Genomic DNA, 57,482 nt, shown 5'->3' with positions numbered 1-57,482 from the left:
GGAGACGGTCGGTCAGTGCCCCAGGTGTCGATAATCTCTGGGCCATCGCGAACTGGTTCAGCACGCGGGCCGATTCGCGACGGGTACGCGTGAATATAGACCGGAATCGCATCCGACTCGACGGTGGCGCTGTCGGTTCGGTTCGACCTGACGAGTGTATCCCAGTTGGTGTTCCGAGCGGTGTAGAACCGCCAGACGCCACGCACTCGTGCGCTTCCATTCTCCGTCAGCGTGTACCCCTGCCACGGTCTGGACTGGAAAATGGCCACACCGGCGTCACCATTGGGATACTCGGCGTAGTAGGGGTACGCCGAGAGGTCGTAGATCTCGACGGCGATCGAATCCGAGACGTTGAGCGATTCGGTTCGGTACGTGACCTCGACATCAGTCTCGTCGCCTCGGTCGATTCGCGTGGTCTTCTTCAACCGGACGCTGATCTCGGCTTCAAGCGTGAGGTTTGCACTCCAGTCATCCTCGATCTGGTAGTCGAGGGCCGGCGTGTGCGAGCCGTCGCGCTCGACGATGGTTTCGCCGTCCTTCTGCAATCGAACCTCCTCAACCTCGTTGCTCGCGAGCGACCACTCGATCGTCGTGTTCCCCGAAGAGCTCCCGTTCGGGACGCGAACGCGATAGTCGACGAACCCCCGCATCGTGCCGTTCGGCGCGATATAGAGCGGCGTGTCACCCGACTCCAAGTGACCTCGCGTCGACGGCTGCACTGCGAACACCGTGGCGTGGGCGTCCTCGATGAACACCCCGTCTTCGAGCGACGCGTGGCGCGGATGCACAGACGTATCCGACCCACCGGGTTCGAGATCAGCGAAATCGTTTCGCGTCCACGTTGCAGCTGTCGCCGGCGGGCGCGTGAACGTGATGTCCGTCCCGTTTGCGAGTTGGTGCATCGCGGTCCGGCTCTCGCCGTAGCGCTGCTGGTACTCTTCCTGGGTGATGTAGTTGTCCGCGTCGCGAGACCACAGCGTCGCTGATTCATTCTCAGTGAGCCCATTTCCCTCCGTGCCTGGCCGTGGCGGGCTTGCAGTGACGAGACCTGTGACTAAACTCGTCACGAACAGGGCGGCCATTAGCACGGAGAGCTCTCGTTGTGTCATGGGGGCTCGCGACGGGGGTGGTAGTCGCCTACCAGGGGGCGAGGTCGACGCACTGCGCCAACGGGAGGTTCATCATCGACCCAGCGACGGTGTAGAGTGGCCCGAGGGCGACGAGGACGACCGCGGACTTCATCGCGGAGCGCTTGTGGCGCTTGAGGCCCTTCTTCTGGTCGGGCGTGATCGTGAACATCTCGATGAGGGAGTCGGCCTGCCACACGACTGCGAGGCCGACAATGCCCAGCGCCGTGGTAAGCTGGAAGAAACCCTCGATCATGCTGGGAAGGTTGTCCGCACTACAGACGGCATTCGTCTGGGCGGCGGCGGGTTCCACAGCGAACAGGCTCAGGGCGACGACGATGAACACAGCTTGCCTGGGAAGCCTACTTGCCGCCGTGGACTGGCTGTCGGCGCGATTCGAAGCCGTCTCGGAGGGCGTATTGTCCTGTGACATAGCGGGTTACTCCTCTGCGTCGTCGACGAGTGCTTTCAGATCAGCGTAGCGGTTGGTCTCGTCGACGATATCGTCTTTCGTGTAGCCCTGTTCGCGGGCCCGTTCGAAGAGATCTCGAAGCTCGTCAGGGTCGACGTCGCGAAGCTCCATCTCATCTCGGAGGGCGCGGCGGTAGAGGGCGGACCCGTTGATATGGCTGTTCCACGTCAGGTACAGATCATCGATGTCTTCGATGGTGACTGCCCGTGTGATCATATGTGCGGGGTGGGTATGCACCGGTTGAACCCCGGTCCATGGTGGTGCGATAGCTAGAAGATCGGTATATGCTTTCTGGCCACCAACTGGCGCAAAAATCTAAAGTAAATTATAACCTGAGAGTTCGTTCACCTTGTGAGAGTGTCGTTAACCAACAATAGAGGGATTATACCGGCTGTTGGTTAAGGTTGATGAGTCTTGGTATACTTGTTTGATAACTATTTGACCTAACTGACTTTTTTTAGTATACCGACCCCGCCCCAGTTTTCGGGACCGTCAGAATCGTGGAATTCAGTCGTCGAATACTTGTCTTTTAGCTCATTCCACAGCGTGCCGACGCCACACCGCTCATGATCTCCTCGAATATCATGAAACGCGATAAGGCCGCCAGATGGGACCATATCCGAATACAGCTCAAAGTCCCGCTTCACACCAGTATATGAGTGGTCCCCGTCGATGAAAAGAAAGTCAATCGTTGGATTAAGATCAGAGGGCTCTGTAGTTTCGCTAGACGCAACAGCGACGACTGCGTTATCTCGGTAGAAAGCGAAGAGACAGAGTGTTGTGACTTCGGAATTCCGTCTCTTCACGCGTGTTACGGTGGCGAAGGCTAAATCAGTTGTCGCTAATCCGGACGAACCCGCCGACCCCGAAGGGGGAGGCGGGTTCGCCGAATGGGCGATGCTCACCGTGCACGCACTCCGCATCGAACTGGGCAAATCCTACCGTGTCGCAGTCGATTTGCTCTCGGAAATGCCCGGCGTCCTTGATGAGATCGGCCTCACCAGACTTCCGCACTACACCGTGCTCCGCACGTGGTTTGAACGGATTCCCACTGCGACGTGGCGTGCGTTTCTCGGCGCATCAGCCGAGAAACGCACCGGCCACGCCGCCATCGATTCGACTGGCTTCGACCGTGACCAGCCCAGCCGCCATTACGCCAACCGCACGAACTACCGCGTTCGAGCGCTGAAAGTCACTGCCCTCGTGGATGTCGAAACGCTGTACATCACCGACATCCACTCCACAACGAGCAAGAAACACGACGCGAAGATCGGTCCGCAGGTCGCCCGGCGCAACGCCGGCGACCTGCGGAGCCTCGCTGCTGATCGCGGCTACGACGCGAAAGCCTTCCGCGACGAACTCCGTGAAAACGGCATCAGACCGCTGATCAAGCACAGGATTATGAACTCACTCGATCACGCCCATAACGCCCGTATGGACGGTGATCGGTACCATCAGCGCTCTATGTCAGAAACCGTCTTCTCGTCGATCAAGCGCACGCTCGGCGCTGCCGTGCGTGCGCGAAGTTGGTGGCTCGAGTTCCGCGAAATGCTGCTGAAAGCCACCGTCTATAACCTTCGCCGGAGCGTCCGATATCCGTGAAATCGACCCCAGTGTACCGAAACTACAGAGCCGATCAGAGATAATCTGCTTACGCATCTCCACTGATTGTGACTCGCCAGTGTATGTGTGAATCTCACGGTCTATATCCTCAACGAAAGATGATGTGTAGAAATCCGGGTCACGGCCCCAGAAGTCGATATCAAGCGCAATTATGCGTTCGACGCCATCAATATATCGACACCATGGGTAAAGCGTACCACCATTCGCAGTGCCAATCTCCAAAATCGTTCTCGGCTGATGCTCGTCTACTGCCTGAATAAGTTGACGATGCTCAACAGGGTTTTGGAGCGGTTTGAGAGTCCGGTAAAGGCCATATCCAGAGTATTGGTTAAGTGTGGAGAGAACACTGTCTAATTCTCTCCGGTTTTCAGCGGTTCTCAGTTTTGCTAGTTCCTGCTCAGAATAATGCCGTGATATCTTATCGACTGGTGGAAAGCCAGCAATTGCTTGGCGAATCTTCTGCTGTGTTTTAGTCCTTCCTCTTGTTAATAGACCCCTCAGCCCCTGGTACTTGTACGTCTTAATGGCTTTTTTAATCATATCACAACGCTTCGCTTGAGGGGGTTTTACAGCTTTCCAAATATGCTTTCAAACAAAGCCAAAGATCTGATCTCGGTGAGCGCCGAATCATTAGTAATAAAGCCACAGTCAATCACCGGTTTGTTTATCCATCGGTACTGAGTGCAAACCAATAATGCAGACTAACGTACTCACTGAGATGAACTGGAGTCTAAGCTGATGAGTGGGATCGCCGTATTACTGCCTGTAGCTGCCACAAGCGATACTTCTGACTTGCGTCGTGCACATAAAAGCATCATCGAACAAACGGCATCGCCATCAGAGATCGTCCTTGTGACGAACCAATCGCTCACGGAAGATGTTGAGACGGCTATTGAGGACTTAGTCAATACCCATTCAGTTAGTCGCCACGAACACGTTCCTGACGCCTCAGGGTTGGGAGGTGTACTTCAAGCTGGACTGAAGAGGTGTTCAGAGCCGTTTGTCGCACGAATGGATGCAGACGACATTGCTGAACCTGAACGATTCGCCGATCAGCAAACTGTCCTCACAGACACCAAAGCAGACGTCGTTGGGTCACACCTCGCGGAATTTCATGATGATCCTGAACATCCGGAACGAATCCGCGAAGTACCAATAACACACGACGAGATTGCAGAGTGGATGTCATGGCGCTGTCCATTAAACCATCCAACCACGATGTTTGACCGCGAAGCTGTTCTCAGCGCAGGTGGATATCGTGACTACCCAATGATGGAAGACTGGGACCTATGGGCACGGTGTCTTTCCGCTGGACTTCGGTTCCGGAATCTCGATAAAACTCTTGTTCGGGCACAGGTTGATGACCTCGTTGACCGGCGAGGTGGTCTAGACTACGCACAGGCAGAGTTCCGGATGGCACAGGAACTTCGAGAACTCGGTATTTCATCTCGACGTGACACTATACAGCACCTCTGTCTTCGGATCCCGCCACGTCTACTACCACCACGAATCCGCGAAGGAATTTATCAAATATTCGCCCGGTGATGTACGATATTATTTATAACCGAGTGCAGATAGCCGTTCATCAATTGATCTACTGCTAGTCTGTTCTGTTATGGACGGCTCGTACGTATGCTCATCTTTTGCGGTTGTCTCGACCCAAGGAACGTTCTTGACTGCTGGATGTGGGAACCCAATTGGATGATCATAGATGCCCCACTCACCAACTGCATTCCCGTGATCAGCTGTTATGGCTAGTTTGTCCGCTCTGATATTCTCTCGGAGGATTGAGACATCTTCAAGGACATAGCGGAGGTTATCCTTGTACGCCTGCCAGACGGCCTCATAGGTAAGTTCTCCACGGCGAAGGGCATCCCAGGCAGTTCGGGCTTCAGCTATTCCATTGTTATCTCGTCCAAAGGGATCAGGATTAAATGAAGGTAGAGATTCGTTCTCGCCAATAAACGGATGATGTGGTTGCATATAATGGACTATCATACGCTCCGGTGAATCCGAACGCATCACCTCAATTGCTTTGTCTGTTACCGGTCTAGCAGGAATTGTATTCAACTCGTCATCCCATCCATATCTCCACACTTCTTCCAAACAGGAGAACATCTCATCGTCGCAGACATCCCTACTAAATAGGTTTGAAGTTACATAAGCCGTCGAAGCCAACTCTTGGCTCGGAGCATTAGAGAAGGTGTTCTCCATCCATTCAAGAGACATACTTCCAGTGGATGTGATTTCGTTTATATCACTGAGAAACTCGTACTCGCTCTTGATTTCATGCATAAGATCAACTCGACATCCATCAAGAATAACTAGGACATCCCAGTCACGGTCGAAAATGTTAGTTTCATCAATTGGAAGTAACTTACCAAGTCGCCATGAGGCAGAGTATAGTTCATATCCGCCCTCGAATAGGAGCTCTTGAATCTCTCCCCGTTTTACTCTGTTGAGATTTCTAGTAAATAGTTCTGTTAATCCCATCGGTATCTGTACGTAGCGAAGATACTGCGTGTTATACAAATCGGTTTCGGGAAGACATTTTGGGAGAGTGTCTCTACATAACATACTCAAAGGCTGTATGGAGAAACAATTTCTCCTCCGGTTCTGATATCAGAACCGTGAGCAGCAGACCAATATAGATTACCAGTAGCACAGCACCTAAAAATATAGCAGGTCCAGTAGTCGTGATAACAGTATTCTGAAAAACAACAAAGACTGAAAATAGAGCGCTAATAATCACAATAATTCGGATAGTGTGGGCATTTATCGGCGATATTCCTGTACTACGATACAATTGCCAAGAGTACAAGACGTTCATCAAAGCGTACGAACCCGCCGTAGCAATAGCTGCACCAACGAACGAGTACCGAGGTATAAATAGCACGTTCAAAATCACATTACAGATACCCACAAGAATGTTAATTCGCATAATCGTTCTAGTCTTCCCAATGGACGTCAGCGTCGCCCCGTTGAGGCCGGCGATGGCGTGAGTGAAAAATCCAAGCGATAGGATTGATAACGCAGCTGCTCCCTCCGTGTATTCGGCGCCAAAAGTGAGGCCAATAACCTGAGCGGGGTAGAATAAAAATACAAAAAGGACCGGGGCAGAGAGAGCCATAACCCACTTATTAGTCAGCTCATATACCCGACGAATATCTTCGTCTCTCCCCTCTGCGTGGAGTTCGGATATCTGGGGCATTGAGATGAATCGAAATGAGACGAGGAACACAGTAATCCCGACAGTGAGCGGAAAAACGACGTTGTAGATGCCTACCGCGCCCGTACTCGAGAAGTATCCTAATAGGAGAGTATCTATGTTCGATAGAATAGCGGTGATCGTCACCGTGATCATCAGTGGCGCCGAAAACGAGACCAGGTCTCGACGTCTTGGTGTGTACTTGTCCATCGATGGTATCGATACCCGAGTGAAGATGTAGTACGTCCCAGCGATAGCAACCCCTAGGTACGATAAAAAATAGGCACTAGCAAATGCCTGTATTCCGAGTCCGAAGAAAACGGCGACCGCAATTAGACTGAATCTGATCCCTGGGAGACCAATATTCTCCAGTACCACTTTTGGCACCGAACGCTGCTGGCCTTGGATAACCGCGATCGAGAGCCGGAACAGGACAACCAGGGGAATTATAGCCGCAAAGATCCAAATAAGTTGTCTCGCCTGCGGATTGTCGAACAGTACTGTAGCAAGGGGCCTTGATAAAAAGATAATAACTGCTGTACTGAGCACGGATATCGGAAGCGCAACTTCAAGCGCTGACCTGACGATGCTACCACGGTCAATATCGGAGTCAAATCGGGGTATGTACCGGCCAACGCCACTATTAAGTCCAATAAGGGAGAGCGTTGCCATCAACGTCATAATCGTGATCCCCAGCGAAACCTCACCATAGTCCACCCTACCCAGATATCTTGCAATCAGTAGTTTCGCGCCAAACGAGATCAGCATCTCGAAGCTGATGCCGACAAACACGATGCCACTGCCCCGGAGAACGGTATCGAGCGGCGATAAATCTTCCTCGCTCATTAATGCTAATACTGATAGCTCAAATCAAACTCAAGCGTATCCCAAGTCTTCTAGCTGCTGACGAACGTCGTCAGGAATTGCATCGTCCTGAGACTCGACATTTCGCACCGTGAGGTCGTTGACAAGACGCTGAATACGCTCTTCCGGCTCATCGATCCCCTCACCAATTACATCAGCTTTGTCCACTGTCTGGTAGGCGTAGGAACCGTCAGGGGTGGCGATCCCATACAGTTCTTCATCATACTTCTCCAAAATGTCATCTGAAGTATCGCTTTCTCGAAGACGGTCTTCGCTCCAAGGAGTGAGCCCAGTGTACTGAGTGAGAATGTCCCGTTCCGAATTTGTGTCGAAGAGATTTTGTCCCTGAGTGGCCTGATTATTGTCAATCCCAGCCAATCTTAGAACAGTTGTATGAATATCAACTAGACTCACGACATCGTCGCGCTTCCCTTTCAGTCCCTCACCAGACACAACTAATGGGACGTGCGTAAGTTCTGGATAAATACCGTGCTCGTGATTCCAAGCATCATGTTCCCCGAGTAATTCTCCATGGTCGGCGACCGTAATAACGTAATCGAACATCGCAGAGAGCTGTTCAAAAAGGTCTCGGTACTGATCGGAGAGGTAACGAGCGCAGCACTCGTATGCGGTAACGATCCGTTCCGGATTCGTTTTGGTTTGGTTTGGCTCGTCCTCGAAGACAAGGTCGCCGATAGAGTGCGTCAAATTCGGTGTTTCAACGGACATGTACTCATCGGGTGCCCAGTACGGCTCATGTGCCTCCATGAGATTCAAAAACAGAAACGAGGGGTCATCGAAGGTTTGGCGCGTGAGCCAGTTCTGTACCTCTTCGGATCCTCCTGGATTCGTGTATGTGTTGTCGCTCAAGACTTGCTGAAGTCCCGATCGGAACGACATTACTGTGTTACAATCCCCGAAGATGCACTTCAGTACTCCGTGTGCGTACATCGAAAGGCCAGAGTGTGAAGACTCGTCGACGAACGACTTCCAATCAATGATTCGATCCGAGTTCAGATGCATGAGGTCAAGCGGCGACTCGAATGTATCAAATCCGCGGTCGAATCCAAAATGTCCCGAAAGATTTGGGTTTGCGCTAAATCCCCGAGTAGTGTACTCGTGGTCAGCTAGCGTCTCGGCGAGCGCAGGTTCAGGACAATCGAAGTACAAGTGTTTCGAGTGAACGCCCACTTCCAGTGGATACTGACCGGTGAAAATCGACGCGTGTGCCGGTATTGTCCACTGGGATGTCGAGTATGCATTCTCAAAACGTATTCCAGGCAACCAATCAAAGAATTTATCAAAGTAGTCTTTCCGAAGGGTATCGAGAACCACAAGAGCAATACTCGGCGGTTGTTCACTATCCATTAAGCTTGGATTGCCTGGTTTGCCGTATAAAGCTCTCGGAAAATTATGACCCCAAATATAACCCATTCCAATCAGACAAGTGTTGCGGTCGTCCATCCAGACTTAATGATGAAAGGAGGCAGCGAATCCGTCTGTATGCACATTCTAGAAGCACTTCAAGATCAGTATGATGTAACGCTAATTACGATATCATCACCTGATTTTGATGATCTCAATAATTTTTACGGAACTAACGTCCAAGATGTTGAGATTGACCTATACGACGATTTACCACTATCTATCTTTCGGAGTATATCATCTGTTTCCAGTACAATCGAGCTGTCGGCACTCCGCAATACCTGTTTCTACCGTTATGTAAGAGATATCCAACAGTCATACGATCTCATGGTTTCGACGAGCGGCGAGATTAGCTTGGGGTCCCGGGCCATCCAGTACATCCATTTCCCGAGAAGGGGGCTGATCGCTACGGATGGTCGGGATGCGATCCCTGGGTATCGTGGAAGTGACTCTTCGATGTATCGTCCATACGACGCTGTATGTCGACTTCTCGCTGGGTACTCCCCTCAACGTATCAGCGAAGACCGACTGCTCGTCAACTCACAGTGGACAGCTGACATCGTCGAACGTATCTACGATACTTCTCCGGATATAGTGTACCCTCCAATTAATGATCAGGATTTTACTGATACCGAATGGGAGCAACGAGAAGAAGGGTTCGTTACGATTGGGCGTATTTGCCCAGGGAAACAAGTTTCGAGGACAATCGAAATAGTCGACGAACTTCACGAATGGAACGACGATGTGCACCTCCACCTGATTGGCCCTGTTAGAAACACATCTTACGCTGACGACATCAAGCGGAAGGTTCAATCACGCGAATATATCTATATTGAAGGGGAGTGTAGCAGGGAAGAACTGGTCGATGCAATCCAGCAACATAAGTACGGCATTCACGGGAAGGAGTTCGAACACTTCGGGATGGTCGTCGCGGAGATGGTGGCTGGTGGTGTAATTCCGTTTGTTCCTAACAGTGGGGGGCAGATAGACATCGTGAAGAATGATGAGCGAGTGCTCTATCGTGAAGTTAGCAGTGCCGTCGAAAAAATAAAGACTGTGATGGAAAGTCCCGATGAGCAGGACTCGATCAGACAGCTCCTGCGCGAAAGCTCCACTAGGTATACTAGAGAGCGATTCCAGCAACAAATACGGTCACTCGTCACTGAGGAACTCTCTCAAACCGAATAAACCGAGGACGTTTAATGGACTCGCCTCGTCTTACTCCGAATGTATTTCTTCGAGAATCTCTTCGTAGTTCCGTTTGAACTCTTGACGCTGACTTGTCTCCGCAAACCGTGACCCAATGTCGCGGAACTGCTCTGAGAGAGTTCGACGCCGCGATACAGATGTCCTAAAGTACTTACTGATGGTTTGACCGACAGTCGATGGATTCGGTGCCATGATGAGCGACGGATCTACTTTCTGTACCTCCGAGAGTGTACCAGTCTTATTAGTGACCGCTGTTGGAAGGCCCGTGGCCATAGCTTCCAATGTACTAACCGGAAATGTGTCTATCCGCGATGGCTGGACGTAGAGCGCACAGCGACGAAAAACGTCCGTGAGGTTTTCGACGTAGCCGTGTACCTCGATTCCGTCTTTATTTCCATACGCTTCTGGATGGCCAGCACCGACAATATGGAGCGTCGCATCAGAGACGTCATCAAGGACCCGTCCCCATGCTGCCACAAGGATATCAGTCCCCTTGTAGTGATGCGCCTGAGACACTGTCACCGCCTCGTTAACGGAGAGGTCAGGGTCCGTTTCGATCAATTGATCGTAGAGACCGGCATCGATATACGGGTGAACAATTCTGGTCGGTGTCTCTGCACCGACCATCCTGTGTGTGATTTCGGCCGCCAGGTCGGAGACCGCAATCACGCCGTCAACGCAACGTGCTAACACCGATCGAATCACTTCCGGAAACACATTTACAACCGCCGACTTAGTGGCCGAATTAACGTCCATATCGCTCTCAGCATTAAGGAGGTGGATACCGTGCCCGCCTGCGAGAAAGAGTAACGTGGTTCCGTTGGATAGTTTGTTTGCAATCCCGGCTTCAAGCGCCCCAGTTCCTTCCGTGATAAGTACGTCATATTGTGGATAGAGAAATTTCGATCTATTCAGGGCTACACGGAATACAGCGCTTGGAGTAAGTTGTGGGACGCCGATTATGTCCGCATCGACCGACTCAGCAAATCCTCTATGGACGGGATGAGGCTCTTCACCACTGTACAGCATAGCGACATCGGTCATCGGTTGTGTTTTGGATAGTATCTACTTAGAAACGTCGGTAACTGATGTAGTCCACCAGATTTCCCGTTGCGTCACTGCATCCTATATCGAAAATCTAATTCAGTATGTAGACAGACGAGTACTGTGGCTACCGACAATCTAGAATTTAACGCTCGAACCAAGAATGGCCCTATATCTGATGGTTTATAATTAACACCAGAGGTTGATGATATCATATGGATCACAATTATGGGTTACCTCTTCTGGAAGTACAGCACTACATTCAAAATCAAGAAATGCCCGTAAGTCGAGTACATCTTTAAAAGTGAAGTCATATATGGCAATATAATGTCAGGGTGGAGACCTCAGAGCGTAATAGTTGCGATAGTCATTGGTATTCAGATTTTCAATCCATATAGCATTATCGGGCCAATTTCTATTGCTGATTTCGCACTTGCTGTCGGAATCGGTCTTATCGTGCTGTATCAACTAGTATATGCGGATGCGTGGTTTGCGGCTGGGACGCGCCCCTTACTAATTTTGTTATTACTGTTCATGGGGTGGACGGTCGTTATCGCGGGGGGCTGGCACGTCCCGCAATTCCTCGCGTTTACGTCGCTAATCATTTTCATCTCACTTTCTGTTCGCTCCATTGTGGATATAGAGTATGTTCTGTGGGGTTTATTCACAGGGGGGACTGTGGTGGCCGCCATGACACTGTATGCGATCTTCGTGGACCCTAGCTTCGGAGGACGTGTCTTCTCAGTAGTTGGACGAGGTCCGTTGCCACCGCTACCACGTACACTTGGTTTACCTTTGGTCTCACCAGGAGTTCTCAGTACATACTTTCTGGCCCCATTGCCTTTTGTAATTCTTAAGTGGCGCCGGACACACCAAAATTGGCTCCTTCTACCAATCTTGACCGTACTCGCAGCTACGGTATTCATTCAGTCGCGCGCGACGTGGGTCGCACTAATAGTCGCACTCAGTGTCCTGGCTGCTGGCGTGTTTGGGCGTCGTATCTGGGATATTGGGTGGAAAAATGCCGGGGCGTCGATACTCGTTCTTGTGTTGAATACTGGTCTGGTTGTGTTTGCATCGTACGCTCTTATCCAGATCAATTCGCGAAGTGCAATTTCCCGCTTGCGACAATTCTCCCGAGCAAGCAACCTTATCATCGAGAATCCAATTACAGGGATTGCTCCACCTGTTACACAGTATTTTTCCGAGTTTATCCCCCACAATATCATCCTATTACTTGGGGTTATCGGCGGTGTGCCAGCGATGTTCTGGTTTTACGCTGTTCTTGGAGTCACAGTGCTGGGACTGTGGCGGGGCTGGCATGACACTGCGCGATCCCGGCAGCTGAGTCTGGCAATAGCCGCCGGATTAGCGGCATCTCTCGTTAATCTAAGCTTTACGCCAGGACTTACTCGCGCGTTCTGGATACTGATTGCTTCAGGGGTAATACTCAATACAGGATCAATGGATACGATATATACGATGTCATGGATCCAAGCGGCAGTAGAGAATTCTCGCGTCGCTTCAACCCTACAACACTGGTCCAACGGCAGTATCATTATCGGGACTCTTACTTATAATGCAATGCCGTATAGAGACAAGATAGTAACTGCGTGGAAACGGTCGACTACGCGACACTCGCTCGAGAAGATTCGTGCTGCTACTATGCATTCGACAGCTGTGCAACTTCTCTTTGGTTGAGCTATATAATGAACATATATATACCGTCATTAAGGTTTTTCCGGTGGTTTATTACTCAGGTTCTATAATACACCGATAAGAATGGTATCTATCACCGACGTTATTCATGATGTCTCTGATAAAGGACTCATCCATATTTCCCGAAAGATACCCGGATACTGTTATCGACGATTTTTCCGCCCAATATTCCCTCGCGGGGAACCGTCCATATATAACGAGGTACTAGTTGGGAGATATCGCCCAAAAATAGATGATTATGTTCTTTTTAATACAATTTCGCATAAGCCAGAGTATAAATCAACCAATATCAAGGGCCTCCAAGAATCTGTTTTTGTCGGTGACTCAGTCGGAATTATAGGCGGAGGATTTGGTGTGACAGCCGTTATCGCTGCTCGATTATCAGATAGTGAATCTGTCCATGTATATGAAGCAAGTGGGGAAAGAGTTGAGATTATCGAAGAAACCCGGTCTCTGAATGACGTAGACTTTACGATCCATCATTCTGCTATTGGTGATATTAAAGAAGCGCCAGGAAATAGAGGTGATTACAATACTATTTCACCATCCTCGCTTCCATATTTTGATGTGATTGAGATGGATGTGGAAGGTGCAGAAACTAAAATAATTAACCAATTAGAGCTATTACCAGAAACAATCATCGTTGAGACGCATGGATTTCTTGGGTCCCCCAGTTTTGAAACAATAGATGTGTTGAGAAATAAAGGATACGATATTGTATGGAAGCGTCCAGTCATGTCCGGAATAGAATATGCAGAAAAAAATGACGCATATGTCATCAAAGCCAGACTAAATTGATGCCAATAGGTTTGGCATTGATAACTTGACTAAGACACTGATTCACCCAAACGACAGTCTTTTCCTCAGAAGACCAGCTCGATCAAGTATGAAAATAACCTGTAACACCCTACGGATGAGTAGAACGCTTCCGAAGAGGTAATCAGCAATAAAGGGGAACCTAGAGACAATAGATGGCAGATATCGCAGTATTCCACCCTGATATCACGCGTGGGCGCGGGGGTATAACAGTCACGCTCCACGTACTCAATGCACTCATTAACGATCACGAAATCACATTATACACTGGGAGTACTCCTGAGTTTGAGTCACTTAATCAGCAGAACGGTGTTACAGTTGATGAAGGCGATCTAACGGTCACATCCGTATCATCACTACCTGTTTCGGTAATTGAAACTATCATAGATCTATCTAATGAGTGGGGCCAGACAGATCTGCATCTGGACGCACTCAAATCCGCGTTCGTGCAACGGCAAGTGCGCTCATCGGAGCTAAATCACGATCTCGTAGTGAGTACGGCAAACGAGTTTTTCGTCGACGGGCCATCGTTGCAGTATATCCACTTTCCGTCCTACTCAGGGAGCGCCGACTCAACGTACGAAACGTGGGCCCCGTCGGTTCCCTACCGGCTCTACCGGACGGTCTGCAGAGCCGTCGCCGGTGCTGGAGATTTCGATTCCTCGACAACCCTAGTCACGAACTCCCACTGGACACGGGAAATTATCCAGCACACCTACGATCACCCAGTAGAGGTTGTTTATCCTCCGGTGAACGTCGAAGACTTTGATCCGACCGTAGACAACCGAGAACCGGGCTTCGTTACCGTGGGTGCAGTTCACGAGTCTAAGCGCCAGCTGGAAATGATCAAAATCATAGACGGATTGCGGACCCGCGGAATAAAGACGCATCTCCACATTATTGGTGGAGTCGGCAGTCAGTCATACTACGAACGGGTCCTTAAGAAGGCAGCGGCCCGCGAGTACGTGTGTCTTGAAGGGTACGTTGATCGCCAGAACCTCGTAGACCTCATTGAACAGCACCGGTACGGGTTACATGGGCGGAAGAACGAACACTTCGGAATTGCAGTTGCAGAAATGGTCGCAGGGGGTGTTATTCCATTTGTTCCGAATGGGGGAGGACAAACTGAGATCATAAACGAAGAACCAAAATTAAAATATGACAGCATTGATGATGCTATTCAGAAGATTTCGACCGTAATGGAAAATAAGAGATTGCAGCAAGAGCTCAAAACAGATCTTGAGTCTACAGTTTCAGACTACTCGACTGACGAGTTCGAGAAAACGATAAGGAGACTAACCACACAATTATTAACACAATATTAAATATATTTTAATATATTTTAATATATTATATTTATGTAGTGTCATTATATTAATAGTGGCCACGATGGCCCGTCTCCCCTTGATTACCGGATTTCACATACTGGACCTAGTACTTCCCGACTCATCGCGATGGATCGGGGGATTTCGTGCCACGTTTTCGGGATATTGGCTCTCTACAAACGAATAACGGTCGAATTAGGTACCATCTGAGAGATCGGGGAGAACGTCCTATGCGTTGATCCCTAGCTGGCTGGGCAGGACAGTTCGAGTGGGCAACAGCCGCCGATATCTCGCTTAGACTGCGAGTCCTGCGGCTTGCCGCAGGCGAGCACAAGGGTTGATAACGATCAGCCGACCTCTCGCAGTGACTGGCCGACCGCCCGGACGAACGTCCTGGCGGTCACGACTGGTGGCGATCTGATCTCACGGTCCATGCCGACTTTCACGAGAAAGTCGGTGAGTCGCCAGAGGTTGTACAGTAACGCGGCGAACGTGAAGTTGAACAATCGGACGCGGTAATCCTTCGACGAGGTCTTGGGGAGGTACGCTTTCACCGACTTGTACTGGTTTTCGATGTCCCAGCGGCGGCTGTAGCTGTTGGTAACGTGAGCGATCTCGTCGGGAGCGACGTGATCGCGGTTGGTGACGAACACAGCGTAGTTCCCGTCAGCGTCCTCATTGGTCGCTGGAACGTACAGATACGCGGCGGTGTGATCGACATCGCCGTCGATCCCGACGGGGATGTCGTTGTTGACAGCGGCGTCAACGCCGTCTTTGCTCTTGATTTTCTTGATTGCCCGGTAATCTGGCTCGTACTTCGGCACCGGCATCGTATACAGCAAGTCGCGACCGTCAATCTCAGCACGAACTTCCTTCGCGTAGAAGCCGCGATCCAGCAGCACTTCGTCGAGATCGACGTACTGCTGGGCTCTCGAAAGCAGACGCCCAACGACGTCTGCTTTCGAGTCAGCTGGTGCATCGGCTGGCTCCCACTCTGAGTGCTCTTTGACTGGTTCGATACCCAGAATGATCGGGACAGCGTTCCCGACGATCGTGATCGTCGCGAACGTGTAGCCGTGTTTCAGTTCGCCGTCGTCCACGTAGCCGCTCACCATCGGCGGATACGCCGACTTCGAGATCTCTTCGTCCTTGTCGATCCACGGCCAGACGTGGTAGGGAACGCGCGTGAAATCGACGGCCGCCACGACGTGGCGGTCGTCGAATGGATCTTCATACCGGATCGTCTGGAGGATGTTCTCGGTTGCGGTATCGAACGCGTTCATGAGGTGCTCGCGGAATACCTCGGTGAACGCCACGATATCCTCGATCTGTTGCTCTTGGAGTGAGACAGGTACTTCCTGATCAGCCGGCATTGCGAACTGCTTGATCACTCGTAGGAACGTCGAGTCGTCACAGATGTCGTTCTCGTCGAGAAACCAGCCGGCTTCTCCCTCCGAATGCGCACTTCCCTGCGTGAGGCACGCCGAGGAGAACAGATCGAGGATCTGTTCGTCCTCGTAGACCGTGTTCTCAGCTCTGTGAGAGTCGAACTCGCCGAAGGCGTGCCGCCTGGCGAGTTCGACGACCTTGCTCCCGTGCTTTCGGACGTGCTCGCGTGTTACCGTCGGTTCGTCTCCGTCTTCGTCGATGTCATCTTCGTCCGGGATGATCGGAACGCGTGCTTCCATGATGACGCCGTGGTCAACGGCTTCCTGCGCGATACCCGTGGCTGCAGCGGTGAGCGTCAATTCGGTCTGTTCGCTGAACTGGTCCCACGCGTACGAGATGGTCTGTTGGGACGGTGCCGTCTCCAAGCCCAGTTCTTTTAGGAGTGCTGTCCGTTCCTCCAAGCGATCTGCGACCTCGCTTTGGGCGAGGTCGTAGATCGTCTGATAGAGGTAGACACGCGCCATCGGCTCAGTACCGTTGGCGACTTTCGCCTGTTGGCGGGCGTCGGTCAGACCGTTTGTAGGGATTACGACGCTGCCGAGAACCCGCCAGAGGTGATCAGCAGTCTCAGAGACCGCTCCGGCATGCTCGACGATCGCCCCCGCCAGCGCGGGGGCGTCGTCATCCACCGTCGGGGTGGTTTCTCTATCCATTGCAGTCCGGGAATCGTGGCTGCGAGAGCTATCAGTGTGTCACATTAGTCACGACAACGACTGATTCTACCTACTCAATAAGTCGGTTACTGCGCCGCACCAGTGCATCAAATCCGCTCAATGTATCACGGAGCTAGTGGTTTGTAGCTATCGAGATCCCGAAAACGTGGCCGCCGGCGCTAACAGATTTTATATATCGACATGGAGTTTACTTTGTGACTCGGTATTTCGACATCTTTGGTCGGTGTTCTCACAGACTGTGACGGTCAGTGAGTCCCCAAAACCTATAATGTAGTTGTGAGAAACGCGCTACTGCCCGAACATGCCGGACTTAGAATCGGAAACCCACTCATCGAGGCCGCTACGCCGCTTCCGAGCGGTTCGAATACTGGAAACGGTGGGGTGTCCCCCGTGAGTGACGCGACAACGCCGGTGACACACGCCGACTGGGAGGACGTCGACGACATCTCCTGGACGCTGCTCGACCGCGAGGAACTCGTCGACGCGTACTGGGCGGTCGTCGCCCCCGCGATGGAAGCCGACGGTCTCGATCCCGACCAGGAGAAGCCGACGCACAGCTGGCTCCGCGACCACGACTTCCGCCCGCTTCTCTACGCGTTGCGGGAGTACCACGATATGACGTTCGGGGAGTTCTGGTCGACTGACCTCGGGCTCGAATCCACGGAGACGAGCTATGACTGGGCGACCGACCACGAACGGACTATCGAGGCGCTCGAATCGTTCCTCACCTCCCGTCGAGAGCGAAAGGGCCTCGCGGACTCGTCGATCGATACGCTCCGCTACCGATTGAACCGCTACGTCGCCGCCTACTGCGACGAGAACGACACATACGATCTCGTGACGCCCGTCGCTCGCGATGGCGACGTCCCGGCCTACAAAGCGGTCGATGCGTGCTGGGCAGCGTTCGACCGCTTGCACGAGGATCTCAATGGCGGGCAAACCAAACGCCGGATTCATCTCGCCGTCTCAAACTGGTACGCCCATCTGGTCCGGCGCAAATGGGCCGCCGTCAACCCGGCTGACGGCCTCGACGAGGAATTCGACTGGTCGAACGACACCGATGACGATGCCGACACACCGTGTCTCGCCACCGAGCACGTCCGCGCGCTTTACCAGGCGGCCGACGGACCAGAAGACCGCCTCCTGGTCCTCGCACTGTGCGCGTGGGGGCTTCGCCCGAACGAGGTCGCCCGCCTCCACACACGCCAGTTCGTCCTCGACGTCGCCGCCGACGAAGTCCCGTATATCTCCTTCGAGGAGCGAAAGAACGGTCCCGGACAGGTGTCGCTGCTGTACGGTCGGGATGTCCTCGAGGATCGGCTTGCAGCATTCGCCGATCACGACGATTGGGACGGCTACCTGTTTCCGTCACCCCACACCTCGGGCGATTCCATCTCCCGGTGGACGGTCTGGAACCGGTTTACACAGCTCGCTGACCGGGCGGGCCTTCCCGACGAGATCGACGGGGTGACACCGGCGCCGAAGATGGGGCGGCGGTACTGGTACGACGCGTATTCTGCGTCGCTCGACGTCGTCCTCGGAAGCCTCGATGAGATCGCGGCCGAACAGGGCAGCGCGAGCGCCGACGTCGTCCTGCAGAACTACCTCTCGGATACACGCGCCCGGACGCTCCGCCGGGAGTATATGCGCGAGCAGCTGGCTGCTGCCTTCGAACCAAGCAAAGAGTGATACTTGGACACCTCCGACTTCGGTCACAACCCAAGCGTTATTACTCAATACACGAATCATGTATTGTATGTCGAAAGCGACGGGGGACCCCGAACGCGCCATTAATGGCCTCATGTCAGTGGCACAGCTACTCGAAGAGCCACGGCTCGCTCGCCTCTACACGTATATTCTCCGTGAAGGCGAAGTGACGATTGATGAAATCGTCGCCGACATCGACACACCCCGCACGACCGCGTACGCGGATACGGGAACGCTCGTCGAACTCCGGGTACTCACGCGGGATGAAACGCAGAAAACGCACACCTACACGGCCATCCCGATTACCCTTACTGCGAACCTCGATGGCGATACATACACGATCACGCCCACACTCGTCGAGGCAATCGGCCGGTCGCCCCAGGATCAGGATCTCGACCTGCTGATCGAGAAACATGGCGTAGGCAAGCTCGCTGCGGCACTCACGTACGCGATCCCGTATGTCGAGGGCGGTATGACCGAACGCCTCGCAGCACGCGAACTCAACCTTCAACCTGCGTTCGGGATTGCGGTACTCCATGCACTCCGCGAGGTGATTCTCGACATACGGGAGTACGATCCATATTTCGACCAAATTCGGAATGCGCGTGACAAGCCGGTCGACGAGGAAGCCTAGGAATTCTCTCATACATGCAAGGGACGACCGAGAATCGCTCTGAGGACAACATCGAGAAAGCGGATACCGCACTTGGTGGCGTCGCAGCCCACCTCTTAGAAAGCGGGAAGGCTGCGTCTATCTGTGTCCTCACGACGGATGACGATGCAGGGAACGGCGTCGTCACTGCAATCGAAGCTCATGGGTTCGACGGGCAAATCACGTTCAAAGACGGCTTTGAGCTGATTGCAGAGATCACGTAATATCGAGACCCTCAACCGTCAGTGACACCTTCGATTAGTTTCATCCATTACCCCAGTAAATGCTCGAGATGGCCCGGACATTGATTCACTGATTCACAGAATCTGTGATTCAGTGAAGCCATAAATCAGGGAGTTAAGGAGTACTTGATTCTTGGAATCCAATAGGATGTGGCGAATCATGGAGTCAGTGAATCAATGAATCAGTGAATCCAAGAGATAGTGATTCAATGAATTACCCACTCCGAGAAGCACAGAGTGACTAATTCAGTAACGGCCAGTAGCAACCACCATTCCACGAGAAACCAGCAAAGCGGGGATTCCAGGATGTATTGAACCAATGAATCAGTGATTCTTTGATTCCCACCAAATACAACATCAAAACCGCCTGTTAGCGGTTTATACCATGGAATACGGAACTTTAGAATTTTCAGAGCGGGATTAGATGTCTGACGTGGATTTATGAGTCATTGAATCAATGATCGTACTATGACCGAGTCACCTCGTGGCTGGGGCGTCACACCATCGACCGGTATTCCCACGATCGCCTTCGGCAATCAGAAGGGCGGGACTGGGAAGACAACGGCGACGATAAACAGTGCAGCGGCACTGGCCTCGCGAGATCACGATGTCCTCGCGATTGATATGGATCCACAGGCCGATATGACGAAAGGCCTGGGACTCGGCCCGGGCGACGACAACGACCCCTCAAGCCCGAAGAACGACCTTCCAAATACGCTCGCTACCGATGACGCAAATCTTCTTGACGTCCTCGTCGACAATCCGCGCACGGACGACACGACGCTTTCAGAAATTATGATCCACAGCGACGAGTACGAACACCTAAATTTCGATCTCGTGCCGAGCCACAAGGACATGGGTCTTGCCCGGGATTGGATGGACGACGCAGGCGCTCGTCTCTCGTTGAAAGTTGCCCTCGAAGAGTTAGTGGACGACGGTTACGACTACGATTTTATCTTGATCGACTGCCCACCTGATCTCTCGGTCCTAACAGATGCGGCGTTCATCGCGGCGCAGAACGTGTTCCTGGCCGCACAAACCCAAGCGACATCACGAGATGCCCTAGACGATCTCTGGGACCAGCTGGAATCAATCGAGGATAATCAACAGATCGAGATTGCAATCGTTGGACTGTTGGCAAATATGTATCGGGACGATGGTCAGTCACAGAAGTTTCTCGATGCTTTCGATGAGTCATATGCGTCACTAGCGCCGATCTTCAAGCTTCCGATGCGGGTAGCGATACAGCGCGCGTGGGACAACGGCTGCGATATTTTCGAATGGGAGGACGCAAACGACCAACAAGTTGAGCGCGACCTCTTCCTGGAGGTTGCTGAGACAATGGAACGAGCGTTCGACAAAACGCAGGTGGAGGTGTAAGGATGCCCCGAGGAATGGACGAGCGATTTGAGGATCCGTCAGAGGAAGCAGACGACGAGGAAGCCACGGCCGACGACGAGCCGACAGAGACCACACCGGACGGAAAAAGCCGAGACGGTGATCCGACAACAGTAACCGAAGACCAATCACGTCAGCAGAGAGAGGCCCCTACAGCGGAGACTAAATCGCCGACCGAGGAATCAGACGACGAACAACTGAACATCAGAGAGGATTGGGATTCGGCCACTATATACGTTGAGCCGGAGCAGAGTGAAGAAATCGAGGTAACATTCACTCGGTTAAAGAAGCAGCTGAAGCGTGAGGACATCACGCTCGAGAAGAACAAACATTTCTATAGAGGGATTTTCGAGGTGGCATTCGGTGAACATCAGGAAGAAACGAAAGAGAAGATCCGTGAATTGGCAAAGCAAGACCAGGGCTAGTACTGGGAGACGATTGCCTCGAGGACATCCGTCGCCTCAGGAACTCTATCGAGTGGAGTCCCAGCGACGTGGCGCCACGTTCCACCGGTGAATCGCGAGTGATCGTAGATCTCGAGGGCGCCACGCTGGGAAAGCGACGTCGCAAAGGCCCCGATCCCCTCTGGGAGACGGCCACGCACGTACACGTGGTCTGATTTGACTCACCTCCGTATGACATCCTCCGCGCCGTTCTCCGCGCGGTTTCCCGAGCGTTGGGAGATTATGGTTCGCGGGTCACCTGTTCTTGAGGGGCTATCCTCCCCGTCGATGTGTCGAACAGGCGCACCGCTGGCTGTGCCATCCAGCCGTTATCCCTATCTCCCCCGTCACAGGCGAGATTTGGGAGTACCTTCTGTCGGATGTTCTCGGCCCCGTTCACATCGGCATTAGCGACCAGCCCACACTCGTCACACACGTACAGCCCACGTTCAACACGCTGGCTGTCGTCGATGGTCCCGCACGAACCACAGGACTTGGAGGTACCACGTTCGTCCACGCGCTCAACACTGATGCCGTATTCGGCCGCTTTGTATTCCAGCATCTGCGTAAAATTGTCGAACGCCCACCCATGGAGATCGAGGTTGCCGTGGTCACCCCAGTCTGTGTTCTCGCGGATACCAGTCAGATCGCCCACGACAATCGTTCCGACGTTTCGGGCGGCGCACTCGGCTACTATGTCCTTCGAGACAGCGTGGAAAAAGTGTGTCCGGCGCTCGCCACGCTTGCGGTCCAGCCGTTGTGCTTTGCGGGAGGAACTATCGTCGCACTTCGCCCGCTGTTTCTGGAAGTAGTAATCATCCTCTTTGAGTGCGCCACCGGGATACAGCAAAGCGTCGTCGCCAACCGCAACGGCGGCGAAGTTGCAGATACCGAGGTCGATACCGGCCACTCGGTCGCCGGGTGGGTCCGGGTCGTCTCGTTCGACGTTACACACAATATGCAACTCCCAGTCGGTGCCGGTCCAGACAGCTCTGACCTGCTGGACGTTCTGGACGGTCACATCCGGGTCAACAGCGTACTCACAGAGAATAAAGTCTTGACGCCCATCTTTCAGATTCTGCCCCTTCGAGAGTCGAATCCGATCGTGGTCGGGGTCGTGCTTGAACCCATCCTCTTTGAACGTGACCGTCGAGCGTGGGTGGTCATCACCGTGCTTGCGGTAGCCGGGCGGGTTCGCCTTCTTGTCACCGTTCCCACGGAGTGTGTACCACGAGTCGAACGCTTCAGCCAATTCTTCGAGAATTGCCTGACTGGATTGTGCGTTCAAATCCGCGTAGCGTTCGTTGTTCTTGAGGTACGCTTTGAGAGCACCGTGGTCTGGTATCGTGCCGGTTTCGTCCCAGATACGGTCGCAGGTCCACCGAGCGACGTTCCAAAGTTTTGAGGCCGCAAACCCGAGCGAATCGAGGTCTTCACACACCTGTTGGTGGTTGTGAATGGACGCAACATAGGTTCGAGTGACCTGATTCGCCACATATAGCCTATTGTATGCGAGATTGATAAGTAACAGCCTACCGGAGTGAAAGTGGAGTATTCGGCTCAGCCGTCGCCTGTCGGCGGCGTATCGATCATCTGTATCGCGAACAAAGAAGAAGAGCTGTTCAGCCGCGTCGACGACCGCCTCGTGAGTCGGCTCCGTTCGAGTGAACACGTCCGGATGGATAAGTACCACGACGAGCAGTTGTACGCCATCCTGAGTGCTCGGGCAAAGTGGGGGCTCGAACAAACATTTCTATAGAAGAATTTTCGAGGTGGCATTCGGTGAACATCAGGAAGAAAAAAGAGAAAATCCGCGAATTGGCAAAACAATATCGGGACTAGTACCGGGAAACGATTGCAGCGAGGACATCCGTCGCCTCAGGAACGCTATCGAGTGGAGTCCCGGCGACATGTCGCCATGTCCCACCAGTGAATCGCGCGTGATCGTAGATTTCCAAGGCGCCGCGCTGGGAAAGGGCCGTCGCAAAGGCCCCGACCCCCTCCGGAAGACGACCGCGCACATACACGTGGAGCCCTGTCCCACTCTGACTTACCTCTGTGTATCCATCAAGCGCATCAACGAGAGTTGCTACCTCGTCTGATACCTCACCCGTCTCTGGATCCCGAACATCATCGAAATCCACGAACGAGAGCGGAGGATCTGGTGGATCATGTGGGAGGAGAACCGCTGGATGCACAGCCTCGGGAAGATCCTCACCATCGGGGAACGGCCACGCACGATGAATCTCACGAAGCGGAAGCTCTGCTACCATCTTCGCTTTTTGGAAGCCCCGGCGTGGATTCACGTCCTTTGAAGCGGCCCATTCACACGGATACATTGTGTCCGCCTGCCAAGGCGCGAGAGCGACTTTCGACCGGCCATCCCAGACAACCCAAATATCCAAGTCACGCAATGCCGCCGGGATATGATAACGATCCACGTCCAAAATACGAGTATCGTTCGAATCAGGCACATCAAGCAGATCCCTGGTTTCCGCTTCGGTAGAAGAGGTCTGGTCAGTCGAATCAGCTACGCCGGTCTCGACAGTCTCCTCTGCCATGCAACCCCTATTTTCAGACGTATCGAGAGCTGGCTCACCAGACCCGTCCGACATTGGATGCACTGCATCCGGGAAAGCCAACGATTCCTCTTGGCAAAAGTAGCAGCCGCATTTCTCAAGTGGAATTTCGGCCTCACTTGTCGCAATGCCGTGCGTCCAGATCTGGTTGCGAATCCGCTTTGCCTTCGTGACTAACTGCTCATATCGTGATTCGTCGAACTGGATGGCAGACGAGTCAGCGTCTGGACACGGCCATTCCCGAATATCGCTGAGGTCGTTTTTTGAAACGTACACGAGTTTTCCTTGCTCAACTCCTAATCCCTGCATATAGATGTGAAGCTGGTCGAGATGGCGGTCGATCGGTGGGGAGAATTTGTACCAGCCGTTCCGTACCTTCAGCACGTACGCAATTTCGTCGGCGGGATCATACAGGGTACACCGACCGAGAAATCGGACAGGGCCCTCGTCAATATTCAAGCTTACTTCGGTCTCCAGTGTCGGATTGCGATCGCTGAGCTGTTGCTCGAAGTAGTTCTGGATCAGACGCGACGCACGATACTTGCCCCAGTACGTTTTGGATTTCGAGAGCCCGAGCTTGTTGACGTATAGCTGGCGCGGACAGAAGCCAATATGGGCTGCAAAAAACGTCTCAGGATCACGCTCATAGAGGTCGTTAGTATCGGCTGCGAGTATCGACGGGATCTGCTCCTCGAAATCGATCATGGTAGGAAGGACAACACTTGGAATATCACGGCGCCAGTACCCCCACTATGTGTGCCGTCCTGAAGTGTGAATCCGGGTCGTTTCCGAGTTTCAACAATATAGGTGTCAAGGGCACCCCGTGACTGGATCTACCACCCCGGTACAGACTTTCCGAGGACGTTTCCAGAAACGCGAACGGTCAAATACGAAATAAGTCCCGAGGTACTCACTCACAGATTCAGGAAATCTCGAATTTTCAGAGAATTTCCGGAAGCATCTCTCCGCGATTGGGAAAAGAGGCAGACACAACGCGAGGAATCTAATTACAGAATCGGGAGGATGCAGTTTCCGGAAACGACCCGGTCAGGCTTTTGTAACCTGACCCGAAATCAGTCTGTCAGAGACAGATGATTCGCGATGCTCGCGTCCTCCGGGCCGGATTCGTCCCTCGGGAAGTCGAGCATCGCGACGCCGAGGTCAATCACCTCTCCAGCGTTCTTGAGCCCATCACGAACGGAGAGCCCGCCGACACCGCTATTGTCACCGGACCCAGCGGCGCCGGCAAGACGTGCATCTCGAAGTTCGTCACGGAACGACTTCGAGAAGAGGTCCTCGACGTCGAGGCCATCTACGTCAACTGCTGGCGCAACTACACCCGGTTCCGCACGCTCTACCAGATTCTCGACGACCTCGGCGCGACCATCGACATCCACCGGCAGTCGACGCCCCACGACGAACTCGTCGACCGTCTCCAGCAGCACGACGGCCCGCGAACCGTCGTCATCCTTGACGAGGTCGACCAGCTCGAAGACCCCAGCGTCATCTACGACCTCCACAGCCTCCCGCAGTTCGCGATCATCTGCATCGCGAACAAGGAAGAGGAACTGTTCAGCCGCGTCGACGACCGCCTCGTGAGCCGGCTGCGCTCCAGCGAACACGTCCGGATGGACAAGTACCACGATGAGCAGCTGTACGACATTCTGAGTGCGCGGGCGAAGTGGGGTCTCGACGAGGACGTTATCACTGACGACCAGCTCTACCGCATCGCCGATGCGGCCGCCGGCGACGCCCGCCTCGCAATCGGCATCCTTCGAACAGCGGCCAGCAAGGCCGACCGCGAGAACCAGGAGCGGATCACCAACGACATCCTCCTGGACGCCGCCGAGGATGCCCGCGCCCAGATTAAGCAGAAGAGCCTCGACTCACTCACTCCGCACCAGCGCGTCGTCTACGACATCGTGCGCGAGCACGGCCCGGTCGGGCCGAGCGAGATCCACGAGCGCTATTCCGAGGACGTCGATGACCCTCGAACGAAACGGACCGTCCGGACGTACCTCTCCAAGATGGCTCAGTACAACCTCCTCAAAGCGGAAGGCACGAGTCGAGATCGAGAGTATTCACTCGTCGATTCGGCAGCTGCATCGCCAATGCAGTAACGACGAGGAACTCGACAGCTACCCCGAACTGAATTCACCGAGTCCGGACTGCTCGTGGTCCAGCGGTTCGATAACCTGCGGATTGTCGTTTCCGGGATTGTTGACCCGCGTCGAAATCTCGTAGGCGTCGATGACGAGAAGGCGTCACGAGAACGTGTCGCCCTTACTCACGAAGATAAGACACGAACGACTAAGATCACCTCATTCTACCCCTGTAGTTACAACAAGATACGAGTGGAACCACACACCCCCCTCGTTCGGAATGAGATGATACCCTCTATACCGCCTGATTAGAAGGTGAATTTCCACCCGATGAGGAGGTTTCAGTAATGGATTGATCGGATATACGCTCTCGACGTATAATTTACTGCTTCAATTCAAGGGATAGAAGAGCTGTACTTCCAGTGTTAGGTGTATTCACTAATACTCCTAACTAGTGCTGTATTTCACTTAGTGGAATTTTAGTCTGGCTAGGTAATAAAGCTAGGGTTATAACTAGACGGTTAATCTTGAAAGTCTACGCTGTCTTTCGATTTGGAGAGAATGACTCGTCCTAGTTAAGGACCGCCTAGTTGGTTGTTAGAAGATCGCGCCCATACGGTTAGTCTTACGGGATCTCATTCCGAATCAGGGGGGTGTGTCCTTCCAACTCCAATCTACATCCATCTTGATTAAGCTGGCATCAATATCGTCCATTAGTTCGGTGATAGCTCACTCCGAATCAGGGGGGTCTCTACAGCATTGCCAATCCTTGGATGATGGACCAACTTGTACTACCTCATTCCGAACGAGGGGGTTGATCTGAACCCGCTGATCATTTGAGCTGCTGGCAATCCTCTCGTTCTAGGAAATAGCTCACTCTGAATCGGGTATCATCAGGTATGGTGATGTCACCTATCGATTTTCCGCTGTTTAGTACCGATATCCAACGAATCTCATTCCGAACGAGGGGAGTAACGACTAAGTAGGTTCCTTCCCAGGATGAATCTATGACAGACAATGAAGAACCAGATGGTGGAGGTGATTCGTCTATCACGGACCAGCAGCTGGATGATTTCGATACAAACAGGGAGGGCAGTTCTGCTTCTGAAATCTCGTCGGCCTCGGAGGAAATCCAACGACAAGACTCGGACGATCCGGCAAATGACCCGTTGTTCGTTCGGGAGGGCAATGAAGACGGTTCTTCAACTCAGATCTGGGCAGATCGAGATTTACTCTCAATTGGAACAGTTCCTGGCCCTGATCGCATCGTCGGTCGTGACACGGAAATCCAATCGGTAGCTGGAGAAATCCGACACCTCATTCACGAATCACAACCAAACCACGTCGTCATTTATGGCGAAACCGGAACTGGAAAATCACTTGTCAGCCGTCACGTGTCCGACCGTCTCGTTGATACTGCCACGGCACGTAACGTTCCCGCTGCAAGCGTCTACGTTGAGTGCAAGAAGAATAATACCGAAACACGAGTGGCCCGAACAATCGCTCGTGCGCTAAGCGACAAATCTGATTCTGATATAGATATCCCTCGTATCGGTTTAGGTTCCGCCGAGTACTACGATTACGCCTACGACATTATCGACGAGTACTACGATGGGCTCATTGTCATCCTTGACGAGATCGACATGGTTGATAACGCTGAGGGGCTCCTCCATGAACTCTCGCGAGCTCGAGAAGCTGGTCACACCGATGCATATATCGGAATCATTGCTATCAGCAACGATATCGATTTCGGACAAAAACTCAACGCACGCGTTCAGAGTTCGATGCGGACGACGGACTTCGTCTTTGAACCATACCAAAGCGATCAGATCGAGCAGATCCTGGAATATCGACGAGACGCGTTCCATGATGGTGTCGTTCAAGACGGCGTCATAACCGAGACTGCCGACCGGTCGGCGGATGAACACGGTGATGCGAGAAAGGCAGTCGACGTCCTACGAATTGCTGGTGACATCGCTGACGACGCCGATGCCGAGGTCGTTAGTCCAAAACATGTCGACAAAGCAGTCAAGCGTGCAGAGGTTAATCGAGTCAAGGAGACGATCGAAAGCACCTCACCACAGTCTAAACTCGTTCTCTACACTCTCGGTCGCTTGACTGGCTCGAATAATCGCCGCTTCCGCACCTCTGGTATCTACAGTCAATACGAGACGACCTGTGGTGACGTCGGTGCTGATCCTCTCTCATATGATCGAGTGAGCCAGATTCTCAGCACGTTCGCGCTAATGGGAATCTCTGAGTCTCACCAGGTCGGTGGCGGACACAAACAGGGTGTTTATCTGGAACACCAGCTTATCAAGGACAAAGATGTAGTAATGAAGGCAGTTGTAGAGAGCGATGAACGGCTTTCAGAACTTCACAACGGGACCTACGAGATTTAATCAAGCATCATGAGGTTCGTTCTACCTAGAACCCTTCTACTGAAGCTCATTCCGAATCAGGGGTGTCAAATCTTCTGAGAAGCGATTAAGCTCACTTCGAATCAGGGGGGTTGTTCACGAGAGAACCAGACTAGCTAATCGTCTGGACTGACCGGTCCTTTATACTTTGAGCGCACCTTCTCGCCTTCCCGCCACTGCCAGTAGTAGTAGCGGTTGTCGTTGATCTCCTTGATCGTGATTGTAGCCTTCGAGGGGACGTCGTCCGGACGATCCTCCGGTCGGTCCTCGATCTGTTCTTCCTCGTCCTGTTCGGCTAGTCGGGCTTCGCGTTCGCGATGTTCGGCGAGCTCCTCGGCGTACTGGGCGATATGCTTGAGCACCTCTGGTGATTGCTCATTGAGCATCTCCACGACGTCGTCGGGGATTTCTTGCGGTGGGGATGGTGGCGAGTAAGACATGGGTCACGGCGTATTAACCAACACTGGCACTGGAATCTTAGTGATGTTGGTTAATCTGGGTATTTATCGTATCGAGAGCTCTTCGAGGACCGCCACTGTTGCTTCGAGTTCCCTCCGCCGGGCTTCTCGTTCGTCGATTTCCTGCTCTAGTTCGAGAATCCGTTCCGAAAGCTGCTCCCTCACGTCTACTGTCGCCGGAAGCCGTCCATCTGGACGTGGGACGCTCCCGCTCCGAATCTCGATGTCGACCCGCCGTAGGTGCTTACAGCCACCGCTCGGCTGGCGCTTCGTAAAGTCTGGACACGTACACGTCTTGCTCGCGACGTCGACCTCATAGGTGTTCCCCGACGCCGACTCCACATCGTACACACCACCTTTCCTGAGTAACGAGACGTCCATTTCCTCCGTTCGAGCACGCTCGGTACGAGGATCGCTGTCCTCCTGGTGTTCGTCATCGCCAACCGTCGGCTGCTGCACATCTCCTCCGAGGGTCGTGGTCGTTGGAACAGTAGCGACAACGCCGCCATCAGGGGCGTATCCATCTCGTTCGTGTTCGCCTCGGTCTGTCTCTTCTGCCTCGATTGAATTCCGTCCGGACATGGATTAGTCTGGGTCTGTCCGACGTGACGAGTGCAGTCACGCCGCCACCCTTCGCGGCGAGAAAAACAACTCCTGAAACACACTACTGCAGAAACCTCTGTAACTTCGTCTGCCGGAGAGACACAAACTCGTTACTCGTCGACGGTTTCGATGAGCTCCTCAGCGGTCGACCCGATTCGACCAAGCCGCTCCTGAATCGCGTCTGCGTCGTCGTCCTGCCAGGCGGCGAGGTAGAACGCGGACCCGCTCGTATCCAACTCGAAATACCGCCCGACAATGTACGTGACTGCCTCGGCCTCAACCTCGCGTTTCGATCGCTCGGTCTCGTCGGTGACATCAGCGTGGAGGAGTGCGTGGGCGTACTCATGGATCAGCGTCACGGCGAGGTCGGCTTGATTCGAGCGGGCTTTGGCCTCGACGATTGGTTGAAGATCACGCTTACTCCGGTATTTGCAGACGCCCTTCGCGTCGCCATGCTCCCAGTCGGCAGAGTCGACGATGCGGACCGACACTCCGAGTTCATCCGCTACGTTCGTGAGTACAGGCACCAGGTCGTCGGCATCGCCAGTCGCCTCAGTCTCCAGTTCGGGGAGCGGCTCACCCTCGGTCTGAGACACGTCGAACACAGCCGTTGGTTTGAAGCCGACGAGCCCTTTCGACCACTCGTCCGGCGCCGTCTCGTCGTACTCACAGTCGCTTTGTTCGTGGTAGCTAGGCGAGTTCTCACACTTGGGACACTGCTTCGTAATGATCGGGGCCCAGATCCAGATGGCGGACTCACCTTCCTGGACGTGCCGGTCGAACTCATTCCGCCAGGTGTTGTACCCGGCGACCTTCGTCGCCTCGGGACACTGGAGGTTGATGAGCAGCGTGTTCCGATGGGAGTAGTCGTGGAACCGAGATTGGACGTCAAGCCACTCCTGGAACTCCGCGCTGGCCTGCGCGTCGTCGACGTGGTCGACGAGGTCGTCGATCCAGGCTTCGATGGTACTGTGCATCTCGTCGTGTCGGGTGTCGGTCTCCTCGAACGAGACCGACGAGTCAGTGGTCGTAGCCATTGTGTTCACCGAATCGAGTTCACGGCGACTGCGTCAGTTCAGGACGCGCCGCACCCCTTGGGGGCGCACAAAAAACTCGCGGCGGCGGTCACCGGAGTTCGTGGGTCTCGTCAGCGAAGCCGACCGCGACGAGATACTCGAGGAACGCGTCGAACTGGTCCACGTCGCTAGGCGTGTCGGTCGCGAGGTGTCGCGCCCACTCGATGGCCCACTGAAAGGCGGGATCGGTTCCGCCTTTCCCGTGGATGTACCACCAGCGAGCCGCTTTTAGGACAACGAGCGGGTTCGTCGGCGGCTGCTCACTTGCGAGTCCACGGGTGATTGATCGGATTTCCTCGGGTACCTCAGCGGGGTCGACCTCGCTTGATTGGGTGTTCGGTACGTCGACTGGAATCGAATCGATCGAGACGTCGTTCGGACGCTGTTGTTGACTCACGGAAAATTACCTTCTCGGAGGACTTTCTGGATCGAGCCCTCGCCCCCTCCGGGGCGCGAAAAAACACTCGTGGCGTCACGCCGGCGGAATGTACACGCTCTGCTCGCTGGCGATCTCCTCGAGGTTGTTCCGATGGCGATGTGAGAAGTAGCACTCGTAGCTGCAGTAGCCACAGAGCACGCCGGTATCATACTCAGCGATGAAGGGACCGCGCTGAGTCGTCCAGACGTTCGCTTCGCATTCGGTACACGCAGCACTATTGAGATCGGTTGGTGACGGGCCCTCGTACTCGATTTCCAGAGTATCGTTATGTGGTGTCGAGTCGGGCCAGACACCGTGAGACTGCCAGAAGGCCTTGATGTGGGCGAGACTGTGGCGGACTGTCTTCCGAACTGTGACGTGGGAGGCGTCACGACCGCTGTCATCCCACCCATCAGCTGTCCAGAATTCCCCGAACTGCGCGCCGCGATGCAGCCCGTTCCAATCGAGGCCGACGATGTCGGCCGGTGGGTCGTCGGTTAGTGTCGGTCGGGTCAGCTGTTGGATGACGTCCCACTGTTTCAGCGGGCTCCCCCCGAGAATGTGCACACGGCGGCCACGCCAGTCGGTCGGCTCGGAGAACTCGTGCGCCAATCGGTCGGCGTACCCCCGCGAGTAGCCGAGCACGAGGTCGTTCGGGATCGTGTCGATCACCTCGCGGCACTTCGGGACGATGACGAGTTCTGCGTCGGGATAACTCGCCTGAATTTCGCGGGCAGCCGCCACGTACTCGTCGACGTCGTCTCCCTCGTACACATCTCCGATCACGCCAACCTTGGGTTCGTATTCGAAAAATCGGGCGACGTACCGAGCCAGATCGGGATCCCGAAAGTCGTTATCGAGCATCCCGACGGGGATGTTCAGGTCCTGATACTGGGTCTGCTGGTACCCACAGTCTTCTCGGAACCCAGGCAGGAATCCGAGCCGATACGCATCCAGAGCGAACGGCGCTCGATGGAGGAATGCCACGACGTCGGCTTGTCTGGCAGCGGTGATGTCGCGATCAGTACTGCTGCTGGAGCTGATTTCGAGCGACATGAACATGGGCTGCGAGGGCGAATCCAGCCGCCCTGCACCCTCTCTGAGGGGCAATAAACGGAGCCGCAGTCCGCTATTAACCAACACTAATCTCCAGAACCCGCACATCGTTGGTTAATATAGAGACGACGTAGCCACCGTGTCCGCTCAGCGGTGAGTCAGGCCTTCAGTCGAGTCGGTGGGGAACGATACGATGCCCGCACGGCGTGACCACTGCTTCACTCGGCCCGACGATTGTCACGCTCGCGATTCGGCGATCACAGACCGGACACTGCTGCTGGGCGTTTTCGTTTGCCATATGGAAACGCGAAAACGGATGACTGCGCTAGTTCGTCACCTGCTGGAACCGCTCGCGAAGCGCCTCTTCACGTGCTTCGAACTGCTCGACGTTGGCCTGCAGGTCTTCGTTCACACGCTCGATGCTCGCGAGCGCCCGCTCGCCGGCGAGCGACGCCTGCGACCCGTCGTCGCCGTCCGCCTCCAGCTGCTCCTCGTAGGCTCGTTCGACGCGCTCGATCGTGCCCTCCGGGTTGAACAGGATGTCGTTCGCAACGCGGACGTACTGGTCGAGGGACGTGCCCTCTTTCCCCTGGAAAAAGTGGGTGAGCGCGTACGTCGCGCCGGAGTGCAGCGTCCACATATCGATCTCGAACGGTGACGCCGCGTTCGCCTCGGCATCCTCGGCAGCACGCTCTGCGAGGTAGTCCGGGAATCCCAGTAGGCTGTAAAACTCGGTGACGGTGAACGGGAGCTCGGCGAACTCGAGATCGATTTCCTGGGCATCTCGGATGAACTCGAAGAGGTCGTCGGCGACGAGTTCGACCTGGGCGAGAATCTCCTCCCACCAGGTCCGGAAGTCCCGAACGTCTCCGACGTGCTTGATGACCTCCTTATCGGTGAGCGAGCGCATCGAATTCGAGCAGTACCCGTCCTGAGCGAATCCCTCCACGTAGACGGCGTGCTCACCGAAGAAGTCGTAACCGGAGGTCACGCCCATCGTGATCGGGTCCGACCGCCCCGGCAGCCGGACTTCGAGGCCGTCGAACATCACGTCCATGTGGACCTCGCCGCCGCCCCGGTAGCGCCGGATCTCGCCGAACATCACATCGCCGAGGGGCGTCCCGTCGATGGTTTCCTCGCGAAGGACCTCTTCCAAGGGCCTGTACACGTCGACCGGGTTGATGATCGCGTAGCTGTCCGTGGGGACGTGAAATAGTGGGTCTGCGTTGGGCTCATCGTCTGTCGCGTGGTCGCGCGCTCTCGTCGGCTCGACCAAGGCGTTGAAGCGATCCGTTTCGACCCACTCGTCGGAGTAGGGATTCCGGTATGCGACTGTCGTCTCGACGGCCTGCGGGAGGTCACGAATCGTCTCGGCGAAGGACTTCGGTTCGTCGACCATTTTCTTCCGGCGGTACCAGTCGGGTAGTTCTGTATCGGTTCGTCCGTCGACGCCAGCGAACACGGTTCTGGATTCTGGGTCTTTCATTGCAGTCACCTCGAAATCGAATTCGTCACCCGCGACGGCGCTCTCATCACGCGCCCTGCGCCCCTCTCACGGGCGCAAAAACAACTTCTTAACCAACACCCCGCCCAAGAATCCAGTACTGTTGGTTAATCATCTGGACGGTCCCGACATCTGGCTTCGGCTCTTGAATTCACTCGTCGGCGTGGCGTCGACGGCGCACCTGTTCAGGATTCGGCACCCATGGATGGTCGTCCCAGCAGTGGAGGGCGTGCTCTTGTGCCGTGTCGAACAGCGCCTCACACGACCCACACTCGTAGGCCGTCTCGGGCCAGCGTTCCGTGACGAACATCGCTGTCACCGTCGACCTGACTGGATCTGGTGCGGCCGACCGCTGAACATAATCATCAAGATACAAGCGGGAAACCCCACCGTTTACCGCGGGGAGGAACGCGACACGGCGAGAAACAACCGCCGTTCGATGGCTGACCGACTCCCCACACCAAACGTGACCTATATGAATGTTAGGAACTACATATGAAGTATGGCGGAGGTGCGTCGCACGGTCGTCGTCAAACTCGACATGGATAACAGCGACGCGACTCTCCTCCACGAAACCGTCGAGGAGTATCTGTGGGCGTGCAACTACGTCGTCCAAGAAGCATGGAAGGACGACTACAAGCCCACCTCGAAGACAAAACTCCACGACCGGACGTACTCCGACGTTCGAGAACAGACACGGCTTCAAGCCAACCTCGTTCAATCCGCACGCAACCAGGCCGCCGAAGCCATCAAGGGCGTCGTCGCCCGCTGGCGGAACGGCAAGAAGGCGTCACAACCACACTTCACGACGACATCCATCCGATACGACAAACGGAGTGCGACGTTCCACGACGACAGCGTATCCCTTTCCACGGTGAACGGGCGTATCGAAGCCGAGTACGTCCTGCCGCCGGAGGGAGATAATCCGCATACGAAGTACCTCCGCGACGACGACTACGAGGTGACGGGTGCGACGCTCCAATACCGCGAGACGACGGACACCTTTTTCCTCCACATCGGAACGAAGGCCGATGTAGAGTCCGAGATACCGGACCAAGGCGACGCCGAGAACAGCACAGTCCTCGGCGTGGACCTCGGTATCGAACAGATTGCCGTCACGTCAACTGGGATGTTCTGGAGCGGCGACTACCTCAACCATCGTCGCCGGGAGTACGAGCGGGTGCGTGGCACCCTTCAACAGACGGGCACAGAGTCAGCCCATCGGACCATCGAACGGATAGGCGACCGCGAGACGCGGTGGGTAGAGGACTACCTACACCGCATCTCGAAAGCCATCGTCCAAGAGGCGGTAACACACGACTGCGACACCATCGCCTTCGAGGAGTTGACGGACATCCGCGACCGTCTGCAGGGTGCGAAGAAGTTCCATGCGTGGGCGTTCCGACGCCTGTACGACTACACGGAGCGTGTCATAGAAACGTTCTCAGAGAAGGCAGCAGGGTGTTGGAACTGTGTCTACGAGCGCCAGCACCCTGCAAGACGTAGCTTCGGTAGACGACTTCTTGAATGCGGCGGCTACCGAGACAGTACCGCTGTTCGAGCATCTTGAGTTCGAGTTTCTGCTGGAGTACGACGTGTTCGCCCCCTCGAAGCGGGGGCGAACACGAGTGCATCAGCCACCAGACCTCTTTCGCGGCTTTCTGCACTGCTACTACGAGGATGTCTACGGGACACGCCCGGTTGCACGAGAACTTCAGAACGGCCTTGTCTGGTACTATTGCGGGCTCGACAAACCGCCATCAAGAGACACGGTTGATCGCTTTCTCACCGATCTCGAACACGTTATCGACGATGTCTTCGACAGTCTCGTCGAGCAGGCCGCCGCCCGCGGCCTGCTCGACTCCACGTACTCCATCGATTCGACACACGTTGAAGCGATTCAATACAACGATGCAGCGTCATGGAACTACGATCCAACGGCTGAGGAGTACTACTACGGCTTCGGCTGTACGATCGTCTCGACCGGCGCAAAGATCCCGATAGCAGCGGAGTTCACACAGGCCAAACAAGCAGACAAAGAGACGGCGATGCGCGTCACCCGTGACGCGCTCGCCGTCGATACACCGATCTGGATGCTTGGAGACAGTGCCTACGACATCCTCGATTGGCACGACCTCCTGCTGGCCGCAGGGGTCGTGCCAATCGCTCCATACAATCCGCGAAACACTGATGACCCGAAGGACATCGAGTACAGGGTCGAAGACCGCATCACCGAACACAGCGAGGACGTTCAGCTGAAACAATCCGTCTTGGAGGAGACGTACAACAACCGGACAGGAGTCGAACGAACCAACGATGCAGTCAAGGACTGCGGCCTCGGGCACGTCCGCGCCCGAGGCCGTGTCCACGCACGAACGGAAGTATTTCTTGCGCTGTGTCTCCGGATCGTTGTCGCCATCACCAACTACGAGCGAGGAAACGAACCGGGCTGTGAGAAGCTATGAGATGGATTCTATGACACGCTCCTACACGGCGTACAAGGCCGAAGCGGAGGGTATCGACGCCACGCAGGTAGACCCGGCGTACACGTCTAAGCGTTGCTCGAAGTGCGGGACGACGCTGAACGAGAACCGTCCGTCGCAAGCGAAATTCTGCTGTCAGAAGTGCGGCTACGAAGTCAATGCAGACTACAACGCGGCAAAGAACATCGGATTTAGGCTACTCCGTGCGGGGCAAAAGTCTCCGCACGGAGGGGCGACACGTCACCTCGCCCTAAAGTCGGGGACGCTGAACGTGAATGGCAGCTACTCGCCTGCCAACCGATAGGGTTGGCCAGAACGGGAGTCCACCGACAAGCTCCACCCGTTAGGGCGGAGAAGGTGACTCGAGCCTCCATCTACCGAGGCCCCGACAAACAACCCTCGCTGTCGCGTCAGTCGTCTTGTGCGCGGATTTCGCTGGCCCGATCTTCGAGCCGGCGTAGGATCTGGACACGCTGCTTGTTCGCGTTCTCGTAGGCGACGCACGCTCGCAGCGTCTCCATATCGTGAATCGTCACGATGCCGGCGTTGATGAGTCGCGTATTCTGGGGTTCGAGGCGTTGTTCTGGTGACAGTTCGTTCGAGTCTGGGTCGTGCCCTCCTGTGTCGCTCATAGATGGTCGCCTCCGCTCCCGCTGAGGCGAGGACAAACAGCGTCGGTTCTCTCTGGGCGTCCCTTCTCAGCGATAGCTACGCACAGATACCGTCGCTGTAGGCCTGGAAAACGCTATTTTACTTCTGCTGTCGCTTGAGGAATTCGAGGAGCGTCTCGATGTCGTCGGCTGATGCCGACGATTGGCCGAACATGCTCTTGAATCGGTGATCCAGCCCACCTTCTTCGATGAAGGCTTGGGCCTCACTGAGCTGCGACCGGAGGGCATCAGCATCGCCGCGGTGGAGATGCGACTCGACGCCATCGAGGTCGATCGCTGGGATAGCGGCGAGGACATCAGCGAGATCCGTCTTTCGGCCGCTATGGAGTTTCGCGGCGACGAGGATTTCTCCGTCAGCTGCTCGTGCGGTCGTCGTCCGGATCCCGCCCGAAATCGTCGTTTCAGTACTGTGGTCACGCAAATAGTCGAACGACCATTCCGCCTCGGTTTGCCGACAGCCAAGCCCATTCACGAGAATGTCGACGCCGACCGGGTGGGGGAGTCCTTCGGTCCGTTCAAAGACGTCGATTTCCCGATTATAGATGGTCTCTTCCGGTGGAACTTCGAGCTCGGTCGTCCGTTCGAAACCGCGTGCTTCGAGGAATGCCACGACGTCGTCGTAGTCATCCGGGGCGATGACGAGATCCAGGTCGGTCGAGAATCGCGGTTCGAACTGACTGATCGCGTACCCACCAACGAGGACGAATCCGATGTCGGACTGTTCCAGTTCTTCGAGTACTTGGATGAGCGCCTCACTGCGGTCTTCCTGACTCATTTCAGGCAGGCTCCATGCGATAGTTCGCATCTGTATCGACATCGTCGTACATCCGGCCGAGTATGTCGAGTGCGGACTCGAAGGTTGCGTAGTATTCGTTTGCGAACGCCACGGTTTCTTGGAGCGGGATGACGGGTCGTCCGTCGACCATCTTGGCCTCGACTTCTGAACGGGGCTCGAGAACGATCTGGATGGCACCGTCGAATTCGTCGGCAGGTTGGCGTTCCTCCGCAGTCGGGATCCCAAATCGGTCGAAGAACGCCGTCCAGGCGTCAAAATCTGACTCGTGGACGGCGATGAACAGCGGATAATCATCCGGCTCGCGAGCGACCTGATAGCCACCGCGAGTCCAGACGTAGACTGCATCGATAGCGGTGAATGCGTAGTCCATGCCTGCGAACTGCGGAAGGACGTACGCCTCCGGGATTGACGGCGGCGAGGTAGCCGCTGCTGCGGCCAGGAACTCGAGCCCGACATCCCGAATCGTCTGATCAAGGAACTGGAGACCATCATCATACACGACGTAGCCGGCCTCCTCGAGGTGGTTCACGACGCGCCGAATCGTCTCCCGGTTCTCGTCGATCTTCCGCGCGACGCCGGAGATGGAATCGCCTGGATCGAGCGCGAGGAGGACCTTGAATTCCTTCTCACCGCACACTTCATACATTCTATAGCTACACAAATTTGTGCAACAGACAAAAGTATTACTCTTTGTGTGGGTCTGCTGGCTGGATCTGGCGGGCGTCCTCCGCGAGATCGTGGATGTACTCCCGAAGGATTTCCATGTCCTCGCGAGCGTCTTCGAGGGTCTTGCCTTTCGCTTTCGCGATTACCTCGTCCTGATCCCTGGTACCGGTTCCACGTTTGAGCTTCACGGTGAGGGAGACGCCGACGTCACTGCGTTCGACGTACTCCGTTCGTGTCGTCTGTTCATTCGATTCAGCCGATTCGTCATCTGCACGAGATGGTGGGGTGTGTTCTGACATGGTTACTCTCGGTGATTAGTTCAGATGGACGGTGCGACCGGCTCGCCGGGTGTTTCGTGAAGGACTGCGTCGATCTCGGGTCCCGTGAGTCGCCAGCGTTCACCAGACCCAGCGCAGTCCAGCTGGCTCACGACCTCGGTTTTGAATGCCTGGTAGTGGTCGAGAGCGAACGCTTCGTCATCCGTGTAGTCGAGGAGGAGTGCGAGCGCGAGTTGCGCCGGACCACTACCACCATATCCCCATTCGAATCCCGAGGGACTGTGATTCACCAGCGCGAGACTCCGCTCTGGCGTGAGCCGTTCTTGGCCGGGACGTTTCTCAACGATAGCCTGCCCGCTCTGCCGATACCCGACGTAGGCGATGTCGCAGTCGCTCGCTGGGCGTGTCTGTTCAATCGAGTGTGTGTCGCTAGGTCTACTCATCGGTCTGTTCGGGAGCTACTCGTTCGAGCACCCCCGCACCCCTCAGGGGGCGAAAAACAGCCACAGGAACTGCTTTCTCCTACGCGAGATGGGAGATATCGGCTGGTTCGTCGACATCGTCGAACTCGCCTTGTTCGACCGGCTGCCAGTCATCGCCGGGTGCTGGACTCCACCAGTCGACCTCGTAGGCACCCGGTGCGCCGAGGATCTTCACCCGTGCCGACCCATCGGGTAGGTCGCGACGGAGCTTTTCGTCGACGTGGAGGTTCCACGTCGAGTGGGTGTCGAAGCAGGCGAGGACGGCCTCCTCGTAGCCGCGTGTCTCTCGGGATTCTTGGAGTTCGACCTGCGTGTTGCAGTTCTTGCAGAACACACCTTCGAAGGGAATGTGACTGAATACCTCGTGCCCGCAGACGGGACACCAGAGGAACTCGAACAGTGCTTCGCTGTGACGGTCGATGATTTCTAGACTCATCTGTGGATCTGGCCCGATTGAGACGGGCCACCCATCCCGGCCCAGAAATAAACGTCATTCGCCGTGAGGGATGTCGATTGGTGCTGTACTGCTGGCAAAGGTTTATCAGACCACACTGTGTATGGTTTTGTATGTCCGCTCCCACGGCAGGAGAAGCCGGAGACGAAGCCGATAATGAGTCTCCTGAAGCTGTTTCTCCTGAGGAGGCACTTGAGATGCTGCCTGACGAAGACGAGTTTGAGGCCGAATTCTAACACTCGCCTTTATTACTCCTGTTTGCTTGCTGTTCGTATAGATGGGCCGACGATACGTCGTGTTCTTTGAGCCAGCTCTAGCGAATCTTGATGCGATGGGGAATCATATGGCGACACGGCTGGAAAACCAAATCACGGATTTTCTTGATGCTTGGCGTCCTGAGGCCGCTTTTGCAAAATCGCTGCAGAGTGATTTATGGCAGTTCAAATGGTCCCCTAGAAATGGTAGCGGTGCGAGAGCGTTTTCTGGGTACTTTGCCGGTGACGAACACAACATCGCGCTTGTGCTGGTAACGTTCAAAAAGAATAACGAAGACAAGTTCAATCTCCAACAGAAGGCATTCAATTCTCGTGCAAAGTCATTAAATAGAACACTTGATAGTAAGTCTCCTCCAGATATCGGCACTTGGCTGGAAGACCAGCGGAACAATTCCGATAGAAAAGTTCTCGACGAAACCGATATTTAGCACGGTAAAGGCGGGATGTCCCTCAACGCTCGGCGCCGTACACAATCCTTGAGGGTGCTTCGTACCCACAGTTCCGACACTCGAACCAGCGTTGGACCTTCGCACCGTCAGCCGATTTATCACCGGTGACCACGTCGCCGTCCAGACACTCCCGACAACTCAGTTCGGGAGTCGGTTGGTTGCGGAGAACGTTCCTGAACGCTTTCGCGTCCTTTGTCTCGTACCCTTGCGACCACACTGGGTAGCCGTCGACGAGGATAGCGCCACGCCACTTGTAGCGGTAGGAGCCTGGCGCTCTGTGTAGGACAGCCCGAGCGCCAGTCTCGGTGTTACGATACTCGAGCGTCAGCGTGCGACTTTCGCGTCGCCAGTTTGTGATCCGGGACATCTGTTAAAAGTGGACGTCGGCAGGTACGATCCAGAGCTCCTCGCTTGCTTCGAGGATTTGATCCAGCTGTTCGCGGTGACGGATGCCGTTCGCGTGTTCGTTGTACAGGAAGATCGTCGGGCCGTCGTACGCACCAACTTGATGGAACGCGTGGCGGGCGAGGTCTTCGTCACGCATGATCTCCTCGTCGGAGAGCTCGTTGAGCGCTTCCTTCACTCGCTCAAGGTTGCGCTCGAACTCTTCTTTCGTCGCCTCCCAGCCACGCTCGAGGAGGTCCTGGCCGTCGTCGGAGTCGACGGGGGCCGCGGTCGGGAGTTCACCCCATCGGGCCTTCCCCGCAACGGATGTGTCTTCCTCATCAAAAGTCACGTGGTAGTCGAAGACTGCGCCGGCGTGTGGGTTCGCGCCGACCAGGCGGTCGAACACCGTCTTTCCGGTGGATAGTGCTTCGTCTTCTGTCGATGCTTCTACCAGGCTGTAAATGACTATGTGCATCTCGAACACCTCGAAGCGCCGACGCACCGGGAATGATTGCTCGCTCACTCCTGCTGCGCCGGCACCCATCGCCGGCGCTCGAAAAACCTGATCTAGCGGTCGATTCTTAGGACTCGTTCGCTCGGTCGACTGTGATGGTTAGATCGCCCGACGCGTAGTCGGCCTCGAAGTCGACGGTGAACGCATCCGAGTCGTACGCGGCGTGGTAGGCACGGTGTCGTTCGAGTGTCCCCGTCGCCTTGAAGTGGAAGAACGCAGCTGAGGTGTAGGGCTTGCTCTGGGTCTCGACCTGCGTCTCGACAGAGGCCGGGAGCGCGATTTGTGGTGTGTCCGTGTCGATACTCGCGGCGAACGCCTTCGCTTCCTCGACGGTCGCCTGCGAATGTGCGGGCGTCTCGCCGGTTAGCACGTTTACCGGCGTCTCGGTATCGTCGGTGAACAGGACATCGTGGAAGGTGCGCGTCCCGAGGACTGCGTCGGGACCTAACTCGCAATCGTGGAATGGGTCGTCGTCTGGTTTCTCGGGCATCCAATCACGAGCCTATGGTGGGGCTCAGTCCTTTCTGCCCCAGAAAAACCACCATCTGCTTCGACGCAAATCGCCCTACGAGCGGCTGAGTGTCGTGTCCAGAGACGGTGCTTCACCGCCCGGGATGCGCAACTCTTGGCGCTTTCCGATCCACTCGCCGAGCTTCTGCTTGAGGTACTGGCGAGCCGTCGACTGGGTGAACACACCCTTGTCGACCATATCGCCAACGACGTCTTTCAGTGCCCGGAACTGCCCCTTCAGATGGCCATCGCCGACCGGCTCGCCGTCGTGCCACCGAACGGTCGCAAGCGCCCCGTTCCCGACTGTCTCGCCGTGGTCGACCGTCTCTGAATCGTACTGGAGGCCGAACCATAGTGTCCGGTAGGCGGCTACCTCGAATGTCGTCGACACCACGAAGAACGCCTCGTGGTGGAGATAGTCGAGATGGTCCGCGACGATCTCGTCGAGGGTAAGCCCGGTGGCGCAGGGCTTCGGCTCGACGACCGTCGACGGGCGATCTTCACCGGCGAGGTAGCCGTCGACGGCATCTACCTCGAGGCCATCGGCCAGTTCCGCCAGTAGCTGTTTCGCCCACTTCGAGTCGGTGTCCTCGCCACCGAACGGGGTTTCAGCCGAGATTCGGTGCTTGAGCTTCAGGTTGGCTGCGCCCCAATGAGAGTAATGAAGCGTGTACTGTCCGTCAGTTCGTTCGTACGCAACGAGTGCGCGGTGGCCCATTGAACAATCACCTCGTAGGACGACCCACGACTGGATCGCCCCGCACCCCTCCCGGGGGGCGAACAACGCTACTCGTCGATCAGGTCGGGGGAACTGAGGTCCGCGTACAGCACCTCACCGTCGCGGACGACGTACCGTTTCGCCAGCACGGGAAATCGGCACTTGGTAAATCCGGCTGTCTGGATGTCGAATTCTTCGTTCGGTTCGAGATACTCCGCGAGCGACCGGAGGAACTCGTGGGTGACGATGCCACCGTCGTAGTCAGGAAGCCCGTTCTCACGAGCCTCGTACACGTCGAAGCTGTCGTAGCCCCAGATGATCAGTTCGCCGTCGTCGTCCACCTCCCAGTTGAGCGTCCCGAAGCAGTGGTTCTCACAGAGTTCGCGGACTGCATGTGGATCCGATACGAGCGCGCCGGTCGATGTCGTTGCGGCTTGGAGTGTTGCCATGGGTTGTTCTCGGGAGCTGTCTCGCGCCCCCGCACCCCTTCAGGGGGCGAGCAACTGCTCACGCTGTGACGGCCATATGACGTTGCGCTGCCGATGCGACGAGCTGTCAGGATTCTCTGTTGACGTCACCGTCCCTCATCGTATTCGGTTCGGTGAGAAAATCTACCTGCTCGAGGAGCGTCGTCGCGGTGCTAATTCGCTCTCGATCAGCGGGCTCCAATTGGTCGCTGTCGATACTGGTGAGGCTGCTGAGCGCGCGGTGGAGTCGATAGCCTGGGGTGTCTCGTGGGTCCATCTGTGCGCCTCCGCCAATTTGCGGCGCGAAAAACACCGGCGAGCTGTCAGCGGGGCGGTTCGGGAGTGATCACGAACTGACCTCCAGTTAACCAACAGAACGAATCGATATTGGGATTCGTTGGTTAAACTGGCACCGTCTTTACTGACCGGCTTCGGGTTCGGGCCCATACCGAGATGTCCCGCACCGCTGACACTCCCACAGGGGCTGCCCGGTCCACTCGTCATCGGGGATAGCCTCCAATTCGCGGAATCGATGCTTAGTCTCCCGATCACACTCTCGACACTCGAGGTGAGTTCTGTTTGGGCGCTCGCGTCGTGGCTGTTCGGTATCGGTCTTGTCAACGGATTCCTGAAGCGCAATCGCTGGCACCAGCCAGAGGTCGTTGTCTGCGTCCTCACGTAGGCTTGCAAGACGAGCTTCGGTGCGAACCTCGCTCCCGGTTTCGTCGTAGAGAAACGTCGCGTGCTCGCCGTCGTGACGGGACTGCGTCGTCTCTGTCCACGCCGTCCGCTCACGAGCAGCCGCGAGCAGCTGATTACCACATTCAGACGTGACCCGTGTCGCCGAGGGGAGTGAGGGCCACTGATCGACAAGCTGTGGGGCCGGTTCCTCGTCGAGATCGTAGATTAGCTTGCAGTCATCGACTACTGGGTCATCATCTCCCTTCGCGAGGAGGGTGGCCGCAGCAGATCCCTTCGCGACGGCGCCGTAGAACGTCGACGCCTCAACGAGCAGCTGGATGACGTGGAGGAGAGTCCGTTCGGCATTCGCTGTGTCCTGGTCGTCGGCTCCTTCGAGATGGTTCGTGAGACAGAACTGGCACTTCGACTGGCCAGCGGGGATTGACGCTCCACAGGAAGCGCACTCGGTCTCATCTGCTGTCGGGTCGTCTGGATAGTCCGTGTCGACGCCACCAGAGCGTTGCCGCCGGGGCTCGCCACTACTACTGGCGAGTTGGTCGTCGGGAACGTGGGTCGCTTCGCCGAGTGGTCGGAGGGCTTCGTAGTCGGCGTACTGGTCGGTCATAGAGTGTTCTGGCCGTATCATGCTTCGTCTTCGGATTTAAACAATGGCTCTCACATCAATCAGACAACAAAATACAACCGAAAATCAGCAGTGTGGACGTTAGACAGCCAGTTCGTCTAGTGTGTCGCGGTGGGTCCGTACGGTAACCACCGAGACGTTCGCAACGTCAGCGATGTCTGACTGGGTGAGCCACCGTCCGTCTTCGCGTCCGGCCTTGTACAGACAGGCTGCAGCGAACCCGGACGGCCGAACCCCCGTGGTTGCCCCGATCGATTCGGATGCTTCTGCCAGCTGCCGAGCCCGCTGCCGGATTTGATCGGAGACGTCGAGCTCAGACGCCAACCGCGGAACGAACGTACTGGGCGTCACGGGTTGGGCCGGCAGGCCAAGTTCCGTATTCAGCGTTGTGTATGCGTTCGTCACCCGCGATTGCTCGACGCGCGCCGACTCGGTGATGTTGTCGAGTGTTCGCGGCCGCCCGTTGCACCGACACGCTCCGTAGACACTCGCGGCGGCCATCGCCTCGATCGACCGGCCCTGCAGGAGGTCCTCGTTCTGAGCGCTGCGGAAGAGCTGGCAGGCCTGGTCACGGATCGTCTCGGATAGTTCGAGCGCACTACTGATCCGGCGGACTTCACTAAGCCCGTGTGCGAGGTTACGTTCAGCTTTCGACTGAAACCGCCCACGGGTCTGTTCACGCCGCATCCGAGCGAGCCGCCGTCGCTTCTGTCCTGAGAGTTCGTTCCCGTTCGCATCGGTCCCACGGCCGATCTCCGTCGACAACCCTCGATCGTGTCGTGCCGCCGTCAACGGAGCGCCCGTGCGCTCCCGTTCGTCTTCGTCGAACCCTCGCCACTCTGGCCCGTGGTCGATCCGCTGCTCGTCGACGACGAGTCCACAGTCCTCGCAGACGGTTTCAACCGCGTTGGTTGTAACTTGCCCGTTACACTCGGGACACTGCGTAGCATTCGAGTCGGTCTGGACGTCTTCGTCGAACGTCGTTTCGTAGATCTCTCTGGTTGCCATGGATACTCACGAGGGGACTCACGCGGATCGCGTCTCTCGGAGTGCCCCTCACCCATCAGGGGCACATACACACCACACGGAACAGCGCTGACACTGGAGGGCTGCGGTGGCGAAAGCCCGGCCGCGAAACGGCGCGTGAGCGCCGTGAGCAGCCCGGACCGTGGAGGTGGTGGGAGGTGGCGGTGACCGCGTACACACCAGCAAAAAAGGGGTGCGCCGACCGGCTATTCCCACCACCGACCGCGCTCAGGGAACATAATGGTGCTCCACCCAGTGACAGCCAGTGAGACGCGCCCCTCGTACCAGTTCCGGGCTACCTTGTGAATACGCACCTGCTCGCCCTCTTCAATCCACGGCGCATCTGATTTCTCCCAGATCGTCACCTTCGTTTTTCCACTGTCGTCTGCGATCAGCCCGACTTGAGCGATGGCCGGCGAGTCCGCATCCCAGAGTACTTCGACTCGACCCTCGATGCTCACCTCTTTGCGATTGACGTCCTCGAGCTTCCCAATGGGGATCACCGTCCCAGGCGCCGTCTGCAACTCCTCGAACACCCCGACGACTGCACTCGTTAGGTCTTTCCCACCGACGACGGCTTCACCCAACCGCCGGCCAATCGCTGCTCGCGACCAGCCATCCAGTTTTTCCGCCAACCGCATCGACTGCTTGTTCACCGCCGCCAACTGCTCCTGCGTGAGCTCTGCACGAGGATCGTCTCGCTCCGGGTCAGCCATCGGATTCACGCTCGCTGCCCGCTTCTGGAACTTCACACGCCGCTCAGCGCTTCGCTTCGCTGCGATGTCTCGCGTCCGCTTCGCACGCCCCTCCTGCTGACTGAGTTCTGCCTGGGCACTGATGTGTTCCAACTCGGCCTCTCGTGCCTTGATGCGCTCTTCCTGTTCGAGGGTCTTCCCGAACAGGTGATCCGGGCCTTCCTCGACGCGCGCGTCTGGGTGGTTGGAATCGACTTTGGCCTGGACTTCCATGTCGACCGTCGCCCGGAACTCCGGGGTCTCGTCGACGACTTCGAAGCCATCCTCGTCGACCTCGCCTTCATCGTGTTTCTCGAAAGCCTGTTCATCGACCGAAACTACATCCGTGGTGACGTTGTTACTAGACATTGGAATCTACCCTGATTCCTGAAGGCGCTCAGCGCCCGACACCGCGATGCTACAACATCGCGGATTTCCTCGACGACAACGACCGACAGACTCGTCTGCGCGCTCTCGCTCGCGCCTTCGCGAGCGCCCCTTGGGGCGCGAGCGAGAGCGCGCCATAGGGAGGCCACTCAACCAGCACCGCGCGCCGACCCGCCCGGAGCGAGCGGCCAGCGGGATATGCCCGCTCGTGTCCGGCCCGATGTGCGGGTCCGTGTCCAGGGCGACTGTCGCCGAGAACGCGCGCCGCGGTGTGGCGCGCGACAGCGCAGGCGGCACCAAGCGCTGGAACGCGAAAGCCCGCAAGGGGCGCAACCGACGGGGATACCCGCTGGCGCCGAGGGCACATGCATTTTAGCCCGGAACGGGCGCGGGCGGTGCGGAGAGCGCCCGCACGCCCGGAATGGTCGGTCGCGAGCGACGCGGAGGGCGGAACGCGGCGAGCGGTGCGGGCCATAACGGACACACCTGTCCACCCAGCCGCGACACTCAGCGACCCAACTACTGCCCTGGCGGACTCAGAAAGGGCGAGGCCGTCTCGGTCACCGGGAAAGCAGGCTCTCCCGAGCTAACGGGCGGCGCGCCGCCCGTGAACGGCCGAGGGCCTTCATCGTGTTGCTCACCCAGCAACCTCAGCTGAGTCAGTCATACTCGTTGCGAGATAGCGAAGTTATTTAAATATCGGTTCGTATCTACGCAACAGATGCTTACCGAAGGCGAGGTTCGCGCGCTCACCGTCCTTCACGGTGAGCAGACAGTCTCCGAATTTGCGACCCAGCTGGACCGCAGTCTCAGCTACACGTCTGAACTTGTCGATCGTCTCGAAGCGACCGGACTCGTCGAGACGCGTCGACAAGGGAAAACAAAGCAGATCCGGCCATCGGACGCGAAAGCACTCGAACTCCTCGCAGACATCACCCAAGAGTATTCGCACATCGACTGGCCTGAACTGTTGTCGGGTGCGACGCTCCGCGTTCTCTACTATCTTGAAACACCGCGGGTCGTAATGGAGCTCGCACGCCGGGCCAACATTCACAGGAGTACCGTCCATCGCGCCCTCGATCCACTTCAGCATCGAGGGATCATCTACGAAACTGACGAGGATGCATATGTGCTGAACGAGGGATTCGAACAACTGAGTACGCTTGCTCGGGAACTCGTTCACCACGACCATCGCCAGACCGTCGAACAACACACCGACACCTACACGATTCTCTGGGAGTCACTCGACGAGTTCCTCGTCCAGACCGCAGATGAGATTACCGCCGAGGACTTCCTTTCGACGGGGCCAGAGCGTTTCCAGACCTACGACCTGCCCCTTCTGGCCCGCGACCGTCGGTACTATTTCCATTCAGAGACGATGAATGATCTCTCGCCGGCGATGCTGTGCTGTCATATGCTCGTAATCGATTCGGGCGCACGTACCCAGTCATACTGTCTGCTCCTGCTCAGCCACGTTGACGTCGACCGTGACGAACTGCGTGACCAGGCCACAAAGTACGGCGTCGACGATCTCGTCGAGGACTTGCTCACGTATCTCGACACGAGTGGCGAGGAGCGGGCATCTCGACTTCCCGAGTGGGAAGAGTTCCAAGAATTGGCTGCGGACTACGGGGTGTCAGCATGAGGGCGCGATTCGACAGTTCGTACATTCGGTCGGAACTCGAGCGCATCGGCGAGCAGCTAGACGACCCACTCACTGTCTTCTTGATCGGCGGTGGGGCAATGGCGTTCCAGGATCTCAAGACCACTACCAAGGATATCGATCTCATCGTCGCATCCGGTGATGACCTCGGGCAGCTCCAAGCAGTACTGCTCGAACTTGGTTACGATATCGTTCGGGAACCGGACGAAGAATACGAAGCGCTCGGTGCTCAGCGAATCCTCGAGAACGATGATGGGTGTCGAATCGACATCTTTCACCAGCAGGTAATCGATAAACTGGTTCTTTCTGACGGGATTCGGAAGCGTAGCGAGCGGTACCTCAACCCCAGCAACTTGGTGGTCGAACTCGTGAGCCCAGAGGACATCTTCCTATTCAAGGCGGTCGCCGGACGGGTGGACGATATCGAAGATATGTTTTCGCTGCTGCAGACTGACCTCGATTTCGACGTCGTCGAAGCAGAACTCGCCGCGCAGATCGACCTCTTGGATCAAGAGCTATTCGTAACATACGTGAACGAGGCGTTGGCCGATCTCACCGAGCAACACAACGTGAGGACACCCCTGCATGAGCCGGTCGCGGAGATTACAGAGCGCGTATACGAGGAACTCGAAGTGCTTCACGCCCTCGACGAACCGAAATCTATGCCTGCCCTCCAGCAGGAACTCGATTACACCACGGTTGAATTACAGGATATCGTGAGTCGTCTCGAGGAGAAAGACGCAGTCAAGGAAACCGCTGATCGCATCGAGCGTCTTTCGACGACGATCTGACGGCGAGGGATACCGGAATCTATGGCGTAATGCCAAGCGGTGCGGCTTATTGGATACTTTCCCTATCCATGGATAGGGAGACTCCCCATTAGTCGCGGTCAAGCGCGACGTCGACTTCGTCAACGAGGTCCTCCATGGAAACGGTGTAAGCGTCGGCAATATGTCTCACTCAACGAGATGCTCATCGAGGTCGTGCGTCCAGTACGTCGCGGGCCCGCCAGGACTACATCGCGCACACAGCTGCAGCGGCCCCTCGAGATGGCCGAGTTCCACACGGAAGCGCGTGAGCGCCGCGAGGGCGTCGACGACGAGCCCACAGCCATCGCAGGCGTAGCGATCGCGCTCGTTGGGGTCCGGCTCCATCTGGATCGCGCAGTCGACGCAGATGGGGTGGGTGACCCGCTCATCTTCCCCCCATGTGTGGGCCTCGCCAGTCTCGGTGCTGGGCGGAGCGTCGCAGAACGCACACCCTGTAAGCGTCTGCTGCATTACTCCGCCTCCGCGTCGGCGTCGCGGCCGGCCGTCCAGCCACGGTGGAAGACGGCCAATTGCGTCGTCGAGTCGAAGGTAGTAACACTCGGCTCGTGAACGAGAACGCGATCCTCGGGAACGGGTGTGACGACGTCCGCGTCGATGAGGTCGTCGACTAGGCTGCGGGCCGTTGCGTCGTCGACGTCCGCGGTCGCGACGCTCGCGGCGTCACGGTCCTGTGCGAGGAGTTCGGTTTCGAGCTGTTCGTGGTCGGCACTCGTGTCGTCGTGAGGATCGGGACCAACCATGGTGAATCACGCCGCGCACGCTCTCGCGCGCTGCACGCCTCCCGGCGCCGATAAACAGCCCAGTCGGAGGGCGTCAGTCCGACCCTGGGTCGCGGTACTCGAAAACGGCAACGTCGCGGAGGGATAGGGCGGTGGGCGTGGGTTGAGGGCATAAATTCTGGCAACGTCATTAACCAACACTTCGACAGAACTGGTCCCGAGTGTTGGTTAAGAGTGTGGCCTATGGAGTCCGGAGTTCCTGAACCGGCTTCACGGTGAACGTGTCCGGCTCGCTGGCTGCTGCTTCTCGTGTGCGTTCCGCTTGTGAGGCTGCCGACCGGGTGAGCTGGGTGACGAGTTCGTCGCGAACGATCTCACGAGGAACGGTTGTCTCGTGCCAGCCCAGCCGGGCGTCGAAGTGCCGCTTTTGGAACTGCTCGCTGACGTCGTCGACGGCGACGTACTGCGTGTGGTTTGTCCCCCGGACCTGGTGGGTGACGACGACTGCCCCCACGTGCTCGTGCGTCAGCTCGATTAGGGCACACTCCACGAGCGCGACGAGCGACGCGTGATCGCGGTCGTTCGGGATCGCCACCTCGAGGTCTGCCCACGGAGCCTCCCCGTCGGAGTTGGTTGCTGCTTGCTGTACCGTCTGCGTTTGGGTCGTACGTTCCGAAGCCATCGTCTATCGGGGGCACGTGATGTACCCCGCCGCCCCCTGGCGGGGGTGACAGACGTGCCGCTGCGGTCGCAACGCTACTTGGACCGACCGCCGAATAACCGACCCAACAGTGAGGATGACTCTGACTCACTACTGTTCTCACTCGTAGTAGCGGCGTGCTCGCCCTGGCACTCCTCCTCCTGGCCACGGGTGGCAAGTTCGTCAGTGAGTCGCTTGACCTCCGCTTCGAGAGCGTCGATGCGCTCGGTTTTCTCCGTGAGTGTCGCCTCGAGCTCGTCGACGCGGTCGCTCAAGATCTGGTTCTTCTCGGCGAGATATGCGCGACTCCGCTCCGAGTCAGCAGCGCCGACGTCTGGCGACGATGTGGCGGGGATCTCGTCCGCGGTATCGTCGCCGGCGTCCGGGTCGTAGAACTCCGAAGTAATCGCAATTGCTCGCTCGATGGTCTTCTCCCCATACGTCGACCCATCAGCGTAGTGGACCTCGTCCCACTTCTCTCGCATCAATCCCGACTGGCGGAACAGCTGCTCCATTTGGGTCCGGTCACCACCGGTCCAGAACGCCAGCAAACAGCACAGCGCCATGTCGGCCTCGGACTGACTGTCGTAGCCGACCGTATTCCCGTTCCAGAGCCGCTCGAACTTCTCGCCGTTCGATGCGTTTCGCGCTTTCTCGAGGAGGTCATCGTCTTCGAGGTCGACGTCAACGCCGGCTGCACCGGTCGTCGGTGACTCGTCGTCAGCGCTACCACGCTGTTCGGGCTCTGCTGCCGTGTCACGCTCTGTCTCCTGAACGTACTCACGGTGAATCGCTCTGAGCGCGTCCTGTCGACGTGCGACGCACGTTGGTGTCCGCTCGACGTGATCGCCAGTGACGGTGAAAAAGCGTGCCGTGTCGTACAGTTCGATGCTCCCGCGACGGTTCCGCCCGTCGGGAAGTTCGCCCCTGATGAGGACGTGATAGCCGGTGCCGGACGGTGACACCTCCGTATAGGAGTCGAGGCGCTCGATGATGTCTAGTGCCGCGTCGTCGACGTCGCCGGTTTCCGGGTCGCGGCAGTCGTCCAGATCGACGCCGACGATGGGGTCGTCGTCGGTAAACACGAACCCGACGCCATCGGCGTGTGCCGTCTCGGTGTAGTCGAGCGCTGTCTCGAAACTCGCCCAGGTCTCCGACTCTGTTGATGACGCGAACCCCCCACCTCCCGGCGTCACCGGAATCTTCGTCGGCTTGCCGTCCCGCTCTTCTTCGCGCCAGCACACCCACTGGTCCCGTTCGCGTAGCGTCTCCGGAATCTCCTCCGGTTCGTCGATGATATTCTTATTCATGTTCTCACAGTACCTTGCATGGCTCTCACTAATTCTGAGCCAGCACAGAACTCACTCAACTCTACTCCTCGATCCAATCCCTTGGTCCCAACGGGGACCCCCCGTTCTATCCTAGTTGGTTTTCGCTCGGTGATACCCCTGACCAGCTTCGCCGTCTGGTGGTTTTTCCCCTGACCGCTGATACGGGCGGGAGTACCCTTTCTTAATTTCCCCTGACCAGCAGCGCCGTCCTGCGATTTCGTATGTTCACTTGATGTTAGATACTGTTGCCCCTCCCAGATGCCCTGACCGGCGGTTCCGTCTTGCGGTTTTCTCGGTCCATAACCGAGTATTAACTCTTGATTCTTACCCTCTCGTGCTGTTACTGGTCGTTTCCCCTGACCGGCAACGCCTTCGGGCGGTTTTTTGATAACCCGTCTCGAATTCAAGTACCTCATAGATTTCTCTTCATTCAATCAATTGTTGCCCTGCTGCCGTGAGCGAAATACCTGTATAGCAGTTCACGCGGGTTTCGTTTTGACGAATCCGACTCGTATCATACGTTACGAACTCCCCGAGAGAACGGGAGAACCACGCTTTCGATTGAACTTCTTTGTCGTGTCTGATTGCCCATATCCGATACGCATTATAGAGATCATCCTTCGGGAGTTCCGCCTCCTCTTCTTCGGTAACGTACACGTCAACGAATGACTCGAAATCGTCCGCGTCGTGATCGAGTTCACTCCCGTTAGTTTGGGAGATTTGCTCTGAGGAATCTTCCCCCGGCATATCCTCTCCCGGAGCAGATTCGGCCCGATAGTCAGTCTCCGCCCGGTCACTATTTTCGTCGTCGTTTTTGGAGTCCCCCTCTGATTCATTGTGGGCGGTTGAGTGATCAAATAGGGTTGTGAGAGGTTTCGTTGTCCCGTCCGTGTAGACGACTGATGACTTCTCATCGGCAAGAATCACGATTACGTAGCTGTCGCAGCTGTACTCTGGGGTGGAGAACTCGTCTTCCGGAACGAACGGCTTTTTGATCCGAATCCAGTCGTCCTCGAACGCCGATTTCGTCTCGTAGATGTGTTGTTCACCGTGCTCATAAACGACGTACTCGTCGGCAGCGTGGTCGTAGCTGTAGATGGCCGGAACACGATCTTTCGAGAGTTTTTCCAGCGACTCGAGGCGGATATGTTCCGTCCCGCTGGCATCACGAAGGACGATCTCGTCGCCATCACGCTGCCAGATGTTCTGGGTCCCGTTCTCGTCGTCGGTCGCCGGTCGCACGGCCGTCACTCCACCTTCTTCGGTCGCTCCACCGCTGAACGTGAGATTCGAGTCAGTCGTGTAGAACCGTGTCTCACCATTCTGGAGGGTACGGACGGGAGGTGTGAGAATGCCGTCAACACGCTCGGCCCACTCAGTTTCGTCGTTTCCTGGTCGAACGACAAACAGCGGGATATCACCTGCTGCTTGGGCCTTCCGGAGATTCGTGAGCACTTTCGCGGGATTCTCGGGTGTCGTCGTTTCGACTTCGATGGCGAATCGGTCGGAAACGTCGGGGTGGCTCGCCCTCGCGTCAGGTTTCTCGCTGCCATCCTGTGCGAGGATCGAGACGGTGAAACCGAGTGCGGTGAGCTCTTCTTCGATCTGAAGGAGTGCTGCGTCGTGGGCACTCCCACCAGCGGCCTGCACGCCACCAGTATCGGGTGTCGCGACCTCTTCTCCGGCGTCAGTGAGCCGGATGCGGAGCTCGTCGGCGTCGATATCGACGGTCGTATCGAGGTATCGTGATCGTTCTCGGATGTCCGCGAGGGCATCATACGATGGCGGCTCGGCGTCGACGTCGTCGAAGAGTCGTCTGAGTTCGTCGTCAACTGCTTCGACGGCCACCCAGCCGTTTTCCTCACGGCAGCCCTCTCGAAGCTGCAGACTCCGAACCACGTTCGCAATCGCGACGTCCAGGTCGTCGCTCGCGATATCGAGCACCTCGTGTCCGTCGGCAGGTGTGCTCGTTGTTGAAGTGTCTGGCTCAGCCGGCACACCGTGTTCGTCATTGATGTCCTCGTGCATCGAGGAGAGTGTCTCAGTGAACTGCTCCTCTTCACGCTCTGTGAGCGGGGATTCGCTCTCGGGGTGGCCCGGTGGAATCGGGAGTGGTTCGAGACTGAACGGATACGGCCCCGTTTCACCGAACGTCGGGCTTGGCAGGCTGGCGATCCACTCCCCTCGTGGCAACGAACGAATCCGATTGGCGAAATCCGCGGGGTCCATCTCTTCGTGGGCCATCGCTCGCGCCAGTTCCCGGTCGACGTTGATTTTCCCGATGAGTGAACTGCCGATGTTGTTCAGAGCATTCAGGTAGATCTTCCGCCCACCTTCAGCCTCCATCTGTTCGGGGAACTGCATCGACAGACCAACAGAGAGCCGGAATCCCCGGCCTTTCTCGAGGAGATCATTCATGATGTCGGAGACCACGACCGATGCTGCCTCGTCGACGAGCAAGTTCACGACGTAGTCGTCCGAGTGCTGGGGGAGGGCCTGTTTGCGGTCCTTGAGAGCTGCATCGAGATTGGTCAGGATCACACCGGTCATGATCCGGGCGGCGTCGTCGCGGAGGTCGCCGAGGTCGAAGAGGATGACCGTATCCTCGTCGAGGACATCCCGAAAGTCGAACTGGTTCTCGGTATTATTGAAGATCTGCCGCAGGTGCGTATCCTGTGAGATGTAGGCGAGACGGTTTCCGACACCGCCCATCACGTTCGCGAAGGTGTTCGAATCTAACTGGAGCTGCCGTCGAATCGTCCGGGTGACTTCCTCGTCGCTCGACCGTGGGGCGTCGCCGATGTTCTCGTTCGGTGGCCCGGCCTCCCAGAGCTGGTCGACGACGTGTTCGAGCTGTCGGTGGGCGAAGTAGTCCGTCGACGCTCGGTAGAGCCCGTTCTCACGCCCGTATTCCTCGTCGAACAGTGTCTTGATGAGTGTCTTGATGAGAGTTGGGGCCACAGTCGCCCGCTCGTAGCGGTCGGTTCCCATCACGAGCTTCAAAATCTCTTCGTAGTGGTCGGCCTTCCGTTGGACGGCGTCTTCGCGGCGCCGTCCGCTCTCCATCGACGGTTCGAGATCGAAAAACGAGAACCCGGGGAGGACGTCCGGGATCGGGAAGTGGACGACGTTCTCTTGGAGGTCGGTCATTCCGAACCGACGCGCGTGAGCCCGCATATAATTCTGGGCCATGTCGTCGTTCTTCGGGATGATGAGGATCGTCGGCCCCTCGGTGTTGGCGTACAGCGACAGCATATCGTTGATGAGGGCTTTCGACTTCCCAGAGCCGGTTGTTCCGAACCGGCCGTAATGAGTGGGCAGCAGTCCGGGTGGAATGTGTGTCGGCTCGTCTTCGGCCTCGCCGGTGTCGTCGAGGGCATACCCGATTGCCATCCCGTCGCGGAATTCACTCATGAGGTCCTGGTGGGGGCGTGGCAATGGATTCCGACTCTGCTGTTCCGCACGCGTCCCACGTGCCCCCTCGACAGTCAGCTGTTCCGAGGAGGGCACGAGTACGAAATTCGCGAGTTCTCGGCCACTCAGGACGAACTCGGGTCGGGTCGTCCCACGGCCGGTCGTGATCTCACGATCCAAGAGCCGCTGCAGCGCCGCTCGTGCGTTCCGTTCTTTCGTGGCTGCCCGGAAGCCGCTGTCGCGTACCCGTTCGGCCGCAACCTCGTAGTACGGTCCGTCAAGCGGGTCGAATACCGGGACAAGTGATTGCATCCGATCATCGAGATCATCGCGACCGTCGTCCCCGGACGGAATCCCGATCGCTCGGATGTTCGCGGTGAACGACCGCTTCGGATTTTTCGCCTCGATTGCCGCGACACGTTTTGCAACGGCGTCGCTCAGCTGGTTTCTGTCCCGGCTCTCCGACTGATCGTCGAGTTCGAAAAGGGAGCCAATAATCTCCTGAGCGAGTGTGTCTCGGCCGTCGATGACGTCCTCCTTGCGAAGGTCGGCATCGGACTGCCAGCTCTCGCGTCGCTGGAAGACGGCCTGGAACGCTACTGGTGCTGTCGCCTCCATCAGGTGGTCGACAAGCGACGCGAGCGCACCACCTGGCTGATCGACGGCTGGGAGTTCTGCTTCGTCGTCGGCAGTGAATGGCGAGAGTGAGGTCATCCAGTCCTGTTTCCGAGTGGCCGACCCCTGCCACCGCACGCCGAGTGGGGAGACGGTCTTGGTCGCTGGCCGGGCGAGTATCGTCCCCTCTGTTGTCACCGTTGGTTTGGCAAGCGTCGTGAGTGGCTCATCCTCGGGAATCGCATCTGGTGGGGCGAGTTCGAGGGCGGTGTCTCCGATCTCGATGATGTGGTCGGCAGACAGGTCGCCGACCGTCCCTCCTTCCGCGACTGATTGGGCGTCTGCTTGCCTCGCTTGACTGTCTTCGTCAGTCCCACGTTCGTATTGCTCGTCAGGACCGAACTCGTACGTGAGATCGCCCGACTCATAGTGATCGACGAATGTCTCTCGGTCGAATTCCACAGGCTGCACGAGTCGGGATGCGACGTCGACTTTGGTACGCTCGATGTCGAACGTCTCGGGATAGATCGACCGGAGACGTTTCTCAAGCGTATCCAGATGGTCGTCAGCACCGTAGTAGAATTCGACGGGGTCGTCTGCACCCTCGCTGAGCGCGAGGAATTCGAATCGTAGCGGTGTTTTGCTGTGTAGCGGATTGAGTTTGTCAGCTAGCCCTGTCGAGTTCGTTAAGGTCAGTTTGTGGAGACTCTCCAGTGCCTGCGGCAGCCGCTCCGGATTGAGGCGTTCGGAGGTAGGCGTCACGCGGAGGTACTCACGCATCGTCGTCACCTCCCGCTGCGCCACCATCAGTCTCTGCTGGCGTCTGCTCAGGTGGGCGTTGTCCATTGTCGGTCGCTCGGCTTTCAATATCGTCTTGGAACGCCTGCACGTCCGCGTCCACGGCGTTCTCACCAGTCCCGGGGAGTGAGGCTCGCCGTTGCTCGGTTGGCTCGAAGTCGATGACCTGCTTCTCCTTGGGCATCGCTTTGACCTGGATCCCACGCCACTCGCCGTCGACGCCAACCAGTGCTTCGGAGAAGCCGGCGTCCTCGTTGCCGGGGACGGCGTCCTGGACGAACCGCATCTGTGCGTAGTTCAGCCCGAACTCGTCGGCCCACTCCTTGTCCATCCCGTCGAGGCGGTGGAACTGCTTGACGGCACACTGATCGAGGATCGCCTCGCTTTCGGCGTGCTCGAAGAACTCGTCGACGGTCTGGGTGACCAGCCGGATCGAGAGGTCGTGGTGGCGGTGGTGCCGGAACACCGTCTCGAGGAACGCCAGACTTGCGGCGTCCTGCATGATGTAGCGCGCCTCGTCGATGTAGAACACGACCTCCTTCTCCGAGACCTTCGCCCGTTCGTACACCAGCGAGATGAGTAGCTGCATCGTCAGTGCCGTGCTGCTGTCGACGCTGCCCTCCTGCTGGGCCAGATCGAGGTAGATGACCTTCTCGTCCCGGATGTCGAAATCCGATTCTTGGCCGAGGTTGGCGTGGCGACCGTCGTCCTCGAAGGGGCGCAGCTGATCGAGGAGCCACGTCGCGTCCTCTTTGATCTTCCCTGCCTCTTCGTCGGATCGAACGACGAACTCCTCAGGGTCGTCGACCATGTCCTCGAAGACGTCCATCATATCACGGATGGTCGGACTCGGATTGCTGTGCGTCGAGATGTCGTCGGTGATGCCGTTGCGCTGGTAGGCACGTTTGAGGGCGAGTTCGAGCGTAGTGCGCCGGTCTCCCAGTGAGATGCCCCGGAGGGCAAAGAAGTTCGTCAGGAAGCTCATCGCGTCGTCGAGTTTCTCGTTGAACGGGCTCGCGTCCTCGCCCATCGCCCGCTGGACGTGTTCGGGCGTCTCCCGAATCTCCAAGGGGTTCAGCCCGAGCGTCCCGCCGACTGTGATCCGCTTGGCGTCGAGCGCCTCCGAGACACCGGCCCAGTTGTTCAGCGGCTCGAGGATGATGCCGATACGGTCCTTA

At 56.5% G+C, this 57,482-nt stretch carries 55 protein-coding genes and 5 pseudogenes (1 of these 60 running past the window's edge); 20 read left to right on the top strand and 40 right to left on the bottom strand.

What is annotated here, in order from left to right:
- From IEY26_RS16915 to IEY26_RS17810, 4 genes are all read right to left on the bottom strand, one after another.
- On the bottom strand, positions 1-1,109 hold the 5' portion of the coding sequence (locus IEY26_RS16915; RefSeq protein ID WP_096396454.1) for a hypothetical protein. 628 nt of this gene lie to the left of the window's left edge; the window shows 1,109 of its 1,737 coding nt (coding positions 1-1,109); its start codon is at positions 1,107-1,109; its stop codon lies beyond the left edge, outside the window.
- 28 nt (positions 1,110-1,137) lie between these two features.
- Complete coding sequence (locus tag IEY26_RS16910; RefSeq protein WP_188981005.1) at positions 1,138-1,560, bottom strand: hypothetical protein; 423 nt, start codon at positions 1,558-1,560, stop codon at positions 1,138-1,140.
- A 6-nt stretch (positions 1,561-1,566) separates the two neighbouring features.
- The gene (locus IEY26_RS16905; protein ID WP_188981004.1) at positions 1,567-1,815 is read right to left on the bottom strand and encodes a hypothetical protein; all 249 of its coding nucleotides are present in this window, start codon (positions 1,813-1,815) and stop codon (positions 1,567-1,569) included.
- A 227-nt stretch (positions 1,816-2,042) separates the two neighbouring features.
- Positions 2,043-2,405 carry a class I SAM-dependent methyltransferase gene (locus IEY26_RS17810; RefSeq protein ID WP_394354838.1) on the bottom strand — a complete coding sequence of 121 codons (363 nt, stop codon included), beginning with the start codon at positions 2,403-2,405 and terminating at the stop codon, positions 2,043-2,045.
- On the opposite strand from IEY26_RS17810, the gene IEY26_RS16895 reads away from it, so the two are divergent.
- Both IEY26_RS16895 and IEY26_RS16890 read left to right on the top strand, forming a co-directional pair.
- Positions 2,380-3,201 (top strand): IS5 family transposase, encoded by an 822-nt coding sequence (locus IEY26_RS16895; RefSeq protein WP_188981003.1) that lies wholly within the window; start codon positions 2,380-2,382, stop codon positions 3,199-3,201. The two genes, IEY26_RS17810 and IEY26_RS16895, sit on opposite strands and share 26 nt — an antisense overlap.
- 759 nt (positions 3,202-3,960) lie before the next feature.
- Positions 3,961-4,767: a glycosyltransferase gene (locus IEY26_RS16890; protein ID WP_188981002.1), complete on the top strand. Its 807-nt coding sequence runs from the start codon at positions 3,961-3,963 to the stop codon at positions 4,765-4,767.
- A 9-nt stretch (positions 4,768-4,776) separates the two neighbouring features.
- Here the strand turns inward: IEY26_RS16890 and IEY26_RS16885 are convergent, their stop codons facing one another.
- From IEY26_RS16885 to IEY26_RS16875, 3 genes are read right to left on the bottom strand one after another with little or no spacing between them, the layout of a single operon-like run.
- Positions 4,777-5,754, bottom strand: a complete 978-nt coding sequence (locus IEY26_RS16885; protein ID WP_229774194.1) for a hypothetical protein — start codon at positions 5,752-5,754, stop codon at positions 4,777-4,779.
- A gap of 34 nt (positions 5,755-5,788) precedes the next feature.
- Positions 5,789-7,276 carry a flippase gene (locus IEY26_RS16880; RefSeq protein ID WP_188981000.1) on the bottom strand — a complete coding sequence of 496 codons (1,488 nt, stop codon included), beginning with the start codon at positions 7,274-7,276 and terminating at the stop codon, positions 5,789-5,791.
- A gap of 30 nt (positions 7,277-7,306) precedes the next feature.
- Positions 7,307-8,662 carry a sulfatase gene (locus IEY26_RS16875; RefSeq protein WP_188980999.1) on the bottom strand — a complete coding sequence of 452 codons (1,356 nt, stop codon included), beginning with the start codon at positions 8,660-8,662 and terminating at the stop codon, positions 7,307-7,309.
- Positions 8,663-8,797: 135 nt separating this feature from the next.
- On the opposite strand from IEY26_RS16875, the gene IEY26_RS16870 reads away from it, so the two are divergent.
- Positions 8,798-9,907, top strand: a complete 1,110-nt coding sequence (locus tag IEY26_RS16870; RefSeq protein ID WP_188980997.1) for a glycosyltransferase — start codon at positions 8,798-8,800, stop codon at positions 9,905-9,907.
- 30 nt (positions 9,908-9,937) lie between these two features.
- On the opposite strand, the gene IEY26_RS16865 is transcribed toward IEY26_RS16870, so the two are convergent.
- The gene (locus IEY26_RS16865) at positions 9,938-10,972 is read right to left on the bottom strand and encodes a glycosyltransferase family 4 protein (RefSeq protein WP_188980995.1); all 1,035 of its coding nucleotides are present in this window, start codon (positions 10,970-10,972) and stop codon (positions 9,938-9,940) included.
- Between the two features lie 1,782 nt (positions 10,973-12,754).
- Here IEY26_RS16865 and IEY26_RS16860 point away from each other — a divergent pair.
- Both IEY26_RS16860 and IEY26_RS16855 read left to right on the top strand, forming a co-directional pair.
- Complete coding sequence (locus tag IEY26_RS16860) at positions 12,755-13,489, top strand: class I SAM-dependent methyltransferase (RefSeq protein ID WP_188980993.1); 735 nt, start codon at positions 12,755-12,757, stop codon at positions 13,487-13,489.
- 173 nt (positions 13,490-13,662) lie between these two features.
- Positions 13,663-14,832 (top strand): glycosyltransferase, encoded by a 1,170-nt coding sequence (locus IEY26_RS16855; protein WP_188980991.1) that lies wholly within the window; start codon positions 13,663-13,665, stop codon positions 14,830-14,832.
- A 347-nt stretch (positions 14,833-15,179) separates the two neighbouring features.
- Here the strand turns inward: IEY26_RS16855 and IEY26_RS16850 are convergent, their stop codons facing one another.
- Positions 15,180-16,934 (bottom strand): transposase, encoded by a 1,755-nt coding sequence (locus IEY26_RS16850; protein ID WP_188980990.1) that lies wholly within the window; start codon positions 16,932-16,934, stop codon positions 15,180-15,182.
- 411 nt (positions 16,935-17,345) lie between these two features.
- On the opposite strand from IEY26_RS16850, the gene IEY26_RS16845 reads away from it, so the two are divergent.
- The 5 genes from IEY26_RS16845 (at position 17,346) to IEY26_RS16825 (ending at position 21,379) form a co-directional block, all read left to right on the top strand.
- Positions 17,346-18,644 (top strand): tyrosine-type recombinase/integrase, encoded by a 1,299-nt coding sequence (locus IEY26_RS16845; RefSeq protein WP_188980988.1) that lies wholly within the window; start codon positions 17,346-17,348, stop codon positions 18,642-18,644.
- A gap of 67 nt (positions 18,645-18,711) precedes the next feature.
- Positions 18,712-19,296, top strand: a complete 585-nt coding sequence (locus tag IEY26_RS16840) for a DUF7437 domain-containing protein (RefSeq protein ID WP_188980986.1) — start codon at positions 18,712-18,714, stop codon at positions 19,294-19,296.
- A gap of 14 nt (positions 19,297-19,310) precedes the next feature.
- A complete protein-coding gene (locus IEY26_RS16835; protein WP_188980984.1) occupies positions 19,311-19,538 on the top strand; it encodes a hypothetical protein in 228 nt (75 codons plus the stop codon).
- Positions 19,539-20,024: 486 nt separating this feature from the next.
- Positions 20,025-20,936 carry a ParA family protein gene (locus IEY26_RS16830; RefSeq protein ID WP_188980982.1) on the top strand — a complete coding sequence of 304 codons (912 nt, stop codon included), beginning with the start codon at positions 20,025-20,027 and terminating at the stop codon, positions 20,934-20,936.
- Positions 20,937-20,950: 14 nt separating this feature from the next.
- Positions 20,951-21,379, top strand: coding sequence for a hypothetical protein (locus IEY26_RS16825; RefSeq protein WP_188981010.1), 429 nt, complete (start codon positions 20,951-20,953; stop codon positions 21,377-21,379).
- Between the two features lie 259 nt (positions 21,380-21,638).
- Here the strand turns inward: IEY26_RS16825 and IEY26_RS16820 are convergent, their stop codons facing one another.
- The gene (locus IEY26_RS16820) at positions 21,639-22,892 is read right to left on the bottom strand and encodes an RNA-guided endonuclease InsQ/TnpB family protein (RefSeq protein ID WP_188980980.1); all 1,254 of its coding nucleotides are present in this window, start codon (positions 22,890-22,892) and stop codon (positions 21,639-21,641) included.
- Positions 22,893-22,982: 90 nt separating this feature from the next.
- Here IEY26_RS16820 and IEY26_RS16815 point away from each other — a divergent pair.
- A pseudogene (locus IEY26_RS16815) lies at positions 22,983-23,144 on the top strand (AAA family ATPase); the annotation flags it as partial.
- A gap of 91 nt (positions 23,145-23,235) precedes the next feature.
- Here IEY26_RS16815 and IEY26_RS16810 read toward each other — a convergent pair.
- The gene (locus tag IEY26_RS16810; protein WP_188980978.1) at positions 23,236-24,681 is read right to left on the bottom strand and encodes a hypothetical protein; all 1,446 of its coding nucleotides are present in this window, start codon (positions 24,679-24,681) and stop codon (positions 23,236-23,238) included.
- A gap of 386 nt (positions 24,682-25,067) precedes the next feature.
- On the opposite strand from IEY26_RS16810, the gene IEY26_RS16805 reads away from it, so the two are divergent.
- The gene (locus IEY26_RS16805) at positions 25,068-26,096 is read left to right on the top strand and encodes a Cdc6/Cdc18 family protein (protein WP_188980976.1); all 1,029 of its coding nucleotides are present in this window, start codon (positions 25,068-25,070) and stop codon (positions 26,094-26,096) included.
- 18 nt (positions 26,097-26,114) lie between these two features.
- Here IEY26_RS16805 and IEY26_RS17580 read toward each other — a convergent pair.
- Positions 26,115-26,228 (bottom strand): annotated as a pseudogene (locus IEY26_RS17580) (SOS response-associated peptidase); the annotation flags it as partial.
- Positions 26,229-27,085: 857 nt separating this feature from the next.
- On the opposite strand from IEY26_RS17580, the gene IEY26_RS16800 reads away from it, so the two are divergent.
- Complete coding sequence (locus IEY26_RS16800; protein WP_188980975.1) at positions 27,086-28,480, top strand: Cdc6/Cdc18 family protein; 1,395 nt, start codon at positions 27,086-27,088, stop codon at positions 28,478-28,480.
- Positions 28,481-28,614: 134 nt separating this feature from the next.
- Here the strand turns inward: IEY26_RS16800 and IEY26_RS16795 are convergent, their stop codons facing one another.
- From IEY26_RS16795 to IEY26_RS16765, 7 genes and pseudogenes are all read right to left on the bottom strand, one after another.
- Positions 28,615-28,938: a hypothetical protein gene (locus IEY26_RS16795; RefSeq protein ID WP_098727774.1), complete on the bottom strand. Its 324-nt coding sequence runs from the start codon at positions 28,936-28,938 to the stop codon at positions 28,615-28,617.
- A gap of 63 nt (positions 28,939-29,001) precedes the next feature.
- A complete protein-coding gene (locus tag IEY26_RS17765) occupies positions 29,002-29,415 on the bottom strand; it encodes a hypothetical protein (RefSeq protein ID WP_326838287.1) in 414 nt (137 codons plus the stop codon).
- 254 nt (positions 29,416-29,669) lie between these two features.
- Positions 29,670-30,596 (bottom strand): ArdC-like ssDNA-binding domain-containing protein, encoded by a 927-nt coding sequence (locus IEY26_RS16785; RefSeq protein ID WP_188980973.1) that lies wholly within the window; start codon positions 30,594-30,596, stop codon positions 29,670-29,672.
- 88 nt (positions 30,597-30,684) lie between these two features.
- Entirely contained in the window at positions 30,685-31,032 is a 348-nt protein-coding gene (locus IEY26_RS16780; RefSeq protein ID WP_188980972.1) for a hypothetical protein, read from the bottom strand.
- Positions 31,033-31,107: 75 nt separating this feature from the next.
- Positions 31,108-32,109: a DUF6610 family protein gene (locus tag IEY26_RS16775; protein ID WP_188980971.1), complete on the bottom strand. Its 1,002-nt coding sequence runs from the start codon at positions 32,107-32,109 to the stop codon at positions 31,108-31,110.
- 325 nt (positions 32,110-32,434) lie between these two features.
- Positions 32,435-33,595, bottom strand: coding sequence for a hypothetical protein (locus IEY26_RS16770; RefSeq protein WP_188980969.1), 1,161 nt, complete (start codon positions 33,593-33,595; stop codon positions 32,435-32,437).
- 169 nt (positions 33,596-33,764) lie between these two features.
- Positions 33,765-33,977 (bottom strand): annotated as a pseudogene (locus IEY26_RS16765) (hypothetical protein); the annotation flags it as partial.
- 138 nt (positions 33,978-34,115) lie between these two features.
- Here IEY26_RS16765 and IEY26_RS16760 point away from each other — a divergent pair.
- From IEY26_RS16760 to IEY26_RS16750, 3 genes and pseudogenes are all read left to right on the top strand, one after another.
- On the top strand, positions 34,116-35,183 hold the full coding sequence (locus IEY26_RS16760; protein WP_229774191.1) for an RNA-guided endonuclease InsQ/TnpB family protein: 1,068 nt from the start codon (positions 34,116-34,118) through the stop codon (positions 35,181-35,183).
- Positions 35,086-36,078: a transposase gene (locus tag IEY26_RS16755; RefSeq protein ID WP_188980967.1), complete on the top strand. Its 993-nt coding sequence runs from the start codon at positions 35,086-35,088 to the stop codon at positions 36,076-36,078. Before IEY26_RS16760 ends, IEY26_RS16755 begins: the two co-directional genes overlap by 98 nt.
- 22 nt (positions 36,079-36,100) lie before the next feature.
- Positions 36,101-36,400 (top strand): annotated as a pseudogene (locus IEY26_RS16750) (zinc ribbon domain-containing protein); the annotation flags it as partial.
- A gap of 106 nt (positions 36,401-36,506) precedes the next feature.
- Here the strand turns inward: IEY26_RS16750 and IEY26_RS16745 are convergent.
- The 6 genes from IEY26_RS16745 to IEY26_RS16720 form a co-directional block, all read right to left on the bottom strand.
- Positions 36,507-36,728 carry a hypothetical protein gene (locus IEY26_RS16745; protein ID WP_188980965.1) on the bottom strand — a complete coding sequence of 74 codons (222 nt, stop codon included), beginning with the start codon at positions 36,726-36,728 and terminating at the stop codon, positions 36,507-36,509.
- A 118-nt stretch (positions 36,729-36,846) separates the two neighbouring features.
- A complete protein-coding gene (locus IEY26_RS16740; protein ID WP_188980963.1) occupies positions 36,847-37,542 on the bottom strand; it encodes a nucleotidyltransferase family protein in 696 nt (231 codons plus the stop codon).
- Position 37,543: 1 nt separating this feature from the next.
- Positions 37,544-38,209, bottom strand: a complete 666-nt coding sequence (locus tag IEY26_RS16735) for a helix-turn-helix domain-containing protein (protein WP_188980961.1) — start codon at positions 38,207-38,209, stop codon at positions 37,544-37,546.
- Between the two features lie 37 nt (positions 38,210-38,246).
- Entirely contained in the window at positions 38,247-38,528 is a 282-nt protein-coding gene (locus tag IEY26_RS16730) for a DUF7389 domain-containing protein (protein ID WP_188980959.1), read from the bottom strand.
- Positions 38,529-38,548: 20 nt separating this feature from the next.
- Entirely contained in the window at positions 38,549-38,950 is a 402-nt protein-coding gene (locus IEY26_RS17760) for a DUF6166 domain-containing protein (protein WP_188980957.1), read from the bottom strand.
- A 79-nt stretch (positions 38,951-39,029) separates the two neighbouring features.
- Positions 39,030-39,425, bottom strand: a complete 396-nt coding sequence (locus tag IEY26_RS16720) for a DUF7567 family protein (RefSeq protein ID WP_188980955.1) — start codon at positions 39,423-39,425, stop codon at positions 39,030-39,032.
- Between the two features lie 131 nt (positions 39,426-39,556).
- Between IEY26_RS16720 and IEY26_RS17710 the strand changes: the two genes are divergently transcribed.
- Both IEY26_RS17710 and IEY26_RS16715 read left to right on the top strand, forming a co-directional pair.
- Positions 39,557-39,679 carry a hypothetical protein gene (locus tag IEY26_RS17710; protein ID WP_255409719.1) on the top strand — a complete coding sequence of 41 codons (123 nt, stop codon included), beginning with the start codon at positions 39,557-39,559 and terminating at the stop codon, positions 39,677-39,679.
- Between the two features lie 59 nt (positions 39,680-39,738).
- Positions 39,739-40,146 (top strand): hypothetical protein, encoded by a 408-nt coding sequence (locus IEY26_RS16715; RefSeq protein ID WP_188980953.1) that lies wholly within the window; start codon positions 39,739-39,741, stop codon positions 40,144-40,146.
- A gap of 22 nt (positions 40,147-40,168) precedes the next feature.
- On the opposite strand, the gene IEY26_RS16710 is transcribed toward IEY26_RS16715, so the two are convergent.
- The 9 genes from IEY26_RS16710 to IEY26_RS16670 form a co-directional block, all read right to left on the bottom strand.
- Positions 40,169-40,534 (bottom strand): DUF7568 family protein, encoded by a 366-nt coding sequence (locus tag IEY26_RS16710; RefSeq protein WP_188980951.1) that lies wholly within the window; start codon positions 40,532-40,534, stop codon positions 40,169-40,171.
- A gap of 3 nt (positions 40,535-40,537) precedes the next feature.
- A complete protein-coding gene (locus IEY26_RS16705) occupies positions 40,538-41,029 on the bottom strand; it encodes a hypothetical protein (RefSeq protein ID WP_188981009.1) in 492 nt (163 codons plus the stop codon).
- Between the two features lie 106 nt (positions 41,030-41,135).
- On the bottom strand, positions 41,136-41,558 hold the full coding sequence (locus tag IEY26_RS16700; RefSeq protein WP_188980949.1) for a hypothetical protein: 423 nt from the start codon (positions 41,556-41,558) through the stop codon (positions 41,136-41,138).
- Positions 41,559-41,633: 75 nt separating this feature from the next.
- Positions 41,634-42,296, bottom strand: coding sequence for a DUF6735 family protein (locus IEY26_RS16695; protein WP_188980947.1), 663 nt, complete (start codon positions 42,294-42,296; stop codon positions 41,634-41,636).
- 68 nt (positions 42,297-42,364) lie between these two features.
- Positions 42,365-42,745 carry a hypothetical protein gene (locus IEY26_RS16690; RefSeq protein ID WP_188980945.1) on the bottom strand — a complete coding sequence of 127 codons (381 nt, stop codon included), beginning with the start codon at positions 42,743-42,745 and terminating at the stop codon, positions 42,365-42,367.
- A 106-nt stretch (positions 42,746-42,851) separates the two neighbouring features.
- A complete protein-coding gene (locus IEY26_RS16685; protein WP_188980943.1) occupies positions 42,852-43,040 on the bottom strand; it encodes a hypothetical protein in 189 nt (62 codons plus the stop codon).
- Positions 43,041-43,181: 141 nt separating this feature from the next.
- A complete protein-coding gene (locus IEY26_RS16680) occupies positions 43,182-44,069 on the bottom strand; it encodes a biosurfactant protein 1 (RefSeq protein ID WP_188980941.1) in 888 nt (295 codons plus the stop codon).
- A 99-nt stretch (positions 44,070-44,168) separates the two neighbouring features.
- Positions 44,169-45,095, bottom strand: coding sequence for a transcription initiation factor IIB (locus IEY26_RS16675; protein WP_188980939.1), 927 nt, complete (start codon positions 45,093-45,095; stop codon positions 44,169-44,171).
- A 224-nt stretch (positions 45,096-45,319) separates the two neighbouring features.
- Positions 45,320-46,216, bottom strand: coding sequence for a DNA-binding protein (locus IEY26_RS16670; RefSeq protein WP_049983729.1), 897 nt, complete (start codon positions 46,214-46,216; stop codon positions 45,320-45,322).
- Positions 46,217-46,955: 739 nt separating this feature from the next.
- On the opposite strand from IEY26_RS16670, the gene IEY26_RS16665 reads away from it, so the two are divergent.
- Positions 46,956-47,879, top strand: coding sequence for a winged helix-turn-helix domain-containing protein (locus IEY26_RS16665; protein ID WP_049983728.1), 924 nt, complete (start codon positions 46,956-46,958; stop codon positions 47,877-47,879).
- Positions 47,876-48,688: a DUF6036 family nucleotidyltransferase gene (locus IEY26_RS16660; protein WP_049983727.1), complete on the top strand. Its 813-nt coding sequence runs from the start codon at positions 47,876-47,878 to the stop codon at positions 48,686-48,688. The genes IEY26_RS16665 and IEY26_RS16660 overlap by 4 nt, the downstream gene beginning before the upstream one ends.
- A gap of 165 nt (positions 48,689-48,853) precedes the next feature.
- On the opposite strand, the gene IEY26_RS16655 is transcribed toward IEY26_RS16660, so the two are convergent.
- From IEY26_RS16655 to IEY26_RS16630, 6 genes and pseudogenes are all read right to left on the bottom strand, one after another.
- Positions 48,854-49,177 carry a DUF7558 family protein gene (locus IEY26_RS16655; protein ID WP_049983726.1) on the bottom strand — a complete coding sequence of 108 codons (324 nt, stop codon included), beginning with the start codon at positions 49,175-49,177 and terminating at the stop codon, positions 48,854-48,856.
- Positions 49,177-49,467 carry a hypothetical protein gene (locus IEY26_RS16650; protein WP_049983725.1) on the bottom strand — a complete coding sequence of 97 codons (291 nt, stop codon included), beginning with the start codon at positions 49,465-49,467 and terminating at the stop codon, positions 49,177-49,179. The genes IEY26_RS16655 and IEY26_RS16650 overlap by 1 nt, the downstream gene beginning before the upstream one ends.
- A gap of 220 nt (positions 49,468-49,687) precedes the next feature.
- Positions 49,688-50,128, bottom strand: a complete 441-nt coding sequence (locus IEY26_RS16645; RefSeq protein ID WP_049983724.1) for a hypothetical protein — start codon at positions 50,126-50,128, stop codon at positions 49,688-49,690.
- A gap of 74 nt (positions 50,129-50,202) precedes the next feature.
- The gene (locus IEY26_RS16640; protein WP_188980936.1) at positions 50,203-51,456 is read right to left on the bottom strand and encodes a phage NrS-1 polymerase family protein; all 1,254 of its coding nucleotides are present in this window, start codon (positions 51,454-51,456) and stop codon (positions 50,203-50,205) included.
- 447 nt (positions 51,457-51,903) lie between these two features.
- The gene (locus tag IEY26_RS16635) at positions 51,904-56,286 is read right to left on the bottom strand and encodes an ATP-binding protein (protein WP_096396479.1); all 4,383 of its coding nucleotides are present in this window, start codon (positions 56,284-56,286) and stop codon (positions 51,904-51,906) included.
- Positions 56,279-57,482, bottom strand: a pseudogene (locus tag IEY26_RS16630) (VirB4 family type IV secretion system protein); the annotation flags it as partial. The gene IEY26_RS16635 and the pseudogene IEY26_RS16630, both read right to left, overlap by 8 nt.

The sequence above is a fragment of the Halocalculus aciditolerans genome, from assembly GCF_014647475.1.
Taxonomy (GTDB): Archaea; Halobacteriota; Halobacteria; order Halobacteriales; family Halobacteriaceae; genus Halocalculus; species Halocalculus aciditolerans.
Note: the sequence above shows the minus strand (reverse complement) of the source record. Positions and strands in the feature narration are given on the sequence as shown.

Bases quoted from the DNA above. Each gene is read 5' to 3' on its own strand.
- IEY26_RS16910 (WP_188981005.1), bottom strand. From the start codon at position 1,560: ATGTCACAGGACAATACGCCCTCCGAGACGGCTTCGAATCGCGCCGAC.
- IEY26_RS16905 (WP_188981004.1), bottom strand. From the start codon at position 1,815: ATGATCACACGGGCAGTCACCATCGAAGACATCGATGATCTGTACCTG.
- IEY26_RS16890 (WP_188981002.1), top strand. From the start codon at position 3,961: ATGAGTGGGATCGCCGTATTACTGCCTGTAGCTGCCACAAGCGATACT.
- IEY26_RS16880 (WP_188981000.1), bottom strand. From the start codon at position 7,276: ATGAGCGAGGAAGATTTATCGCCGCTCGATACCGTTCTCCGGGGCAGT.
- IEY26_RS16875 (WP_188980999.1), bottom strand. From the start codon at position 8,662: ATGGATAGTGAACAACCGCCGAGTATTGCTCTTGTGGTTCTCGATACC.
- IEY26_RS16870 (WP_188980997.1), top strand. From the start codon at position 8,798: ATGCACATTCTAGAAGCACTTCAAGATCAGTATGATGTAACGCTAATT.
- IEY26_RS16865 (WP_188980995.1), bottom strand. From the start codon at position 10,972: ATGACCGATGTCGCTATGCTGTACAGTGGTGAAGAGCCTCATCCCGTC.
- IEY26_RS16860 (WP_188980993.1), top strand. From the start codon at position 12,755: ATGGTATCTATCACCGACGTTATTCATGATGTCTCTGATAAAGGACTC.
- IEY26_RS16855 (WP_188980991.1), top strand. From the start codon at position 13,663: ATGGCAGATATCGCAGTATTCCACCCTGATATCACGCGTGGGCGCGGG.
- IEY26_RS16850 (WP_188980990.1), bottom strand. From the start codon at position 16,934: ATGGATAGAGAAACCACCCCGACGGTGGATGACGACGCCCCCGCGCTG.
- IEY26_RS16840 (WP_188980986.1), top strand. From the start codon at position 18,712: ATGTCGAAAGCGACGGGGGACCCCGAACGCGCCATTAATGGCCTCATG.
- IEY26_RS16835 (WP_188980984.1), top strand. From the start codon at position 19,311: ATGCAAGGGACGACCGAGAATCGCTCTGAGGACAACATCGAGAAAGCG.
- IEY26_RS16830 (WP_188980982.1), top strand. From the start codon at position 20,025: ATGACCGAGTCACCTCGTGGCTGGGGCGTCACACCATCGACCGGTATT.
- IEY26_RS16825 (WP_188981010.1), top strand. From the start codon at position 20,951: ATGGACGAGCGATTTGAGGATCCGTCAGAGGAAGCAGACGACGAGGAA.
- IEY26_RS16810 (WP_188980978.1), bottom strand. From the start codon at position 24,681: ATGATCGATTTCGAGGAGCAGATCCCGTCGATACTCGCAGCCGATACT.
- IEY26_RS16805 (WP_188980976.1), top strand. From the start codon at position 25,068: ATGATTCGCGATGCTCGCGTCCTCCGGGCCGGATTCGTCCCTCGGGAA.
- IEY26_RS16800 (WP_188980975.1), top strand. From the start codon at position 27,086: ATGACAGACAATGAAGAACCAGATGGTGGAGGTGATTCGTCTATCACG.
- IEY26_RS16795 (WP_098727774.1), bottom strand. From the start codon at position 28,938: ATGTCTTACTCGCCACCATCCCCACCGCAAGAAATCCCCGACGACGTC.
- IEY26_RS16785 (WP_188980973.1), bottom strand. From the start codon at position 30,596: ATGGCTACGACCACTGACTCGTCGGTCTCGTTCGAGGAGACCGACACC.
- IEY26_RS16775 (WP_188980971.1), bottom strand. From the start codon at position 32,109: ATGTCGCTCGAAATCAGCTCCAGCAGCAGTACTGATCGCGACATCACC.
- IEY26_RS16770 (WP_188980969.1), bottom strand. From the start codon at position 33,595: ATGAAAGACCCAGAATCCAGAACCGTGTTCGCTGGCGTCGACGGACGA.
- IEY26_RS16760 (WP_229774191.1), top strand. From the start codon at position 34,116: ATGGCGGAGGTGCGTCGCACGGTCGTCGTCAAACTCGACATGGATAAC.
- IEY26_RS16745 (WP_188980965.1), bottom strand. From the start codon at position 36,728: ATGAGCGACACAGGAGGGCACGACCCAGACTCGAACGAACTGTCACCA.
- IEY26_RS16740 (WP_188980963.1), bottom strand. From the start codon at position 37,542: ATGAGTCAGGAAGACCGCAGTGAGGCGCTCATCCAAGTACTCGAAGAA.
- IEY26_RS16735 (WP_188980961.1), bottom strand. From the start codon at position 38,209: ATGTATGAAGTGTGCGGTGAGAAGGAATTCAAGGTCCTCCTCGCGCTC.
- IEY26_RS16730 (WP_188980959.1), bottom strand. From the start codon at position 38,528: ATGTCAGAACACACCCCACCATCTCGTGCAGATGACGAATCGGCTGAA.
- IEY26_RS17760 (WP_188980957.1), bottom strand. From the start codon at position 38,950: ATGAGTAGACCTAGCGACACACACTCGATTGAACAGACACGCCCAGCG.
- IEY26_RS16720 (WP_188980955.1), bottom strand. From the start codon at position 39,425: ATGAGTCTAGAAATCATCGACCGTCACAGCGAAGCACTGTTCGAGTTC.
- IEY26_RS17710 (WP_255409719.1), top strand. From the start codon at position 39,557: ATGTCCGCTCCCACGGCAGGAGAAGCCGGAGACGAAGCCGATAATGAG.
- IEY26_RS16710 (WP_188980951.1), bottom strand. From the start codon at position 40,534: ATGTCCCGGATCACAAACTGGCGACGCGAAAGTCGCACGCTGACGCTC.
- IEY26_RS16705 (WP_188981009.1), bottom strand. From the start codon at position 41,029: ATGCACATAGTCATTTACAGCCTGGTAGAAGCATCGACAGAAGACGAA.
- IEY26_RS16700 (WP_188980949.1), bottom strand. From the start codon at position 41,558: ATGCCCGAGAAACCAGACGACGACCCATTCCACGATTGCGAGTTAGGT.
- IEY26_RS16695 (WP_188980947.1), bottom strand. From the start codon at position 42,296: ATGGGCCACCGCGCACTCGTTGCGTACGAACGAACTGACGGACAGTAC.
- IEY26_RS16690 (WP_188980945.1), bottom strand. From the start codon at position 42,745: ATGGCAACACTCCAAGCCGCAACGACATCGACCGGCGCGCTCGTATCG.
- IEY26_RS16685 (WP_188980943.1), bottom strand. From the start codon at position 43,040: ATGGACCCACGAGACACCCCAGGCTATCGACTCCACCGCGCGCTCAGC.
- IEY26_RS16680 (WP_188980941.1), bottom strand. From the start codon at position 44,069: ATGACCGACCAGTACGCCGACTACGAAGCCCTCCGACCACTCGGCGAA.
- IEY26_RS16675 (WP_188980939.1), bottom strand. From the start codon at position 45,095: ATGGCAACCAGAGAGATCTACGAAACGACGTTCGACGAAGACGTCCAG.
- IEY26_RS16670 (WP_049983729.1), bottom strand. From the start codon at position 46,216: ATGTCTAGTAACAACGTCACCACGGATGTAGTTTCGGTCGATGAACAG.
- IEY26_RS16665 (WP_049983728.1), top strand. From the start codon at position 46,956: ATGCTTACCGAAGGCGAGGTTCGCGCGCTCACCGTCCTTCACGGTGAG.
- IEY26_RS16660 (WP_049983727.1), top strand. From the start codon at position 47,876: ATGAGGGCGCGATTCGACAGTTCGTACATTCGGTCGGAACTCGAGCGC.
- IEY26_RS16655 (WP_049983726.1), bottom strand. From the start codon at position 49,177: ATGCAGCAGACGCTTACAGGGTGTGCGTTCTGCGACGCTCCGCCCAGC.
- IEY26_RS16650 (WP_049983725.1), bottom strand. From the start codon at position 49,467: ATGGTTGGTCCCGATCCTCACGACGACACGAGTGCCGACCACGAACAG.
- IEY26_RS16645 (WP_049983724.1), bottom strand. From the start codon at position 50,128: ATGGCTTCGGAACGTACGACCCAAACGCAGACGGTACAGCAAGCAGCA.
- IEY26_RS16640 (WP_188980936.1), bottom strand. From the start codon at position 51,456: ATGAATAAGAATATCATCGACGAACCGGAGGAGATTCCGGAGACGCTA.
- IEY26_RS16635 (WP_096396479.1), bottom strand. From the start codon at position 56,286: ATGCGTGAGTACCTCCGCGTGACGCCTACCTCCGAACGCCTCAATCCG.